Here is a 57,445-nt window from a genome sequence, read left to right as displayed (position 1 = left end):
CTAGAGTCCTGCTCTTGCTTACCACTTAACGTGGTGATGAACTCAAATGGAACAAATGGCCTACGCAACACACTCACCCGCATACCCTGAGCAAGCTCTGCCATCTCATCACTTGAGGTGCATAATACAAGCTTAGTCAGAGACCTAAGCTGAGCTAATTGCTCACGGATACTATTTCGCTTTAACGCTGCATCAGATACATAGGTCACTGAGTCGCGACGACTCCTTTTCAGTTCATCTATCAGCAGCTCAAACTGGGTAAAGACTCGAGTTGAGATAGGTGTACTGGTCAGCGCCATATTAACTGCATCTGAGGTATACCTGTCTGGCTCAAGCAAGAGTACCTGCTTCTTGGCCAGCGTATTTATCGCCGGTTGCAGTGTACTAAACAGACTGACATTGCTCTCGGCCACCTCCATCTCTACCTCGAAATGGAACACTGAACCTTTACCTAACTCACTCTCAACCCAGATCTTACCGCCCATAAGCTCGATTATCTGTTTGCAGATACTCAGTCCGAGACCGGTACCGCCATACTCTCGCGTAGTTGAGGCGTCCGCTTGCTGAAAAGAGTCAAACAGCTTGTCCAGTTTATCGGTGGCGATACCAATTCCTGTATCCTGCACATAGAAGTGATAGATAAATCGCGATTCATCCTCTGGGTGCGCTCTACCATCGATACCCACAATCACATGCCCTTCATGGGTAAACTTGGTGGCGTTATTGCCTAGGTTGATCAGTACTTGAGAAAGCCGTAGCTCATCTCCTATCACCATACGCGGGATGCGACCATCCACATTAAAGACAAACTGCAGGTCCTTTTCAAAGATCCTAAAACCGATCACATCTGAGATATGGCGCAAGGTATCGCGCAGGGAAAATGGTCGCTGTTCTAGCTCGAACTTTCCGGACTCAATCTTAGAGATATCGAGGATGTCGTTGATGATCAAAAGTAGCGATTGAGCCGACTGGTGAACCTTAGTCACATAGTTCTGCGCCTTGCTATTCATCTGCTCCTCAAGAGCCAGATGAGACATACCGATAATGGCATTCATAGGCGTGCGTATTTCATGACTCATATTGGCTAAGAAGGCACTCTTGGTCTGATTAGCGATATTCGCCTCAACCATGGCATCCGCCAACTCTCGGTTAAGTTTCTTGATCTCAGATATGTCATAGCTCCAAAATAGCGTCGCTGGCTGCTCTTTATATTCAATCTGAAAATAGCTACACAGCGCGGTAAATCTGGTGTCGTCTTCGCGTAAGAACTCTACTTCCCTGTCCACAACCCGGCCATCTCGGACCAGCTTATTGTAGATAAGATCTCTCTCGTTAGGGTCGGCATACAGCTTCTCAATCAGATAACCATCTTCCTCATCCAAGCTAAGGCCAAATTGCTCCTCTGCGCGCTTGTTACTGTATTTGATGCGTCCTTTTTGCACAATTACAGCGGCAATACTCGAGGTATTCAAGATATCGAACAGTTGGTTACGGCTCTGTCTCGCCTCAAGCTCTGCCAAGTTAGTCGCCAGCATCTGTGTCTTCAAGCGTCGATTGGAGATAAACAGAATCGCCAATACCAAGGCCGAAAACCCTACCACCAAGAATAAGATAGTGTAATCCAGCTTCTCGATAACACGGTTGGTCGCCCAGTTATTAATGATCTGCTGCTTTTTGCTAGAACTAATGGCACGAATCGCCTTGGAAACCACGGACCCTAGCACTGGTTCGCTTTTAAGAGTATGAAAGGTGGGAGAAACCGTATTACTCAGGCGATCCACTATGATGAGGTCACGGTAAGAATTCTCGTTCAAGATATAATTGATAACATAAGTGGTATCGATATAGCCGTCGAGTTCTCCTCGGTTAAGAAGGTCTAACCCCACCTCAGAGCTCTTAAGCTCAACCCAGTCTATCTCAGGGTAGGCTTCCATCAAACTAGGGCTATTGGAAGCCCCGTACTGCAGGCCCACTCGCATATTGGACATGCTGTTCAGCCCACGACCATAGTTTTGTTCTATATGACCGACAACGGCAAGCTGATCGGTAAAAAGAGACTCACTAGGCACATAGTCGAAGTTAAGGCTCTTGTTTTCTACTGCAGCAGAAACCATATCGAGCTCACGAGCCTCCAGCATTTCTATCGTCGCTTGCCATGAGTCCACAAATACCGGCTCAAACTGCACCCCAACTATATTGCTCATTTCAGACAGAACGTCGGCAATGATGCCCTTAAACTCTCCATCTTGTATTCCCTCATAAGGCAGTGCGGCTGGGTCTATCCCCACTCTAATTACTGGGTTTTGCGCAATCCAATCTAGCTCTTGAGAGGTGAAATTGAGGCTTGAGGTGTTGAGGTCTAGCTGTTCATAGATCTGCTTTATGCTGTTAAAGTCTGTCTCGCTGAAAGACTCGAACATGCTCAGCGGTGGAATGTAGTTTTCGTTGAACGAAGAGCTAGAACCAAGCTCAGAATAGATAGTGATACTGCCAAGTGGCACTTCCTCTATTCCCTTGCCTTGCACGAGTTCTCGCTGCAGATAGATAAGCCCTTGGCGACTAAAGGCATCTACCGGAGTCAGTCTACCGTTGATGGATTTATAGTTGATCTCTCGGCCATTATTGCTGCCTAGGCGCAGCGAGAGCGCAGCAAAACCATCAGAGAAGTTGAAGGCATTTAATACGCTGTCCAACAATTCCAATTTATCTACCTTAACTAGGTAGGTGATCATCTCAGTCATCAAGATGCCACCATCCGCCTTAGCTCTAAAGTTGGTGCTCTCGTAGAGCTTCTCTAAACGACGATACTCGGAGCTGCGCACAAAGCCATCTAGCTCAGCATTGAACTTGTCCCTAAGCACCTTATCTTTGAAGGCCATTCGAAGTGGTACAGAGAAGCGAGTAATAAACTCGTGAGTCGCATCTAGCGGTGGGGCTTGCTTGCTTCGGTGCAAATAAACGTTGTACTCACGATAATCCACCAGCAGGTAATCTACCTCCCCAGATTGGATAGCCTCTAGTGCGCTCTTAAGGTCAAAATACTCGTTATCGATGGGCTGTCCGAAGCGACTACGAAACATCTTAGCCGCCTCACTCGCGACCGCATCAAAGGTGCCGATAACCGCACCGACTTTTTTATCCTTTAACAGCTGTCGATTGTTGTCTCGGGAGAGTATCTCCTCGCCAGCTCGCGAGATAAGGCGATAATCTTGGGTCAGATACGGTCTGGAATAATAAAGCTCACCACCGGCATCATATCTTGGACGACTGGCGGATGGCGTTTGCGCCGCAGCAAAATCCACCCCATCGATAGAAAGTAGATCCTTAAAGTTCACCGCCTTATTCGCAGCGATCATGCGTCCAAGATCGTAACCCATAGCCTCAAATAGACTCTGGATAATAGAGTACTCGAGACCCACCCCTGAGTCAGCCGCATAGGTATAAGGCACTCGATTGAAATACATAAAACCATTCAAACGGTTCTTGAATGGGTCATTATCAAACCAGTGTTGCAAAATGCCATTTTGAACATCGTACGGCATGGCGCTTATAGATTTATTGATGATCGAATAGAGCTGGTTTGATTCCTCGCTGACTGCCATCTGCAGTCGCAAACCGTAGAGGTCATTAGTGGGTCTCAAAGCGACTACATTCTTTAAATTTAAACCCTGTACCAGTCGCAGTACCGAGACCTTCTCCCCAACAAAAGACTCGACTTCCCCCCTATCTAGCGCCTTAAGTGCTTGTCTATCGCTGTCGTAGTATCGAACTTCGACGGGCAGACTTTTCGACGCCACATAGCGGTCAATCGCACTATCTCTTATCACTGCCATGGTCGGCTTAGTCTGCTCAACAACCTCCTCTGCAGGATCTACAGGCTGATGAGTATTAACAAAGATGAAATAGTGATAGGGAAGATAGGGTTCAGTGTATTGGATATCCAAATTTGAACCTTCGAAGTCGAAGGTCATTGGATAGACACCAAAATCACCATTTTTCAGGCCAGTGTAACCTTGCTCGACCGATGTGAGTGGCACCTCGATAAAGTCGATGCCAGAGACCTTTTCAATATATTGCAGGTAATCCTTAACTATCCCCTCATACTCGCCGTTCGTATTGCGAAAGATATAGGGGTAGTGATCATCGAATACCGCGACCTTTACCTTGTGACCTTTGTTCAACCATGCCTGTTCATCATCGGAAAGTACGACATTCGCTAACGTGGAAAGGGAGCAAAAACTAGAAAACAGTAGCAGTAGAATTGAAAATATCGGTCGCACTGCTTTATCCCCTCCGATGGCCTATATGTAACTAAGTGCAACAGTGAAGATAGCTAATGTCTTGATAAATAGCTAATTAATTAGCTGTACACCATTCCTATTGGCATAAAAAAACCGCCGACTTTTTACAGTCAGCGGCTTAGTTAATCTTGGGCTAGATTAAGCGTTCGCTTCGCGCTCTGCGATGAACTCAAGAGCCATCTTGATGCGAGCAACACAGCGCTCTTTACCTACTAGCTCCATTACTGCATCGACAGATGGAGACTGACCGCCACCGGTTACCGCTACGCGAAGGGGCATACCGATCTTACCCATGCCGATCTCTAGCTCATCACACACAGCCTTGATTATGTTTTCTTTAATGCTGTCTGTAGTCCAATCAGCTAGTGCTTCAGCTTTCGCAAGTGCTAGCTCTAGTGGAGCTTTAGCTACGCCACGTAAGTGCTTCTTAGCTGCGCCCGCTTCAAACTCGCTGAAGTCTTCGTAGAAGTAACGGATCTGCTCAGCTAGCTCAACTAGGGTGTTACAACGCTCGCCCACGAGTGCGATAACGTCAGTGATAGCAGGACCGTTCTCAACGTTTAGCTTCTGGTTGTCTAGATGCCACTGCAGGTGCTCTGCAACGTACGCTGGATCAGAAGTCTTGATGTAGTGGTTGTTTAGCCACAACAGTTTGTCAGTGTTAAATGCAGACGCTGACTTAGAGATAGCATCTAGGCTAAATAGGTTAATCATTTCTTCTTGAGAGAAGATCTCTTGATCACCGTGAGACCAGCCAAGACGCACCAGGTAGTTGTTTAGTGCATTCGGCAGGTAACCTTCATCGCGGTATTGCATTACAGATACCGCACCGTGACGCTTAGACAGCTTGGCGCCATCATCACCCAGGATCATTGCACAGTGTGCAAAGGTAGGAACCGGAGCACCTAGCGCTTCATAAATGTTGATCTGACGTGGGGTGTTGTTGATGTGGTCTTCACCACGAACAACGTGAGTGATACCCATATCCCAGTCATCTACTACCACTACGAAGTTGTAGGTTGGTGCACCATCGGTACGACGGATGATAAGGTCATCCATTTGATCGTTACCGATCTCGATACGGCCACGGATTTGATCGTCAAATACTACACTGCCTGATTTAGGGTTGCGGAAGCGAATAACAAAGTCGTCACCCTCTTTTGCTTCTGCATTTGCAGCAACAATCTTAGGGTGGTTCGCATCGTAGCGAGGCATTTCTTTGTTTGCTTCTTGCTCTGCACGGATCTCGTCTAGAAGCTCTTTAGACGCATAGCACTTATAAGCCTTGTCTTCAGCAACTAGTTGGTCGATACACTCGTTGTAACGGTCAAAACGCTTAGACTGGAAGTAAGGACCTTCATTCCACTCCAGACCCATCCACTGCATACCTTCTAGAATCGCGTCTACAGCTTCTTGAGAGTTACGCTCTAGGTCAGTGTCTTCGATACGAAGTACAAATTCACCACCTTGGTTTTTAGCATATAACCAAGAATACAGTGCAGTACGTGCACCACCTACGTGTAGATAGCCAGTTGGGCTTGGGGCAAAACGAGTTTTAACCGTCATTTAGATACCTTTGTCATGTATTAGACGCGAGTCCGCGAAAATTTGTGGCTATTTTAGCACTCAAGCGCAAATGTACAACGGTGACGGAGAGCAGAGATAGAGAGATTTCAGAAAGGTTCAGGCGTAAAAAAGGGAGGTAAAATTAATTGCCTCCCTCTACAGCTAATTTAATTAAAGTATTCATGAGATAACACTAATAATTGCGACTAGACTGGCGAATGAAAAAATTGCGATGCGGCTGATGATGCCAAAGTTTGAGTGCTCGATCATTTCTTGGTGTTGCATAGGCTATTCCTTATCTATTTGTTTCATATACAAAGATAAGGAAAAGTTACGTTGTGATCAATACAAAGATTACAGGAATATGACAGCGGCTGTAATAATCAATGCTTTCGTGACCCAGATCGCAAATATTCTCTATTATGTCTCTTCCAATAGCTCAAGTATACTGAAGCTATCACTTGCATAAGACTCTGAAAAAATGCCTCAAATTACCGGTCATATTAGAAAAATGACCTCTCAACTCGATAAAGGTCAGGCCTGCTATCAACTGCCTTTAGACGACCAATCTATCGACCTAATGCCACTTATCGGTCAAACCCTTACCCTATCTTATTCGGGTAATATCCACTGCCAAGCCTGCGGTCGTAAGACCAAGAAGAGTTATTCACAAGGCTATTGTTATCCATGTATGAGCAAACTGGCCCAATGCGATATGTGCATCATGAAGCCAGAGACCTGCCACTACGATAAAGGTACCTGTCGTGAACCGAAATGGGGTGAAGACAACTGCTTCGTACCTCACTATGTGTATCTCGCTAACACTACTGCGATAAAGGTAGGGATTACCCGTCACACCCAGCTTCCTACTCGCTGGATAGACCAAGGCGCAAACCAGGCACTGCCTATCTTTAAGGTTGCCTCCAGATTGCAGTCGGGTCTAATCGAAACCGCATTGGCTGAGTTTATCTCAGACAAGACTAACTGGCGCAATATGCTTAAAGGCAAAGCCGATGATATGGACCTTAAGCAGAGAGCTGAGGAGTTGATTCCAAAGATTGAAGAGCGATTATCTGAGCTGAAACTTACCTATGGCGAAGATGCTATCGAGCGCTTAGAAGAATCAGTAACCGAGATTGACTATCCGGTGACTGAATACCCAACCAAGATCACCTCGCTCAACTTTGATAAAACCCCAGAGATCACGGGTACTTTACTGGGTATCAAGGGACAGTATCTCTATTTTGATATTGGCGTGATCAACATGCGTAAATTCACCTCCTACGAAATCACCGCAAGTTTCTGATCTCATAAAAAAGCCGAGCCCTAGGGCTCGGCAAAACAGAAAATCACTAAACCAATTCAAACGGTATTAGAAGCCGTAGCTAGCACCGAATACAAAGGCATTGTTTACTAGGCTGTCGCCTTGTGCGTTTTCAGCGCCATTGGCTTGGCTACGGAACTCAAAGTAAGGCTGAACACCTTGGCGAGTCCAGGTAGCACGAATCTCGTGGTCCATGGTTTCCGCTTCAATCATATAAACGTTGTTATAGCTCAGTGCTAGATCCATATCTGAGAACGAGTACGCGATGCGGTTATCCATGCGGTAATCTGTATCAGCGTCCGCGTCTGTAGCATCGATATGAGCTCGAGTACGGTTGCTGATAGAAAGGCCATTATCAAAGTTGTAGCCAATCTTAACCAATGGACGATATTGGATAGATTCACCCGCAGAGATCAGGTGCTGATAACCTGCAGCAACCCAAAGATGATCGGTGATGTTGAACGCCTGCTCACCACCAAGGGTGATAGCCGGAGTTGTATTACCTGCACCACCGTTTTCAGTCACTATTTCACCCAACTGAATACCATCAAACTCAGTATACAGAGTCAGACCACCAAGGCTGTTTTCAAAGGTATGACCCGCTTCTAGGGTAGAAGTCGCTTTCGAACCATGGATACGTCCATCGTCGTGGAATTGAACATTACCCGTTACGTATGAAGAGGCGAAGGCTGGGGCTGATGCTGCAATTGCTAGTGCACTCAGTGCGATAACTTTTTTCATTGTTGTACCTATTTTCCACTAATTTGTTTCTTAGTGGTCTCGGTTTGGATATACAAACGGAAACCTTTAGAGGTCGATGCGATGCACCGCTTTATTCCATTTATCAGTGTTGCAATCGTCACTTAAGACTCTGCGTCACTTGCCTCCTTGGCATGCCCTCAGACTGCACCAGTTATTTTCCATCACAAAATAATGCAATTGCATATGTGATTGAGATCGCAACATGTAGAAAGGTAAAAATAGAAAAAGATATTTAATTCAATAAAATCATAGATTTATATTGAAACTGATTTATGAGCAGGAATTAGACAGAAATATAAAACTAGAGTTTGGGCTCAAAAACGACACCAAACCTAGGCTTTAATGTGATGTAAATCACCCACAAATTAGATCGATTTTCTTTTCAAAAATGAGAAACGCCACAAAAGGTGAACGAAATCACATTATAAGGAAGATTTTAGGGGTGGTTTTCAATTTAATTATCGGCGATAGCTATTGGAAACAGAGAGCTTTATTTTCATGGCAAATAAAGATTAAGGATTCACAGGCAAAAAAATGGCCAAACAAGACGTTTGGCCGACACTAGCAACGTGGTTTACACAGTTAAAGGTAAAGACAGGAACTAATAGTATTTCTTCATACTGTTGAACACGAGTTGTTGATAACCCTTGTTCATTTTCTTGGCAAACTCGGCTTCTTGAGGCAACCCAGCACATTGGCCTTTATATTGATTACCTAGCTTTCCGTAGTTATAAGCTTGAGCTGGGTTACAGTATTTATTTCTGCCCTGCTCGAAGCCCGCCGTATACTCATCATACTGCTGTGAGTTGACCTCTTGAAGGTCGTAACGATTACTCAGCTGTTCAGCAGACTCGGCTTTCAAACCAGCGCCACCTCTATGTGCGCCCAGCTCTTGCCATGATGCTGATTCTGGAGTCATTGCGCAGCCCGCTAACAGACTAACGCCTAATGCAATCAGTAATGTTCTCATCAGATCCCTCCTCGCGTGTTAACGAAACCTATTGCTCCGTTATATACGTTAGACAGGGAAACAAGGGATTAAATTACACACTCCAGTGCAAAGACGCCTTTCAAGCGCCTCGCCTATATTCTATTTCAGGTTTTGCATTGCCCATTGCATAAAGGCTTGCTGCTCTTCACGGGACATGTTTGCAAACTGCTGCTTGATACCCAAAGAAACCTTTGAAGCATCAACTGTGACTGCAGTAGCTGACTCACCAGCGAGAACTACACCGGTTGTTTTGTTGAACTCGGTAATCTCAGCTTCGTAGTCACGGAAGCCTTGCATCCCATTCTTATCTAGCACAGCTAGTTTGAACTCAACGGGTTTGCCATCCTCTGTTTTTAGCTCAAAGGTTGGGTCATCATTGAACTTATTCGCCTCTTCTATAGTGCGAAACTTCTTGTAGTTAAGCTGATAGGTTTGCTCGTCTTGTACATCAAAGCTCATGATCATCAAACGCGAGTTAAATTTGCGGCGTTTACCGTCTTCAAAAACTATCTGACCTACAGTGAATCCTAATTGAGTAGCGCCTGGGTGGAGTTGCAGCTGATCGACATCGCTGAACCAAGAACTATTCACTGCTTTACCATTTACAACCTGAGGTTCAATCTCAGTTTGAAAGTCAAACTGGCTTGCTGCCTGTACTGCGGTTGCAGAAAGTAAAAGCCCCATGGCGATCAAAGATTTTTTAAACACGTTTCATACCTCAAATGGTTTTTCGCTGGCTTTCTGTGCCGAGCAAAACCTAATAAGGGTGGCGCGATAGCGCCACCAATTGGGATTTATATTAGAAGTAGTATTCTACGCCCACAGAGAACTCGTTGAAGTCTTCAGACTTCCAACGTGCGTTTCCGTCTAGACCTGTTGGTTTATCACCGAAGTCAAGAGTACGAGCACGAGCATAAAGCACAGCTGATGGGTCTACGAAGTAAAGTACTTGAGCAGAGATTACGTTATCGTCTGTGTTATCGATAGTGTTGCCGTCACGCTCTAGCTCAAAGTTTGCAGCATATGCCACTTTGTACTGCCAATCGCCGTGGCTATAGATAAGACCTGCAGACATTGCACCTTGTTTCTCATCAACATTAGTATCTGTAGATGCTTCCATGTACTTGTATTGTGCGAATAGAGAGAAGCCATTTTCAAACCATGCTTGAATACCCGCTAGGTAAGTATCATTGGTCCATACTGCATTCTCAGCCTCTACCTTGTCATTGCGCTCATACGCTAGGTCGAACTGGAATGGGCCAACGTTATAGTGTGCTGCACCGCCAAAGAAGTATGAGTCACCCGAACCAGTCGAAGCATCATCACCAGCACCTACTGCTAGGTCAAAAGATAGCGCATCAAAGTATTTTGGTGTATCCCAGCGCATGGTGTTTGATTGACGATCTTGGTACTTAGCACCACCGATTGAACCACCCCAGTCATATACGTCACCTAGGCCTGGGTTAGATGCTGGCCAGTCAATTAGCTCATAGATAGGAGTAAGAACACGGCCTAGACGAACTTGGCCCATGCCTTCGCTTTCAAAACCTACAAAGGTATCACGCTCACCTAGACCTGCACCTGCACCACCAAAGCTTGGGTCAACGTAGCCACCCTCGATCTGCCAGATAAATGTTGGGCTGAAGTTTTTGAACTGCTTCTTACCACGGAAACCGATACGTGATTCGTTGTTTAGCTGTGTGCCACCTAGATCGTCATCAGTTGCCTTGTTGCCTGAATCGTAATCACGATATGCAACCTGCATAGCGATGATGCCGTAAACCTCGTATGAAAAATCGCTCTTGGTTAGAAATTTTTCTGCCGCTGTTTCACTGTTTGCACCTGCAGCTAGCGTGGCACCACTGAAAGCCAAGCTTGAAAGAGCTGCTGCAATAATAGTTTTGTTGAAGCGAGACATGAGAGTAACCCCTTGTTTTATGTTTATTTTTGGTCTGTCACATTGCGTTCCTGCAATGCCGAATAAGAACATGAGAAATTCTTACAGATTTTTTCAGACACAAAATAAGTCACCCCTAAATCTTTGAACTGATTCAAAACAGAAAAACCTAAAGATATTTAATCCAATAAAAACAACAACTTAAACTCCGTCAAAAACGTCAAAACATTCTTTTAGATTAATCAACACTCACAAATATCACGGATTTGAGCATGAAACTGAGGATTTATTTGAACCTAATCAGACTGTTTTTATATTTTTCAGGGGAACTTTTGATCGAGAGGGCACTTTTTGTGAGCCATATCCAATTTACTTTTTTCGCGATTAATCAAAAGAACCACGTCAATTTATAAATTGACGTTTTTTGTCGAGTTGAAACTCACCAATTGGACAAAAACAAAAGCAATCAGAGACTTAGACAGTGAGTACGAATTGATAGGAACTCAGTTGAATACATTAGCTGTAGAGAATATCGGAACAAGAAGTCTTAAGGCCGGGCATTCAAACTAGATAAAAAGAGTCAATCACAAAAAGTCGAACGACAATAGGGATGGGTAAGCGAGATAAAAAGATGTCTTCGCGAACGAAAACTGAAGTCTGCAGTACAACAAGGTATTGCTGGTAATAGAACTGACTGTCTGGAACTGGTACAAGGCGCTTTAGTGGTTGTTGCATGTTTCAGAAATAGATTTGATGGAACACACAGACTATGAACTCAATCGATGAAGAGTTACCTCACTTAATCAACGTCTAGCGTTCAGATACACGGCAGGTCTGAACTTTATCTGTGATAAGCACTCATTAATTCTCTCTGTAAAGTGGCCTGCCCTAATACAGTCTCCCTTTATTCAAGCTCGCTCAAGTTCAGGTAGCGAGTAAAAGTTTTGTCACGCTGCATAAACATCTTCCAAGGGACAAAAACAAAAAAGGCCAGCTCTATGAGCTGGCCAAACGGAGGTTAACAAAAGCCCTACAAACTATTGCACCTGAGTCACACGACTAAATAGATTACCTGAGGCTGATTTCGAACGAACCCACACCTCACCAGTTACACTCGGACGCTGCTCGTCGTTGTAATCTAGCCAATTTTCACCATCAACTGAGTATTGAAGCGCTACACCCGGGAACTGAATGTTCATTGCAAGCTCGCCCTGCTTAACGACTGCACCTGGAACTGGTAGACGGTAATCTATACCTGCTTTCTCAAGCTTAGCCAGTTCACGTTGACCGAGAACGTTGGCAAAACGAGTCCAGTCAGCAAGCAATGCGTCTTTATCTACTAAGTTGGTATCTTGTGAGTACTCAACGCCAACCTTGTATGGGTTTTCCCAGTCAGCTACATGCCAAGCACGCTCAGCCGCTGCTAATACGCGAGGGAACACCATGTATTCAAATTGCTCGTCGGTGCGTACCGTTTCAGACCACAGCTGAGCTGACATACCTAGGAAAGGTCTCTCAGCCTCAAACTCACCTTTAGCGGTAAAGCCGTTGCCATCACGATCTACCGAAGTTTCAGCATTTTGAGGCATGTTCTCTGGCGCAAATCCAAACATCTTGCGAGTATCGGTTGCACGTGTACCCCAGTAATAACCACGCTCTTTCGAATCTACCTCATAAGGGAAATCCATATATACATAGTCTGGGTTAGAGGCAACTACGTCATAGCCTTTGTTTGCCCAATCATAGATGGTGGAAGCGCCGCCCCAGTACAATACTTCCCAGAAGTTTACGCGGGTGTTTTTAGTGGCAAATGCATCCGCACCTTCACTGTATTTCAGACCATCTTCCCACGCTTGGAAGTTCTCAATGCCTTTATCTGCTGCAATCTTAGATACTTGCTCTGCAAAGTGGCTTGGTAGGTGACCAAAGTCTTTCACATCACCACTGTCGATCATCGCCTGGCATTGTGGAGACTTAGCAAATGGTTGGTCTTGTTTCGATTGGTCGATATCACCCTTCCACGCGACTTTTTCTTCTGCATTTACATCTTGGAAGCCACCACCTAGCTTAATGTTCTTCGCTTCATCACCACCATAATGCCAAGTGCTTAGAGGCATGCCTGCTTCTTTGTGCATTGCAGCAACTTCGGTAATCACTTTATCTACAAAGCGAGTGGACGATTCCATACATGGGTTGATGAAGCTCTTCTTGTCATAGAACTGAACCGTAGTAACGTTCGAAGTATCCTCTGGATCCATCAAACGATATTCGTTGGCAGCCGCCTCATCGCCTTCATTCATTAGACGCTCATAACGCGCTTCCATTGATACAACCGCTGCACGTGCGTGAGCTGGCATATCAATCTCTGGAATCACTTCAACGCTACGCGCTTTCGCATACTTCAAGATTTCAACATAGTCGGCACGGCTAAAGTGGCCTGAACCAAAGTTATCTGTAGTTGAGCCAGAGCCTAGTTGAGGCAACAGGCAGCTCTTCTCATCAAGGTCGAAACAACGCTGAGAACCAATATCGGTTAGCTCAGGAAGACCCGGAATCTCAAGGCGCCAACCCTCATCATCACTCAAGTGAAGGTGTAATTTGTTTAGTTTGTATGCCGCCATTTGATCGATAGTAGACAGAATAGCTTCCTTAGAGTGGAAGTTACGCGCCACATCTACCATAACGCCACGGTATTGGAAACGAGGAGCATCTTTAATCGATAGAACTGGAAGCTCTGCTGGATTATTTGAGTCAATCAAGCCCATTACAGACTGCATTGCATAGAAGGCACCAGAAGTATCAAATGCGCGGATAGTCACTTTGTCACTTGAGATATCGAGCTCATAAGCGCCAGGTTTAGCTAGTTCTTTAGCGAAACCTGATGGGTAGATTGAGATTTCTACTGGCACTTCACCGGTAAGGCTAGTGCCTAGAAGCTCAGCGCGAGACTCAAGCGCTTGCTCTTGTGCTGGCTCAAATGGTGAACGCTCTAGTTTGAAGCCACCAGAAATATCCAGTTTTCCTTCACCGACAGAGGTCATCATAGGTGCAGGGATAAGACTAGTAGTTACATCTTCTTGGACTACATCTGAGTTTTTAGCAAAACGAGTCGCTGCAGTCGCAATTACGTTGTTGTCACTCGGAGTTCGCTTAAGTTTCTCACCCTCTAGGCCAGAAACAAAGCCAGATACATCAGGGCCATCTAGTGAAACAATCTGCTTAGGCTCAGCGCCATCAGCCGCTACAAAGGCACCAGGCATGAAATCAGTTTCAAACAGTTGCCAGTACTCGCCTGTATAAGTGATATCTACGCTTTCGCCTGCTTTAAAGCCTTGGAACTTGTCGGTTGGCTCAAGTTTGTGCAGGTCACCCGTGATGCGAGTGATCTTAAACTGATCGCTCTCTACATCCAGAATTAGACGGATGCTGTGGAAGTAGATAGCCCAATCGTTAGATTCAATTGCATCGCCATCATTAGTCAGCGTCATAGTAACCTTGTTGCATGACGCCCACTCAGCTTCTAATGCTTGGCAGTTGATGCCTTCATTAGCACCATGGTTAGTAAGCACTTCATATTTGATATCTAGGTTTTGTGCTAGCGCATCAACCGTATTCTGGGTGCTGCTTTGTGTAGAGGTACAACCGGCTAAAACCGCAATAACAGAAGTAGCAATTAGACTCTGTTTCAACATCTCGATGTCCTTTGTAATTGTTTGTCTTTCTTCACTCTAACTAGAGTTAATTTTTAATGCAAAATTAGTTAAAAGGCGACATATCAAAACAAACACAGGAAATTAAACCCTTATAAAACAACAATTTAATAAAGGGTTGAATATCGAAATAATTGGAAATCGGCTTAGATTTATTTTTTATTGATAACTTTTTCTAGCGGATTTGTGATCCACTTCTGCCTGCGTCAAAAACGTCAAAATGGGTTATTTCAGGTATTAACGAGAGATGCTGATAACTTACGCTTATCAGCGAAATAAGCACTGATGATTTCTCCACCAACTGCAGGTGAAGTAGACTCCCGCCCAATTGCTACACAGGAGTCTGTTATGTCTAAAAAGCTTATTCTTTGCTCAGTTCTTGGCCTCGCTCTAACTGGTTGTGCGAGTTCTGCATTTGATGCGGAAAACGAAAACTCAGCACGTAACCGAGGTGCTGCAGGTGGCGCACTGGTTGGCGCAACCTTAGGTGCCCTGACTGGAGAAGCCGATCTTGCGGTCAAAGGAGCGGTTGCCGGCGGTGTTGCTGGTGGCGTTGCAGGCTCTATGAAAGATCTTGATGATGCGCGCGCGGCAGATAGAAACCAAACCCTAGCAGATGGGGTTGCAGGCGATAATCGTAGTGAGACGGAAAAGCGAGTGGCTGAACTAGAGGCTCAAATCAAGCTCCTTGAGTTAGAAAAACAATTGGCTGAGCTTGAAGCAGAGCAACTTGTAGATATCGATGAAGAGGACGAGCTTCCAGCAAGCTAACCCGTCTTCTTGTAGATGCGAGTGGGTCTACCCACGTTTCCGTGAGACACGCTCGCCTCTAAAAAGCCCATACTCACCGCGTACTCAAGATAACGCCTTGCCGTTGTCTTACTCACACCGACCAAACGACTTACTGAATCTGAGGTTTGCTCCGATTCATCACTAAATACCTCTATCACCCTTTGCAGGGTAATCTGGTCAATATTCTTCGGCAGTTCATCAATCGCTTGGCTATCTCTACGCACCCCATAGGCACGGTTGACCTCAGACTGTTTAAACTCTGTTTTACCGTGAATAGTGCGATAGTAATCTCGGAAGCGATTCAATACATCATTGAATGAAGTCAACGCTAGCGGTTTGATCAGATAGTCAAATGCGCCTAATCGAATACCAGAGGTAACCGTTTGAGCATCAGAGGTCGCGGTAAGCAAAATCACATCTACATCTGGGGCAGTGCCAGTTCGCAAACGTCTTAACCACTCTATACCACTACCGTCAGGCAGATAGTTATCCAAAATAATCAAATGCGGCTGCATGGTATTCTGCATAAATCTCGCGTCAGCCAAAGTAGAAGCAATCCCCACTACCTCGTAATAGGGGTTCTGACCTATGTAAGCGGCTATCATCTCCGCTAGTTCGAGCTTATCCTCAACCACTAGCGTCTTTATCTTATCTATCACTCTCTTTCTCCAGTTTCGAGATAAACAAACCGATAACGGTGCCATTAGGTTCGTTGTCCTCTACCACTATCTGTCCACCAGCCCGAGAAACTAGGCCGTGGATTAATGCAAGCCCTACCCCATGCATGGCGGCATCTTCTTCTTTACTGGTAAATCCGTCTCTAAAGACCTTATCTTTTCTATCGTCACTGATGCCGATACCGTTGTCGGATACTTCTATAACAATCTCTTTGCCAAGGTCGGTGGCAAACAGTTCTATTTCGCCCTCTTTAAGCTGGGTCTTAGCGATCGCCTCATAAGCGTTATCTAGCAGATTACCTAATATGGCGGCTACCTCATCGGCAGATAAAGGCGAGTTATCTAAGCGAAGACTGGAACCTTCAACAATATTAAGTGTATAACCGAGCTCTGATGAGCGGTGTTTCTTACTGAGGATCAGTGCCGCGACTATGGGGTGGAAGTGGCTGGTTAGCTGGGATACATCCTGCTGCAACACATTGTTTTCTTTATGAATAAACTTTAAAGCCTGTTCATGCATCTGCATCTCAAGCATACCGGACACCACCGCCATATTGTTGGCGTATTCGTGAGTCACTACCCGAAGTGCATCCCGCTCTTTGGCCACCTGACGCACCATAAGCTGCAGCATAGCTGGGGTGTTGCGTGGTCTAAAGCTCACCACATAGCCGACTATCTTCTCGTCATCACGCATTATGGTGCGCGATGCGAGTAAGGTTTCGCCGTTAATGTTGACCGTGGTTTCACTGACCTCTTCTTCAACTTGAGGAGTGAACAAATCACTTGGATAGCAATGCTCAGAAACATGGGTGTCAAACAGTGACTCTCTTGGCTTTTCGATACCCAAGATCTTGATGGCACTTTTATTAATGACCATGATCTTGCCTGAGGTATCAACGGCTAATACGCCCTCTGCAACGGAGTTTAAAATGCCAATTCTTAGACGAAATGCTCGCGCTATTTGTGCGGGGCTCATACCGGAGAGCTGTTTCTGCACATAGTTAGAAAAAATCTTTGAGAACAGCAACATAACTAGAAGCAAGACTATCGCTAATACTATGGTTTGCGTTAAATAACGGCTGGCTAGGGATTGTACATTGCTCTCCAAGTAGCCCACCGAAACCATGCCTACCAGCTTATGATCATCGTAGATAGGCGCCCGAGTTTTGATTCCCAACCCTGAAAGGCCATCATGGAATAAGGTGACCACTTCACCCTGCATTACACGCTGAAAACTCTCCCCTTTAACGCTGCCTATCTCTTTAGTTGGGTCTGTATGAAACAGTCTTTTGCCAGTTTCGGTAGTGATCACCACATAGTCGGATTTCACCTCTACCTCATGACGAAAGAACTCATCAAGCGCAACGACATCTTTAGACTTGGTAGCCTGCATGATCACAGGGTTCACTGCTAAGGTCACCGCGAGATTTCGAGACTCATGCATCCTGTCATTGGTAAGAACCGAGTCGATGGCACCTAAGGTCGTAAACACGCAAAAGATCGCTATCAACACCGCTGCCAGCGATTGAATGATTATGATACGCCCTTTAAATCCCATCTAAACCTCGAACTCATAGCCATCTGTTAAAGGTAGGCTATCCAACCTTGTTTACTTCAACTCAAAGCAGTTAACTGGGTGCAAACAACACCAGATATGGACAGCGAATACCACCAGCGAAACCTGAGATTACCAATACAGAGAGTCAGCACAAACCCAGCTGTGGATTAAAAACATTAAATTTATTAGCCACATTAGCGCGCTGATCGAAATTGATCTCGATCAAGCTTTTAAGCCCCCTTATTGAGCGAAATTATGTGCCAGAGGTGGGATATGCAAATGAACATAGCGATTACAAACGCACAGTCTGTCATCTATTTAGATGAGATTAAGGAGCTATTAGACAAGCAGGGATTGCGTTACGAAAACGATGCTGAATATTTTTGTACCGCTCATACCGCTGAGGGTGAGCTAGCAGGATGTGTTGGCCTTGCTGGCAACATCATCAAGTACTTTGCCATTCAAGATGCATTCAAGGGTGAAGGTCTGTCACGCAGCATGGTAACTGAGGTATTGCTGACCGCACATCAACTTGGTCGCAAGAGTCTATCTATCTTCACCACCCCGGATAAGGTTGCCATCTTTGAATCTATGGGGTTTACCCCTCTCACCTCTCTAAACCGAGATTCAGTGCTGCTGATTAACCGCCCCGACAAACTGCAACAGGTACAAAACGAGCTAAGTACACATGGTGTATCTGGCGACAAGATTGGTGCCATTGTGATGAACGCCAACCCTTTTACCAAAGGGCACGCCTACATTGTTGAGCAAGCCGCGAGTCAGTGTGACTGGCTACATATCTTTGTCGTCAGTGAAAATGACCAAGAGTTTTCATTCGCTGATCGCTTCGCCATGGTCAAACAAGGCACAGCGCATATCTCAAATATCACTGTGCATGCAGGCAATGAGTTCATCATCAGCCAACGCACCTTCCCGTCCTACTTCCTCAAGAAAAGTGGCTTGGTGAATCAACTGCATGCAGAAATAGATTGTGAAGTATTCAAGAGGCATATCGCACCGAGCCTGGGTATCAACCACAGATTCGTCGGCAGCGAACCCAACTGCGCCGTGACCCACAACTACAACGGTGTGATGAAGCAGATCCTTCCACCCGAGATTCAAGTAACCGAGCTTGAACGATTGAATTTAGAAGGAAGCAGTATCTCGGCATCGACCGCAAGAAGCCAGCTAACTCAAGCGGCCTCTTCGGTGGCCAACCTGCTCCCAATTACCACGATTAATTACCTAATTGAAAACTGTGGCTACGCGCTACAAATCTAACGAGGCTGAAATGAAGATATGTGAGTCGGCGGTTGCTGGCACCCTAGAAAGCTCAGACTTGTTTGTTGAGGTTGAACCAAGTGAGGCATTTTCACTTTGGGTTAGCTCTTCAGCAACACAATTTCGAGATGCTATTGAACAACACGTTCGTTGTGAATTGGACAAGCTGAATGTGACCGATGGTCAATGGCGCGTCACCGATTCAGGCGCTCTGGACTGCATCATCACCGCACGTTTACAAGCAGCTGCGCTTCGCGGTGCCAACCAGCATGCCCTACCATGGGAGAAATTCGTATGAAGATGCGCCGTTCAATGCTGTTCGTTCCTTCATCGAACGCAGCCATGGTATCTAACACCTTTATCTATGATGCCGATGCCATCATGTTTGATCTCGAAGACAGTGTCTCTCTTCGCGAGAAAGACACCGCTCGCCTTATCCTTTTCAATGCATTGCGCCACCCGCTTTACCAAGATATCGAAACCGTTGTTCGTGTAAACGCACTGGAATCTAAGTGGGGTCGTGCTGACGTAAACGCTGTGGTAGCTGCTGGCGTTGATGTGGTTCGCCTAGCGAAAACCGATAGCGCCCAAGACGTTATCGATATGGAACAAGCCATCGCAGAAGCCGAAGAAGCATGCGGTCGTGAGATTGGCTCAACCAAGATGCTAGCGGCTATCGAATCAGCACTGGGCATCACCAATGCTAAAGAGATCGCTTTTGCATCAAAACGCCTAATTGGTATTGCACTTGGCGCCGAGGACTATGTTCGCGACATCAAGACCAACCGCACTCCTGAAGGCACTGAACTGCTGTTCGCTCGCTGCTCTATTCTGCAAGCCGCTCGCGCTGCAGGTATCCAATGTTTCGATACCGTTTACTCTGATGCAAACAACACCGAAGGTTTCCTAAAAGAAGCGGAGCACATCAAACAGCTTGGCTTTGATGGTAAATCTCTTGTTAACCCTCGTCAGATCGAACTTCTACATAACCTATATGCACCATCAGCGGCCGAAGTGAAACACGCCAAAGCGGTTATCCAAGCGGCAGCCGACGCTGAGGCGAAAGGTCTAGGTGTGGCGTCACTCAACGGCAAGATGGTAGACGCCCCAATCATCGAGCGTGCTCGTCTTGTGCTTGAGCGTGCTAAGTCTGGCATCAGAGAGGAATAATCATGGAATCTATCAAGCAAAATAGAAAGCTTCGCTCTGATCTGAAAGAGGCGATATTGGCATCGGGCCTAAAAGATGGCGATACCATCTCTTTTCACCACGCATTTCGTGCAGGCGATATCCTGATCAATGACGTAGTTGCGACCATCGGTAGCATGGGTTTCAAAGACCTAACCCTAGCATCAAGCTCACTGACCGATTGTCATGCTCCACTGGTTGAACACGTGCGCTCTGGCGTTATTTCAAAGATCTTTACCTCTGGTATCCGCGGTCGCCTAGCTGACGAGATCAGCGCAGGCATCATGCAAAACCCAGTTGAGGTCCACTCACACGGTGGTCGTGTTCACCTAGTTCAAACGGGCGAGCTAAGCATAGATGTGGCTTTCCTTGGCACCCCTTCTGCAGACCGCTTCGGTAACGCCAATGCTATGGTAGGCAAATCTCGTTGTGGCTCCCTTGGCTATGCCATGGTAGACGCTGAGTATGCCAAACACGTGGTGGTGATGACTGAACAGCTAGTGGAATATCCGCACGCTCCTGCCTCTATCGCTCAAGACCAAGTGGATAGCGTGGTAGTGGTTGAGCGAGTTGGTGACCCATCTAAGATTGGTGGTGGCGCAACCCGTATGACCACCAACCCGCGTGAGCTACTTATCGCTCGCAAAGCGGCCGATGTAATCGAGCACTCTGGTTACTTTGAAGACGGGTTTAGTATTCAAACCGGTTCGGGCGGTGCTTCCCTTGCTGTAACTCGTTTCCTTAAGTCTAAGATGGTTCGCAACGACATTACCGCATCTTTCGGCCTTGGTGGTATCACTGCAACCATGGTTGACCTACACGAGAAGGGTCTGATCAAGAAACTGATGGATGTACAATCTTTTGATGCACATGCCGCAGACAGCCTAGGTCGTAATCCGAATCACATCGAAATCAGCGCTAACCAATACGCGAACCCTTCTAGTAAGGGCGCAACGGTGGATCAGCTGGACGTAGTTATCCTATCGGCACTAGAGATTGATACCGACTTCAACGTGAACGTAATTACAGGCTCTGATGGTGTGATTCGTGGTGCCTCTGGTGGTCACTGTGATGCTGCCGCAGGCGCCAAGCTGACTATCGTGGTTGCGCCACTGGTTCGCGGTCGTATTCCAACCTTGGTCAACCGTGTTCTTAATACTGTGACGCCAGGTAAATCTATCGATGTGCTTGTCACCGACCACGGCATCGCGGTTAACCCTGCTCGTGAAGAAGTTAAAGCTCGCCTTGAAGCGCAAGGTATTCAAACCTTCGATATTAAAGCGCTTCAACAACGTGCAGAGCTTTTGGTAGGTACACCAGCACCCATTACCTACACCGACAAGATCGTAGCTAACGTTCGTTACCGTGATGGTTCAATGCTGGACCAGATCAAACAGGTAGCAAAATAATGTTTAAGGGAGTGCCTATTACCGCCATCGATGTGATGGAATTTCGCGACCGCATTGCTTCAACCCAGCGCATCTGGCAACAACTGCAAGCTCCACAACTGATCAGTTTCACCGTCAACATGATGGGCAACGTCAAGGTTAACGAGGCATCGTCGCGAGTATTCCTGGAGGGCCGATTGGCCATCGATAACTGGGTTCAGGGCACTTCCTTAAATATCCTTAGACAAGAGCAGTTTAATGACAAAGCGGGCTATCACTACCTTGTGGCAGTGAACTATCACGACGCTGATGAGATAAAGAAAGCCATGATTGCACTAGAGGAATCACTTCCTCTTGGTCGATTAATGGATATCGATGTTATCGACCGTGATGGAAAACCCCTATCCCGTACCAAGCTTGGGTTTGGTCAGAGACAATGCATTGTGTGCGACCAACCAGCAAAAGCTTGTGCACGCAGTCAGGCGCACAGTCCAATGGAGTTACAAAAAGCTCTGCTGGAGATGTTCTCATGATGCAAAGCAATCCATCTCGTCAGCAAGACCCAAGCACTCTAGCCAGCGTTATTGGCGAGTTAGCCACTCAAGCACTTTTGGTTGAGGCAAACCTGCATCCTAAACCTGGGTTGGTAACTGCACGCTCGACCGGTTCCCACAGCGATATGGATATAGAGACATTTCGCCTAAGCGCCGCTGCACTAAAGCCGTTTATGGTGGAATTTTCGCGCCTCGGCTTAGATTTTAGCGGCAACGATTTAACTCAATTACTCACGTCATTGCGCCCTGTAGGTATGCAAGCAGAACAAGAAATGATGATGGCCACAGGGCAAGTAAACACCCACAAAGGCGCCATCTTTATCTTTGGCGTACTGTGCGCCGCCTTAGGGTACATGAGTGCTAAAGGCATCAGGGTTTATCCACTGCACCTGCAAGATACCGTTCGCAAAATGTGCGCAGGAGTGACCGAGGAATTAGCAAGTAGTCGAAGCGCAACCGCAGGAGAGCACGCCTTTAAGCAACATGGTGTTACCGGCATTCGCGGAGAAGCCGAAGCAGGTTTTCCGACTCTGATGCAAGGACTCAATGCCTATAAACGTGCCAAGCGCGATGGCTGCGCAAAAACACATGCGCTGCAATTAGCCCTGCTGACCTGCATCAGTATCAATGACGATAGCTGCCTGATTAAACGCGGAGGCTTAACCGGTCTCAATTACGCCAAATATCAGGCAAGGCTTATTTTACAGTCGAATCTAGATTCAAAACGATTCAATAAAGAGTTGCATCAACTTGATATTAAATTCGTTGAAAAAAACTTATCACCTGGTGGAAGTGCAGATTGTCTATCCGCAATTTGGCTAATTTCCATGATGGAAAGTTTTTCCAATTAATTGTTTGAAATATTACTTACCTATTTCAAATACGAAAATATAAATTCAGATTATTAGGAAACTATTATGAAATGTTTTAGCTTAGGTATTATCGGTAACTTTTCGGGTCATCTTTCGGGCGCTGAAAAAGTAACTGAGTCTACTCTTCCAAACGGTGTATTTGTAGTAAACGGTCTAACCGAGCGCACCGTTTCTACCGGAGAGAAGATCACCTTCCCACCACACGGTACCAACATCCAAGCTGAGCCGGAATTTGTTGTGAAATTCAAGGTAGAGTACGCAGATAACAAGGTTGCTAAGTTCATCCCGAATGCGATGACAGTCGGTAACGACATGACTATCCGAAAGCTTGAAGGTGCACAAAAGATCGCTGAGCGTAAAGCTTGGGGCGAAGCATCGAAGGGGCTAGCAACGCACTGGTGGCCTGTGAGCGAGCTAGAAACATTCACCCAAGAGTACAAGCTTATCTCTATCGTTAAACGCGACGGCGAGTATCTAGACTATACCCCTGTGGCTGACCCATCAGAGCTTAAGATCTTCTACACAGAGATGTGTGATTGGCTAACTGAAACCGTCAATACCCAACAATCAGAAGGCATTCTTCGTGAGATCCTTCCTCAACTTGAAGCCGCGGGCTACCCAGAAGAGATCGTTGTGTTCTGCGGCGCCCCAAACTACACCACTTGGGGCGAGACTCACTTTATCGAACCTTACGACGAGATTTCTATCGCTCTTATTAACAGCAAGCAAACCTCGGTGGATATTATTAGCGATAAGATCAAATCAAACGCACTTGTTAACGATGACTTTGTAATTTCATATACACAACAAGTTGTTTAACCCTTTCCTATTTTGTGTTGTTACCCTGTTTGCCGGTGCTGAGCCGGCTTTTTTTTTCGACTGCGTAATAGCCAAAGAAAATAGTTAATTTCATTAAATTTATTATCGGCATTAAAGACAGATATAACCCCTGCCCGAATCAAATTTTGCTTTGGATATAGGGATTAAATTAATCGTACTTTAATCAAGTGGACAAAAACATGCTCGATACCATTATTGAACTACTGAAAGATGCCTCCATCCTAGTGTCTGTATTTACACTGGTTGGTTGTGTAATTCAGGGTAAAAGTGCCAACGATACTATCGTTTCGGTGACTAAAACCTTTATCGGTTTTATCCTGCTATTTGCAGCAGCAAAACTGATGATCTCTCCTTCTCTCAAAGAGTTTTCCAAGATCTTTATGATGGCCTTCCATGTGGAAGGTATCGTTCCTAACAACGAAGTGATCATCGTCGAAGCCATTGTACAGCTTGGTCGTGAATTCGGCTCAGCCATCGCCTTTGGTCTTATCGGTGCAATGGCACTGAACCTAGTGTTTGCACGCTTTACCCCACTCAAATACGTCGTACTTTCAGGTCACCACGTGTTCTTTATGGTGTCGTGTCTTGCGCTTATTTCTATCCTGCATGGTTTTAGTATTCCTGAGGCTGCGGTAATCGGTGCGGTAATCACTGGCGCTTGGTGCGTGATTAGTCCATCACTATTGGTGGGTTACTGTCGCCATATCAAAGGCTGTGAGCCACTTCGTGCCCATGGTGATTTCTCTATCGGCCAATTTGGCTCAACCAGCTATATGCTTGCTGGTTTTCTTGGCGACAAGTTCGGTAACAAAGAAAACGATATCGAGAAAGCGGAAATGCCAACCGCTATCGGTTTTCTAGCAGACAAGAACACCTCAAACTTTGTGGTAATGCTGGCCTTCTTCCTAGTGTCGAGCGCGGTTGCTGGTTTCGATAACGTTCAGCACCTAGCTAATGCTAGTGCTAAACATGGCCATGAAAATGTATTCCTATACCTGCTAAAACAGTCTGGCTACTTTGCCGGTGGTGTATTCACCCTAACCAAGGGTGTGCACATGTTTGTTGAAGAACTTATCCCAGCGTTTAAGGGGATCTCGGATAAGCTAATCAAAAACAGCGTACCTGCGGTAGAGATCTACAGCCTGTTCCCATACTCGAAAAACGCGGTATTCGTAGGCTTTATCTGCTGCACCATGGCAGGCTTCGTAGCAATGATCATGCTGCCTCTATTTGGTCTGCCCGTGATCGTTCCTTCACTGTTATTCACATTTGCAAGTGGTGGTGGCGCAGGCATCATCGGCAACGCTACTGGCGGTACGCGTGGCTGTATTATGGGCTCACTGGCATGCGGTTTCATCTCTATCATTGGCTCTGGCATCGTATTCCAGCCTATCCATGATGCGGGTGTAACGGCTCCAACCACCTACTCAACTACAGACTTCTCCATTCTTGGTGAAGGCCTGCACCTAGTTCTATCGCTAATTAGCTGATAGTCGTTTCAAAACCATTCGAGGTTATCCATGTATCAGGGATATTTAGAAAAAAGCGCTGAGCGAGAAGCGCTTGGAGTGGCAGCCCCTAGCTTGACTGCTACCGAAGTTGAACAATTCTTGCAAACTTTGGCCGAAGGCAACTCGGGAGATCAGGACAAGCAGTTGTTGGAGCTCATCACCCACATGACGCCATGTGGAGTGGATGACGCAGCTCGCGTAAAAGCTAAATATCTGTGGAAGTTCGCAACCGGAGAGTGCTCTAGCCCTCTCCTAACCTCGGATAAAGCAGTTGAATTGCTTGGTACTATGCAAGGCGGCTACAACGTTGGCTACCTTATTCAAGCCTTAGAAATCAATGCTATTGCTGAAGTCGCAGCCAATGCCTTGAAACACATTGTGATGATCTACGATGAGTTTTCTAAGGTGGCCGAACTTGCTAAAAACGGTAACTCTCTAGCTCAACAAGTGATTGAATCATGGGCTGAAGCTGAGTGGTTCTTTGAGCGCCCAGCAGTGGCACAAGCGATGCAAATGAGTGTGTTTAAGGTGGACGGTGAGACCAATACCGATGACCTTTCTCCGGCTCAAGATGCCTTCACTCGCCCAGACATTCCTTTACATGCTCGCGCTATGTACAAGAACGCACGCCCTGGTATTACACCAGATGAAGATGGCGTTGTGGGTTGTATCGCTCAGATCAACCAAGCAAAGTCTCAACCATTACCGATCGCCTTTGTAGGAGATGTAGTAGGTACGGGCTCCAGTCGTAAATCAGCGGCCAACTCACTTATCTGGCATTTTGGTGAGAATATTCCTTTTGTTCCCAATAAACGTACAGGCGGTGTAGTTCTGGGTGGCAATATTGCTCCTATCTTCTTCGCAACCCTTGAAGATTCTGGCGCACTGCCTATCCAGTGCGATGTGAGTAAGATCCAATCCGGTGACATCATTACTATCCGTCCCTATAAAGGCACAGTAGAGAATGCATCTGACGAGGTGATTTCTGAGTTCACCCTAAAATACGGCCTTCTTAACGAGGTTCGTGCCGGTGGTCGTATCCCTTATCTGATTGGTCGCCGTCTCACTCAAACCGCTCGTGAGTATCTGGGTAAAGAACAACTAGATATATTCCTTGACGAGAAAGTAGAGCAACCAAATCATGGCTACACCCTAGCACAAAAGATGGTAGGCAAGGCTTGCGGTCTTGAGGGTGTGCTTCCAGGTCAGTTCTGTGAACCAAAGACAACCACGGTTGGCTCGCAGGACACTACGGGCGGAATGACTCGAGATGAGATTAAAGACCTAGCATGTTTGTCCTTCTCATCTCCGCTGGTGATGCAGTCATTCTGCCACACCGCTGCCTATCCGAAGCCTGTAGATGTCGCTTTGCATCAGAATCTACCTGAGTTCTTTGAAAGTCGTCGAGGCGTGGCGCTTCGTCCGGGTGATGGCGTTATCCACTCATGGTTAAACCGCATGCTAGTGCCTGATACCGTTGGTACAGGTGGCGACTCACACACTCGCTTCCCGGTAGGTATCTCATTTCCTGCAGGTTCTGGTCTTGTGGCTTATGCGGCTGCAACTGGCACCATGCCTTTAACCATGCCTGAGTCGGTATTGGTTCGCTTTAAGGGGGAGATGCAACCGGGTATTACACTGCGTGACCTAGTGCATGCCATTCCGCTGAAAGCTATCGAGCTTGGCCTTTTAAACACAGATTCAGCCAATAAGAAAAACGTGTTCAATGGTCGTATCGTTGAAATTGAAGGCCTCGATCATCTGACCGTTGACCAAGCCTTTGAGCTTACCGATGCCAGTGCAGAGCGTTCAGCTGCCGCATGCACAATCAAGCTAGATATCGAAAAGGTTATTACACACGCCAAATCAAATGTAGCCATGCTGGAGTGGATGATTCGCGAAGGTTATGGTCATGCAGAGACACTAGCCGGTCGCGTAGAAGACATTAATGCATGGCTGACAAACCCAACTCTGATGGAAGCAGACACCGACGCACAATACGCTGAAATCATAGAGATTGACCTTGCTGAGATCACTGAGCCTGTGGTGTGTTGTCCAAACGATCCAGACAAAGCGGCGCGCCTAAGCGACGTAGCCGGCACTCCGGTGGATGAAGCCTTTATCGGCTCATGCATGACCAATATCGGTCACTTCCGTGCAAGCTCAGCCATCTTGGATAAGTTTGCTAGCGAGCGTACCAAAGCCAAGCTTTGGCTCGCTCCACCAACCAAGATGGATGACCGCAAGCTAACCGAAGAGGGTGTGAAATCTAGTTACGCCCGTGCGGGTGCGCAGATTGAGATCCCCGGCTGCTCTCTATGCATGGGTAACCAAGCTCGCGTCGCAGCTGGTTGCACCGCGGTTTCAACCTCAACCCGAAATTTCCCTAACCGACTTGGTCAAGGTGCTAACGTTTTCCTAGCATCAGCCGAGTTGGCTAGTGTGGTATCGATCATGGGTCGCTTCCCAACTGTGGAAGAGTACTTCGAGTTCACCAAGGAAACCTTGAGTGACGACCTATATCAATACCTCCAGTTTGACGCTATGCCCGAATACGCGCTGGGCATCGATGTTAAAAACGTAGGTTAACCCCTCGTACACCGTCATCATTCCGGGATGACTTTTGGGCCAGCAGTAGACCTCTTTCTGCTGGCTCCTTTTTTACTAAAATGGACTTGGCGCCAATAGCTTAACCGTTGAAATAACCTTCGCTTCTCCAGCTTCAATCTTTTGTATATCCTCATTGACTTTGGTATGAATATACTCCTCGTTGTGAGAGTCCTTCATCACCTCTACCCTGAACTCTTGACCACTTTTCAAACTGTCATGACTTCCCATAGCATATAAGATCTTATGTTCATGTAACTGAAGGTTGGGGGATACACTATCTGTAACTATCATCAAACGCTCTTTTCGATCGTAGTTACCTAAGAGCTTTACCTTAGCGCCCGTATAGTTACGAATGTACTCTCCTTTAAAAGCTATACCACCTTCCCTGTCTAAGATTTGTAGGCCTGACGTCTGAGGGATATCTCTCTTAAACTCTATTTCACCATCACTGCCCCAATAAGCAGTTGCGAAGCTAGAAACAGACATAGTTAAAAACATCAACAGTACCTTCTTCATATTGCCTCCTTAGCTAAATACTTAGGAGCTGCTAATCGAATCGTAGTAGTTACTCGAGCCATTCCTCGTTCAACTTCAGATTTGTGGGCTTTTGCGACTGCGTGAAGGGTATGCAAACCCACCTCTAAGTTAGCAACATTTCCATGGTCCAATTCAATGTAATCATCTACCAAGTAATTGATATCCACTGACACAAGATTGTTCGTTTTTTCATGAGTATCGATTACAACCATCTCTGTACCGTACGACGAATTGGATAGCACCTTAAAACGGGCAGGTCGCAACAAGGTTTCATCCCTAAAACTTAGCTCCCCTTTTCCATCAACAATCACTATTCCGCTAAATGCTTCAATATTACGTTCAAATATCACCTGATCATCACCCAACGCCAGAGCGCTCCAAGATACGCCAGCCAATAGGCTCACTAACAACAGTTTCTTCATTTCAATTATCCTTCTATAAATATCTCTTTGGTACTTGTCGCCCCTGCGCTGCTAGCGGCTCTAAGCAGTTTCAATTCAGCATCCAGTTTCTTAATTGATGCCTCTCGTGCTCTTAGCTCTATGTCATAAAGCCGCTGAGGATCCGGCTTCTTAGATTCTCCAAACGTGATTGGAATTACCGCTTGGATATAGATAGAGCTTTCATTTCGATACCTATCTTGGTGATGGTGGTGATAGTAATGATCCTTATTTTTGTCATCTCCTAAGGCACCACCAAACTGTATGGTCATATCGGGTTGGAGCGTGGTATCGATTTCAATACCTGACTCACCTCTCACTCGAACGCGATCTCCCTGTGCCATTACAGGACTGGGCATATAAGCGGCTAAAGCTTCATATGACATCAAGCTAAGGATTATCAGTACTACTTTGTTCATTGCTCTACTCCTTTTATCGTTGGGCGATACAGGCTAATTAAGGTCTCTATTTCGGTTCTGAGGTTTTCCCCCTCTCGAGGGATAGAGCGAGTAGACACTATCTTGTGCATCCATTTATCCGACTCTTCGACCCTTAAATTCAGCTGAACCTTTCTGGTTTCGTCGGGTTTAAGTGTAAATACACCCAAAACCTGCCCCTTCACCAAAACCTCATAACTTTGGGAAAAACTATTTAGATTGGTCACATCCAAAGCCACATCGACTCGCTCGGTAGCGACAAACTTGCGCATTTCACGCGGAACCTGACTGTGCGCCAAAGCCAACGAGGGCAATAGCAAGTACATCAGGATGATCTTCTTCATCATGATTATTTCTCTTATATAAAAGTGCCCGCCAAACTATGTGTTGAGGACGTTGTATTCGCAGCTACATCAAACTAAAAGGTGTAGCTGAGGGAGATCCCTTGAGCATCGGTTCCACAAGGTTGATAAGGGGCAACTGACAGATTTGGGTCTTGATATTTGGAGGTCACCAAATAGCTGACAGTAATGGCCAGCGCAGCTCCGGCGAGCACATCAGCTTTCCAGTGCTTGGTGGCATAAACTCTTGAGTAGCCTACATAAGAGGCCGCCATATAGGCTGGAAGCCCATACTCCCAGCCGTACCTATGGTGTAGAAAAGCAGCTCCACTAAAGGCAGCCGAGGTGTGCCCTGATGGAAAAGAATTGAAGTTCTTACCATTGGGCCTTTCTGCCTCTATCAACAGTTTTAAACCATGGGTAGCTAGACCTGTGTATAAAACACCTTTGCCAAGTTGTCCCATACCTTCGGTATCGTCTTTGTACCAAGAGACTCCTAGTGCGGTTAAAGGGATAAGAAACTGGCCAATATCTCCGGCAGTTTCAGTTTTACAACCCGCCATAGAATGTGTTGCAAAGAGCAGTGAAGTGAGTAATGAAATACGTCGTATCATTGGGTACCTACATTTAATATGTACTTCCCGCTTCCTTGCGTATTCCTTGTTTTGATTGGATAAGATGACTCCGCCATCTCAAATTTAGATAAAGGTCTAGCGACCCTGCCGTTTTGAACGACAGAATTAGATTACTGGGTCTCGAGTTTTGAGTGTTTTAGAAGAGAATTAGAAAAGGTTAGAAAACCAAAACTCTACTTTCACCGTCAGATTTGATGGCCTCGCACCATATGCGCTGGCAAACTTTCAACCTTACGGTTATGAATCTCAATCATCTTATTGGTGTGCGTTTGAATGCTTCTTATCACTAAGCCCAACGCCGTGACCAGCATACCTAGAGTAAAGATGGTGTTTGCTAGCAACATGAACTTTCCTGCTGTTGCAAAAACCAAAACTAGGGAGACTCCAACTAAGGCGATACCTAGACCAATAGAGGCGGTAATCTCTACCGGTTCAACCATCAAAGATGGTCTCGGGTTCACCTTAAATCTGATCTGTTGCTTTTCTGCATCTGTGGCTGAACTGCTGAGTAGCATATTAGTTACTCCATATAAGTTAACGGGTTAAGAGTGATTTAAATGCTTAATCAACTTATTGAGCTCACTGACGCTTCGAAGTGATCCAAGCTTGATTCTCTTATTTCCAGACACATAAATACTTGGAGTCTTGTTGATTCCATAGTCTTTCGCTAAGTCATTCAGTAAGGCTACATCTCGAGTTACTTGCTCTTCAAAAAGCTTGCTCGAGTTCACACCATTTGCCTCTAAAATTTTCTTCACTCCTGCAGCATCGGATGGCAGGCGCCCATGTGAGCGTCGAATTTGCTTCATTAGTTGTCTGGAAAATTGAGAACCTTTCCCCTCGTAACTCGCTAGAACAAATGCATGTTGAATGGTGGCATCTAGTGGCTTACCAAACTTCACCGGAACCTCAATAAAATCAACACCCAGCGACATGGCGGTTTTTTCCAATGGCTTGTGAACCAAGCTGCACGCACCACAATAGGGTGAATGGAACACTAAGATGCTGTTCTCTATCTCAGGTTGCTTGACCAACTCGTAATGAACGCCCTCATCAAAAGCCAGGACACTATTTGAAACACCGAGCAGCAATAGCGCTGAGGTTAGTTTATGTCTCACCACTTTCACCTCACCAAGATCATTGCTTCGCAACAGGCAAAGCCTGCTCACCAACCACTACCACCTCTTCTGTTTCCTCATCCAGATAAGCACCGATGGGCTTTACTTCTTGATAAGTAAACTCGTAGCAAGTGCGGGAGTCCCAAACACCTGATTTATCCTTGCTCTCTGTAATTAAGGTGTTGAAATCCTTGTTCATCTGGAGCCACTCCTCTGCAACCTCTTGCAGTGGCCCCTCTTCTTTGCTACGGAACAATCCTGCATCGTTATAACAAACCAATATTCGGTCTATATTGCCTGCAAGTGGATTTGGAATAGAGAACTGTTCTTGCAAGCGCTCGGAGTTGAACACCGCATCACCAGCGGCTAGCAGGTTGTAGTCTTTCATTAGCGCAGCACCCTTTACTAGGTTATAGGTGGCGCAACCACCAAGAGTGCTCAAAGCACACAGAGCAACAGCAATATGTCGTTTTTTCATTGGGAGAACCTTGTTGAGAAAATGGTTCACCGTCCATGGTGACATGCTTCCTTAAGGGGCTTTTTTTAAACAAACTAGAAATAGAAGAAATAATTAATGGTTGCTTTGCTATCAGGTTTGCTACCGTCAAGCTTTGACAGTTCATACTTGGCACCTAGAGATTGGTTCTCCGCAAGCATATAACCTGCACCAAGTTCCAGCGCGTTATGCCACTTTTTACCGCTAGCGAGGTAAGTAGATTTAGGGTTGGCGTAAACCCAATGCCCGGCCTCAAAACCATACATTGCATAAACGCCACCCTGACCCAGCCAAGAGTCGTTATTGGATTTGTTGCCCGCTTTATCTTTGTCGTTGATGAACGCATTGCCACCGTAGACCATAGGCACAACAATAAAGCTATCGGTGATATCGAATTTTTGCACTACACCCGCAAGCATAGTGTTGTTGTATGAGGTTCCAAATGAGCTTTTTACCTTGCCACCCAGAGCATCTACGGACCAACCAAAACCGCTATCTTGATCCACGTTAAAGTAGCGAGCTCGATAGTTAATATCCCCCTTAAAGTTGCTACCAATATCACCAGAGAAGATATGAGAGCCACCACCGTAAACAAAACTTGCGGTTGTGTTCTTTGTATTATCTCGAGCAAAAGACTGCTGGATACCAAGGCCTGAATAACTCGCTAATGGATCGCCATAATTCACCGTATCTTCTGCCAATACGGAAGAAGTCGCAGCTACCAGAGAAAGTGCTAATACTAATTTTTTCATTGTTGCCTCTATATAAATCGTTAAAGGCCATCCGTGCTTATTGATTCCCTGATTTCAACTACCAAAGCGATGCGTTTGCTTTGTGATTGCGACATCTCAAGCTCCTAAAAGTGAGTTGACTGGAAGTTCGCAATGGATTGGCAGGCATATTGAGGGCAATGTTTTTTTAAAGGTATTAGGAGGGAGTTTGAATTAGTTAGAAAAGCGAAAAGAAAGGAGAGCGGCTAGATACTGAAGGCAGGAAATACAAGGTCTAGTTACAAATCCCATATTCAATTTTTTTACCTAATCGCTCTTCCTACTGGCCTAAAACTACATTTTAGAGTGCAGCAGAAAACCTCAAGAAAAATATAAGTCATTGAAATATATAAATATAAAACTCTTCTCTTTATCTAATCTTTTCCAACACCAATCAATTAGACCTGAAAATGGAGCGCTCTTTATGCTTGCGCCGTCGATACCCCTATCGGCACGTTAATGGACAACAAAACCTTACGAAGGACTGTGTTTACTACACATATTAGGTTTTATAACAATGAAGAAAATAGTATTAGCCGCCACCATCAGCTCACTATTTGCAGGTGTTGCATCGGCTAACGACACCAAGCTGAATACAGAACACGGTACGGACAAAGAAACTAAATTTGGCGTACACCAACATATCGGTGCTGGTTTTGGCGCTGGTCTTGAAATAGTTACCGCAGAAAACTTGAAATACTACAAAGAAACTAATCTACAACTGGACTACCAATTTGATATTACCGACTCATGGTATGTGAAGCCTCAGTTTGAGCTGAGCATTCCTCATAGTCATTTTAGTAAGAAAGATATGAAGCTCGCCTTTGATAAAGAAAACACTATCAATGGAAAGCTTCGTGTTAGCAATAAAATCAAAACCGGTATTGAAACTGGCTTCCGACTAGATAGTGGCCTTTACACTTCGGCTCGCTATCGCTTTGAAACCAACAACATTAAGGAAAGCTTCAAAGGTAAAATTGGTGGCGAGCTGGGTAAAATGGGTAGCAAAGCAGAAAACAAACTGCACCGCCTAGACCTAAAGCTAGGTTATGAGGTTTCTGATGTAGTCGACTTATCTGCAAACTATATCTACAAGCGCAGTGTTTCAGAAAACAGCATCTATGTACAAAAGCGCTCTGCTAAGCTAGGTGACCTCAAAACCTCCCAACACGAGGTTGAGCTTAAAGCTGCATACATTGGTTTTGGCGATCTTCAACCTTACGCCATGTACACCTATAAAAGTGACCTAGATGTGAAAACCTTTGACGCGAAATTCAAAGACGATAACGTCTTCTCTGTGGGTCTGAACTATAGCTTCTAAAACCACATAAACAACAAAGGAGAGCAATGCTCTCCTTTGTTTTATCTTGCGATAAGCTATTCTTTGTAGCCTGACCATTCTACCCACTCAGGGATATCTCTAGGGTCGCCGTAGGCTCTCACAAACCTAGGGAAAGACTGAGGCACAGCCATATCGTGCCTATCTTTAAACACTGAATTTAACTTCCAGTGCGTTGCATAACCTTCGTTCATCAAATCATACGCCTTGTGAGCAATCTTCCAGAATCTTGGGTTTGCTTGCCCTTTTGTGCTCATCCATGGATAAGACGGTTTACTCTCCTGGCTTGCATAGACAGCGTTACCGAGCTGGTGCAACAGCTTCGACAATATATCCGGCCCGATATCTTTTATTGAAAGATTTTTGGCAGCTTCAATATCATCACCAATCTGGGTTGCAACTCGATTGATCAGAAAGTCCAGATCTAGTTGAGTCGTACAGAGCTCATAACCTATGTAATCGATTCTCTCCAAAATCGCATCACGATAATCTTCTTTAGTGAGTTGCTTATTTCGTATAGCTCGACGGTAAGCAACCGCCTTTTCATTCTTATCCATGATATGCGCCTGCAGATCTGGATAATCGTCAAGAGCATTTGGATTGTAGGATAACAACTCTAGGAGTTTTTCTTGCTCTACCATTAACTGCCCAAGCTGTTGTTTTGCCTTCTGTTCCATCTACTCTTTCCTATAGAGATCAATATCTTATACATTAGTATACAACCGTTTTAAGCAACAGTTCCTTCGAGCTTTAAATTTCCTATTTCCAACCATTTCCAATACACCTGTATATACCTTAGAAACAGTTCTATTCGTAATCTAGCCCCATCGAAACACACCCTGCCAAGACAAACTCGGCAGTCAGTTACTTAAGAGATGAGATTATGAAGAAGACAATTATTGCAGCCCTACTATCGCTAACTGCCATCGGAGCTCAAGCTACAACCCTGCATAAACCAGATACTGATTTCATTGCCAAGACAGAGCAACTAGGTGTTTCTCAATCTAACTGGGACAATGGTCGCTCTGCAAAGCTAACCTACAAGCATGCGTATCGCTTCACTCACAGTCTTGAAATGGAAAAAGGTGGCTATGTGCACCAGTTTGGAAAAGCAAAAGGCTTTGACCTTGATAAAGTGACTGCTAGCGACATTGATGCAGAGCTCCCTATGACTGAACTTCTACGTGATCGTCTAAACATGGAGTCTTTGGTTATTCTCAAAGATGGTGAGCTAGTGGATGAATACTACTGGTCAGGCATGGACAAAAACCAGACTCATCTAATGATGTCGGTAACTAAGTCTTTCACAGCTCTGACCCTTCAAACACTTGTACAGCAAGGCTTAGTAGATATGAACAAACCAATCACTGACTACCTTCCTGAGCTTAAGGAGTCGGCAGGCTTTCGTGACGCTACAGTTCAAGAGGTTGCCGATATGCGCTCTGGCATCAAGATTGAATTCTCACCGGGTAAGATCTGGGATGACCGTATGACTAACGTCCAAGAGTGGAACGGTGTCAATCACTACCCAGAACTAAATAGTGTATTGGATTTTGCCAAGAACTTAGGTCAACGCAGTGATGTTAAGACAGGACAAGCTTTTGACTACCAGTGCGCCAACACCGAGATGCTGAGCAAGCTGATAGAACGAGTAACTGGCGAACGCTTTGCTGACGTGATGGAAGCACAACTTTGGAAACGTGTTGGTTTCGAGAACAATGCTTACCTTCAGAGTAACTCAAAAGGTGAGGCGGTTAGCTCGGGCGGTCTGAATGCGACCACACGCGATGCAGCACGAATGATGGATGTGCTAGTAAACGGTGGTAAAAACCGCAATGGTGAGCAGATCATTTCAAAACAATATATCGATAATCTGATGCAAGGTAACCCAGAAGTAAAATCTGCATGGCAATATGACCAATTCTCAACTCTGCTAGCAGATGCATGGTACAAAGATCAGGTGCGTGTATTGAACGTCAATGGCCACCGTTATATGACTTTCGTGGGTATTCACGGTCAGGTGATCGTTGGTGAGCCAGCAACAGGCATCGTACTAGCGATGAATGGTGCACAAGATGAGATGCAAGCACCACGCACTGTAGCGGTTACCTTCCTCGAAGCTGTTCCAGCAATGCTAGACGCAGTAGCTAAATAGCAATAAACCACTAAGAGCCAGTATATCTGGCTCTTTTTTTAGAAAGTCCATCGTTTTCTGACGCGCTTTCTAAATGGAGCCTGAGAAAAAGGATTCAACGGGCGGCCATTCGTGGAGGGCCTTCCGCACCCAACACAGAGCATTTTCTTGAACTCTAAAACGACAAAAGCCTGTCATTTCTGACAAGCTTTCAAAATAGTGGTCGGTGAAGAGGGATTCGATCGGACTGGCGTTCCAGCGGGGCGGCCATCCGCACCCGACCCAAAGCATTTTCTAAACTCTTAAACGACAAAAGCCTGTCATTTCTGACAGGCTTTCAAAATAGTGGTCGGTGAAGAGGGATTCGAACCCCCGACCCTCTGGTCCCAAACCAGATGCGCTACCAAGCTGCGCTATTCACCGACTGGTCAACGTCTTTGCCGTTGAGACCGCGTATATTACGGATATTTACGTGCCTTGCAAGGGCAATACATCAAAAAGTCTGAGCTTTTGTTCTACATGCTTATATTTTAGTCCCACAGTAACAAAATGAGACACTGCTTACAGTTTTTTACACCTACAAATTACCTTTTAATAACAATTGATCAGGATCATGATTACTTATCTCTCACAAATTAAACTGTACTCAGTCATTCAGCCTTGAGTGATGAATCTCCTCACTAGATCAGTTTGCAATTCAATCTATTGCCACCGAAGTGCTTTCCCGTGCTTCGGTTTTTTCTTTTCAGACTAGGGCTGTTGACCTAGATACAAGTCACAAGATGCACAATCGCCCCTGAGTCAGGTATAATCAAATAACTGCGTACTCATACTCCGATTCAGCCATGTCTCAAGAATTTGATGAAGATTTCTCTTTTCAAGAGTTGATGGGAGATGTGAAACCTCTACAGCAAGATACCGCTTTGCATAAGAAGACTCATCAGGTGGACCAAAACCATCTGGAACGACGTCAAGCAGCGGTGAGCCTAGAGGAAGAACTGCCCGAATACCTAACCCTAGATAATGCCCCTATGCTTAAACCCGATGACATCATCGAGTACAAGAAGAGTGGTGTACAAGATGGTGTATTCAAAAAGCTGCGCCTTGGTAAGTACCCTATTCAGGCTAAGCTGGATCTACACCGCAAGTCTCTGACACAAGCTAGAGATGAAGTGGTTCACTTCCTTAAGCAGAGCCTAAGAATGGAAGCCAGAACCCTACTGTTAGTGCACGGGAAAGGACATAATTCCAATCCACCAGCACTAATGAAAAGTTACGTGGCCTTTTGGCTCAAGCAGATAGATGAGGTGCTATGCGCCCACTCTGCACAGCCTTTTCACGGCGGTTCCGGTGCAGTGTATGTGATGCTGAAGAAGAACCCAGAGAAGAAATTAGAAAACCGAGAGCGCCATCAAAAGCGCCTTGGATAAACAGAGAACACCATGTCCGATAACGCAAAGCGACTCAATAAATTTATCAGTGAAACTGGCTTCTGCTCTCGTCGTGAGGCCGATAGGCTGATCGAACAAGGCCGAGTAACCATTAATGGCAACGCTCCTGAAATGGGCATGAAGGTCACCGAGCAAGATGAGGTGCTAGTTGATGGTAAACCACTGCGTGCTAAATCTAAGCCTATTTATATCGCGCTCAACAAGCCTACCGGTATAACGTGCACCACTGAGCGCGATATCGAAGGTAACATCGTTGATTTCATCGGACACAAAGAGCGTATCTTCCCTATCGGTCGCCTAGATAAGCCCTCTGATGGCCTTATCTTTTTGACCAATGACGGCGATATCGTTAATAAGATCCTGCGTGCGGGCAACAACCACGAGAAAGAATATGTGGTTCGTGTGGATAAGCGAATCACCCCAGACTTCCTAAAACGAATGTCTTCTGGTGTACCTATCCTTGATACGGTTACCCTTCCTTGTAAGGTAACCAAAGAGACCGATTACTCATTTAGAATCGTATTGACTCAAGGTCTTAACCGCCAGATCCGCCGCATGTGTGAAGAGCTAGGCTATCGAGTGTTCAAGCTGCGCCGCGTGCGCATCATGAATATCACCCTAGATGGTATCCCTAACGGTAAATGGCGCTACCTGACTGATGCAGAAGTCAAAACTATCCTTGATTTGAGCAATGATTCAGTAGGTACCGAGGAAGCATCCAATAAAGACGCTCGCGGACAGAAGATCCGCAAAGCAACAAAAGCGAAAGTATTCGACAGCCGTGAAGAGAACCAAGGCTCTCGTGCAAGGCGCAACCGCGACGAGCAGAGAGACTCCTACCGTCCATCGAAAGGCAATAAGCGCCCTACTCGCTCTGGCAATAAGCCATCGGCCTTAAAACCGAGTCAGCGTCCTAAGAAAACCGGCACCTTGTCACTTAAGAAATAGGCCTAGCGTTCATCCTTTGGAGAGTCCATCACTACCATGGTGGTGATGGCTTTCACATACTCACACTCCCCTAAGACGTCCGCATGGAAACGCTTGTAGCTGTTAAGATCAGCGGTTTCCACACGCAGCAGATACTCATTTCCACCGGTAATATTGTGGCACTCCACCACTTCATCGACAAAGCGCACGTGCTCTTCAAACGCCACTTGGGCTTGCTTACGATGAGAAGACAATCCGATAGAAACATAGGCAACGAACCCTACGCCTAGTTGATTAGCATCCAGCATAGCCCTGTAGCCTTTAATCACCTCTTTACGCTCAAGCTCTTGTACTCGTCTAAGAGTCGCTGAAGCCGATAATCCAACGCGCTCTGACAACTCAACATTAGACACCTTTCCGTCTCGCTTGAGTTCTTGCAAGATTCTTTCGTCAAACTTATCCATATGAAATTTTATTGCTTAATTTGTTCATTTTGCTCAAATATAAGCACAAAATTGCACCTCAGACTACTTAATATTGCCTGTTCAAACTGAAAGAGAACGGAGGCAGTATGGACCTACAACACCTATTAGCGATAGCCCTATTTGCGCTAGCAAGCACAGGCACACCTGGGCCTAATAACTTAATGCTGATGAGCTCGGGGGCAAATGTTGGGTTTAAGCGCACTATTCCGCACATGCTAGGTATCATGGTGGGCTTTTCAGTCATGCTGACCTTGATAGGTGTTGGTCTGGTGGGGGTGTTTCATACCTACCCTGCCAGCCAAACCATTCTCAAATACCTAAGTTTGGGATATCTGGCCTATCTCGCTTTCAAGATTGCCACCAGCAAAGGTGGCAATACCGAGCAAAGCTACAAGCCAATGACCTTTATTCAGGCCGCAGGATTTCAGTGGGTAAACCCTAAGGGCTGGTCGATGGCGCTGACCGCTGTGAGTCTGTTTAATGCAGAAGGAGGAATGCTGGCTTTGATGGTGATAGTGGCTGTGTTCTTCTGCGCCAACATTCCATCGGTAACCCTGTGGACTGCCGCTGGAACTCAGCTTCAGCGCTGGCTTACCACAGGTATCCGAATCAAGGTATTTAACTATGGTATGGCAGGGCTATTGCTTGCCTCTGCCGTACCTATGCTTTAGTCGTCGGTAAGCTCTTTAAATTGCCCTTGAACCTGTGCCAACAGTGCTTCAGGGGCAATCTCGATTTCAAGTCCGCGCTTGCCACCGCTGACACAGATGGTCTGCTGTGACTGAGCACTGATATCCAAGAAGATAGGTAAACGCTTCTTCTGACCAAGTGGGCTGATACCACCTACCAGATAACCAGTAACCTTTTGTGCCAATGCCGGGTCAGCCATGGCCGCTTTCTTGAGCTGATTTGCCTTGGCTGCAAGCTTGAGGTTGAGCTTCTTCATCACAGGAATAACCGCAACCGCTAAGCCGTCAGCCTGACCATCCTGTGAAAATAGAAGGGTTTTAAACACCTGCTCCGCCGGTTGACCTGTCGCCTCTACCGCCTCTAATCCATAACTGTCGTGGTTAGGATCGTGCTTATACTGGTGGAGCTCGAAGGGTACCTTTTTCTTCTTCAGAAGACGTACAGCAGGTGTCATATTGGCCTCTTATTGATAAACGATCTCGCCTGATGGCGCATACTCGTTCACGTCAACAGGGCTATTGGTCTCAAGATACTCCTTCAGCACCTCAGCATCAACAAAACCTGTATCTACATAGCCAGGATGCTGATTTACCTTAGGATAACCGTCACCACCAGCGGCATTAAAGCTTGGCACGGTGAAGCGGTAATTCTGATTAATGTTCAGAGGCTTACCTTGGATCTTGATCTCTTTAACACCCTCAGGGGTTACCTTCATAGACACGCCAGCAAACTGAGCGAATGAGCCTGAGTCGGTTGGTTTAGCACCTACCTCTTTCAGGTATTGAAGAACTTCATTACCGCTCATATCCACGTAGGTCAGGGTGTTACCGAATGGCTGAACCTTAAGCACATCTTTATAGGTGATCGCGCCGCCTGCGATAGAGTCACGCACACCACCAGAGTTCATTACTGCAAAGTCTGCCTTAGCGCGTTTCATGTGCGCAGTAGCAATCAAGCGACCTAGGTTAGTCTGCTTAAAGCGAACCACGTTGCGGTCACCCTCAAGCTTGCCGTTAGACTCCGCAATCTGAACGTTCAACTGCTCTTCACCCTGCTTTTGATATGGGGTTAGAAGCTCAACCATGCCTTGGTCTTCAGCTATCGTCTCGCCAACCACGACACGCTTAGTTTCACCGTCTTGCTCGACCTTAGTGGTTAGATTGATAGGAATAAGCTTGTAGCTCTTAAGCTCAAGCTCACCGTTCTTGTATTCATAGTCTGCACGGCCCACATACTTACCCCATTCGTAGGCTTGCATGATCCAAGTGCCGTTTTGCTGATCTGGCTTACAATCATCACCAGGCTTGAACTGTTTCTTAACTAGATTTGGACCTTCCATACACACAGGCTCTTGGGAGTGACCACCGATGATCATATCCAGTGAGCCCTCTGGAAGGTATCGTGCCAGTGCTACATCACCAGGCGCGTTGCCACCATGGTTGCCATCTTGATAGTGACCCATGTGCGTAAGAGCGATAGTGATGTCCGGCTGTTCGCTCGCTTCTAGCTTCTCTAGAACCTTCTTCGCTTCCGGTTTAGGGTCTCTAAACTCAAGCCCCTTGATGTACTCTGGGTTACCTATCTTGGCGGTATCTTCAGTAGTTAAGCCCACAACGGCAATCTTAAGGCCATTACGCTCAAAGATCTCATAAGGCTGGAACTTACGCTGCTGAGTATTGGCATCATAAATGTTGGCTGAAAGCATTGGGAAATCAGCCCATTGCTGCTGCTTTTGCAAAACCGTTAGCGGGTTATCAAACTCATGGTTACCCAGCGCCATTGCATCGTAGCCTAGCAGGCTCATGCCTTTAAAATCAGGCTCGGCATCCAATAGATCAGATTCAGGTACACCCGTGTTAATGTCACCACCAGAAAGCATGAGTACTACGCCACCTTCTGCTTCTACTTCAGTTCGGATGCTGTCCACCAGCGTTTTACGCGCCGCTAGGCCGTACTCGCCGTACTTATTCGGCCAGAAGCGACCATGATGGTCATTGGTGTGAAGGATAGTGATCTGCTCGGTTTGAGGCTCGCTAGGAGTAGTTGAACAACCTGCAATGATAATGGTTGACGATAGTGCCAACAACACAGGTTTTAGTTTGAATCTTTCCATGGGTACCACACAAATATGTAATTAATTTGATTGACCCAAGGTGTATAACAACAAAAAAAAGGGTTCGCTAATGGCAAACCCTTTTTTTAACGCAAGTGTCACAACTTATTTAATTTCAATCGTTTGGAAACTCTTGATCAGATCATCTAGTGACTTCATTTGAGCTAGGAAAGGTTCTAGCTTATCTAGTGGCAGAGCCGAAGGACCATCGCAGCGAGCTTGGTCTGGATTCGGGTGTGCTTCGATAAATAGACCGGCGATACCGGTTGCTAGACCTGCTTTCGCAAGCTCAACAGTTTGCTCACGACGACCACCAGATGCAGCGCCAGATGGGTCACGCATCTGTAGAGAGTGAGTAACATCGAAGATGATTGGGCTGCCGTTAGACGCCTTCTTCATCACGCCAAAACCCAGCATGTCTACTACTAGGTTATCGTAACCTAGGCATGAACCACGTTCACATAGGATGATCTGGTCGTTGCCACACTCAGCAAACTTATCAACGATATTGCCAACCTGACCAGGACTCATGAACTGAGGCTTCTTAACGTTAATAACCGCACCGGTTTTCGCCATAGCTTCAACTAGGTCAGTCTGACGAGCTAGGAATGCTGGCAGCTGGATTACGTCTACTACTTCAGAAACTGGCTGCGCTTGCTCTTCAGTGTGAACGTCAGTGATGATCTTAACGCCGAAGGTAGACTTCAGCTCTTCAAAGATCTTCATGCCTTCCTCTAGGCCAGGACCACGATAAGAGTGAACAGAGCTACGGTTCGCCTTATCGAATGACGCCTTAAATACATAAGGGATACCTAGCTTCTCGGTTACCTTTACGTAGTGCTCACACACCTGCATAGCAAGGTCGCGAGACTCTAGCACGTTCATGCCTGCAAACAGGGTAAACGGCTTATCGTTAGCAACCTCAATATCACCAACTTTTACTACTTTAGATTCCATTTTATTCTCTCTCTACATGGCCTTAGTGAAGTACCTGAGGGACTTCTTGAAGGGCTTTCAATTGTAATTTTAATAACTCTGCCGTAGGGTCGTCTGGGCACTTCTCTAGGAAATACTCAAAGTCTTTTTGAGCCACTTGATTGCACTCTAGGTGCTGATAAATAAACCCACGGTCGCGAATCTCATACGGATCATCAGGCACCAAAGATAGGGCAATATCGGTACATGCTAGGGCTTGAGTATAGCGCTCCTCGCGCATCAAGGCGCTTTTAAGCACGCCTAGCCATCGACCGATAAGCATGGAATTATCCGCCACGTTCAAGTGCTCTGGCTTAAGTTGTGCCGCAGCGCCCTCTTGGCCCTTAAGCCAAGCGTGCAGCACCGGTTTCGCCACGTATTCACCATTGAATGGGTTAACATAAGACTTGTCACGGTCACTCCAATTCACCGCGATCAGGAACTGGGTAGGAAAACTAATGCCCTTCACTGGGAAACCAAGCTTGCGACCAAAGAACAGCAGCAGTGCCCCTAGACTGACGGGAATACCTTTGCGGCGTTGAATCACTTTTTCGATAAAGGCGTTTTCAGAGGAGAAATAGTTCTCGTAATCCCCTTCAAAGCCCCACTCTTGATAAAACAGACGCAAGAAAGCATCAAAGCGTGCCTTCTCGTTCACCTCAACCGAGAGAACCTGCTCTGCTTCATCCAATAATTTCTCAAGCTGCATCTCAACCCAAGTAAAATTCACCTGAGGGTCGATTTGCGAATTGAGCAGTAGTGCTCCCTCTACCAATTCCAATTCATCGAGATCTTTAAACCACAGATCTGACATTTGTTACCCCACTAGCATTGGCGCTTTGGCTAGACCTATCTTAGCCGCCATGACCAACCAGCCAAGTGCGCCTAAGAAGGCGAAGCCTCTTAGTAATTGGTTCTTGCCCATACGCAGAGCGAATACACCCAATGCGATATAGGCCAGCAAACATGTGAACTTCTCTGTTAGCCACTCTGAGCCCGGCGCAAATGGCACCCAACCCGTAACGAACAGTAATGAAATTCCCGATAGCAGTAGCAAACTGTTGACTACATGTGGCGCTATCTTGATAAATTTTTTCTGTTGGAGATTCGAGTTAGTCACCATCAGAATGTATTGAGTAAGAAACAGACCCGCGCTCAGGGCGATGGTCATCAAGTGAATGTGTTTCAGTGCAACGTACATGTTCATTATCCCTTAAACTGTCCCATTGTTACGCGGTCCACGCCGGCGTAGTCTTGTTGGGTTGATACCTTGTCGTAACCAAGGCCGAGCAATATCTCGCGAGTCGCTTCACCTTGGTCATGGCCATGCTCCATAAGAAGCCAAGCCTCTGGTTGTAAATATTCTCTCGCTTTATCGGCGATATAGCGAAGATCCGCCAAGCCGTTCTCATCGGCCACCAGCGCTGAGTCTGGCTCAAAGCGCACGTCGCCTTGACTAAGGTGCGGATCGGTTTCGTCTATATAAGGAGGGTTAGACACAATAATGTCGAACTTCTCCCCTTCAGCAATCGGTTCAAACCAACTGCCGTGCAAAAAAGTCGCGTTCGCGATATTAAGTACATCTGCGTTCTCAGTTGCCAACTGCTGTGCTTCTGGCTGAAGGTCGACACCTAGCATCTGATAGTCATCACGCTCACTGGCTAGCGCCAATGCAATTGCGCCTGTACCCGTGCCTAGGTCTAAGCCTTTACCTTTCCCTATGCCCATCTTCTCTAATGCAAGCTCAACCAAGCGCTCCGTATCCGGGCGTGGGATCAAGGTAGAAGTGGAGACCTTTAGAGGTAGCGACCAGAACTCGCGCACACCAACGATGTATGCAACCGGCTCACCTTGCTCTCGGCGAGACACAACTTGCTCGAATGCGCTTTGCTCTTGTTCGGTCAAATGCTTATCCGACCAAGTAAAAAGGTAAGTGCGGGATTTACCTAGTACATGACACAACAAAACCTCGGCATCGATTCGCGCTGAATCTATACCAAGGTCTGCAAACCGCAGGCTCGCTTGACGCTGAGCCTGCTCAATAGTTGGCAAAGAGTGCATTAGCCGTTTTCAGATAGCGCAGCTAGCTGGTCAGCTTGGTGCTCTTGGATAACTGGGTCGATAAGCGCACCCAAATCACCCTCAAGTACCTCGTTCAGACGGTACAGTGTCAGGTTGATACGGTGATCAGACACACGGCCTTGTGGGTAGTTATAGGTACGGATACGGTCACTACGGTCACCAGAACCTAGAAGGTTACGACGGGTGTCCGACACCTCAGCCGCACGCTTAGCTTCTTCAGCTTGGATAATACGAGCAGCAAGTACCGACATAGCCTTTGCTTTGTTCTTATGCTGAGAACGCTCGTCCTGACACTCAACCACTGTACCTGTTGGTAAGTGGGTAATACGGATAGCAGAATCGGTGGTGTTAACGTGCTGACCACCCGCGCCCGATGCACGGAAAGTATCGATCTTAAGGTCAGCTGCCTTGATTTCAGGAAGGTCCGCTTCAGGGATCTCAGGCATGATAGCGACGGTACACGCAGAAGTGTGTACACGGCCTTGAGACTCAGTCTCTGGCACACGCTGTACGCGGTGACCGCCTGATTCAAACTTCATAGTGCCGTATGCGCCGTCACCAGAAACTTTAGCGATAACCTCTTTATAGCCACCTTGTTCTGATTCGTTGCTGCTCATGATCTCAACGCGCCAGTTGTTCTTCTCGGCAAACTTAGAGTACATGCGGAACAGGTTACCCGCGAAGATACCCGCTTCATCACCGCCAGCACCGGCACGAATCTCTAGGAAGCAGTTACGCTCATCGTTTGGATCTTTAGGAAGTAGCAAGATCTGAAGCTCATCGGTTAGTTTCTCGATGTTCTCTTTGGCATCCTTGATCTCTTCTTGAGCCATCTCTTTCATCTCAGGATCATCTTCATTCGCCATTTCCTGAGCGGCTTCAAGGTCTTCCTGAGCCTGCTGATAGGCTTGGAAACACTTGGTCACTTCCTCTAGTTGAGAGTACTCTTTTGATAGAGCACGGAATTTGTCCTGATCGCCGATAACGTCTGGGTCACCTAGCAGATGCTGAACTTCTTCATAACGCTCAACCAGCGTCTCCAATTTTACTAAAATCGATGCTTTCATAATCTTCTTACTAACTTATAAATCTTTAAGACCTAGGCCTTTACGCAAGGTCGCCAACTCATCAAACTGCTCGGTTTCAGCAGCTTGCTTTAGAGCCTTGGTTGGCGCGTGTATCAGCTTATTGGTCAATTTGTTGCTTAACTCTAGTAACACTGCCTCTGGATCACCACCTGCGGCTAGAGCTTGAAGGCTCTTTTGCAACACCTCATCGCGCACACTCTCTGCGCTACGGCGGTAATCTCTAATACTTTCAACGGCATGGCGTGAACGGAGCCAAGACTGAAACTCTTTACTCTCAACCGAGATAATCTTTTCAGCGCGCACCGCTTCCGCACGTCGCTGTTCTATGTTTTGGTCAATAATGGACTGCAGGTCATCAACCGTATATAGGTAAGCGTCACTAAGCTCTGCTACCTCAGCCTCAATATCTCGAGGCACAGCGATATCCACAAACAGAATTGGACGATGACGACGCGACTTGAGCGCGCTCTCAACCATGCCCTTACCTATAATAGGAAGCGGACTCGCAGTTGAGCTGATCACTATGTCCACGTCTTGTAGCGCTTCCGGGATCTCACTTAAGCTGATAACACTGGCATCAAACTCTGAAGCCAACCCCATCGCACGTTCGCGAGTACGGTTCGCCACCGTCATCTTGGTACAGCCATTATCTGCAAGGTGCTTAGCCACAAGCTCAATGGTCTCACCGGCACCCACCAACAATACTCGAGACTTATGTAGGGACTCGAAGATGTGCTTTGCCAGAGTACAAGCCGCATAAGCTACAGAGACAGCACTGCCGCCAATCTCAGTTTCAGTACGCACACGCTTAGCTACCGAGAACACCTTTTGGAACAGCTTATCTAATTCACCTTGGACATTACCGTTCTCGCGAGAGTCAGAATAAGCCTGTTTCACTTGACCTAGGATCTGTGGTTCACCCAATACGAGTGAGTCGAGCCCACAAGAAACACGCATCAGATGCTGAATGGCCTCTTCACCCTGATAGGTGTACAAACTCGGTTTCAGGTCTGAGCCTTCCACCTTGTGGAAGTTAATCAGCCAATCAATGATCTGCGCTTCATCGGTCGCATCACTATCGAGATAAAGCTCGGTACGGTTACAGGTAGACAGAATGACACTGCCGTTGACCTCAGTCATCTGCTGCAACTGTTGCATAGCGTCGGTCATCTTATCTGGAGAGAAAGCGACCTGTTCACGCAACTCGACAGAAGCAGTATTGTGATTGATTCCTACGGTCAATAACGACATGGTTTATAGAATTACAGCCAAAACAAAAGCGCAATTTTACTTGAAGCACTACAGCAATAAAAGAGGGTTTACGGTATCATTAAGACAAACCTTGAACCTCATACCGTTCTCGATGGGCTAGAGCGCTGAAAACTCTGTCTTTATTCATCGCTGAGACTGGTATCTATCTCGTTTAATGCAAAGAATCGGATTCTATGAATATTGCTCTGCATCGCTTCTCTCCTTCAGGCGTCACTAAGCTTTTCACATTAATACTCGCGTTATTCATTTTTGGATGTGAAACCACCTCACAATTACCCGTGCACAGCGTGGAATATCAAGCCCATCAAGAAAAACTATCGACTCTTGAACAGTATCAGGTATCTGGAAAGCTTGGCTATATCGACCCAACCCAGAGACAAAGCCTTAACTTCAACTGGAGGCATGCACCAGATTCAAGCCAGCTTCGATTAACCACCTTCCTCGGTAAGACCGTGCTGACTTTGGATATCAATTCCGAGGGAGCCACCCTCACCGATATGGATGGCAACCGTTATTTTGATAAAGATGCCGATCTGCTGTTTTACCAACTAACGGGAATGCGCCTGCCTATCGTCTATATGCAAGACTGGGTTAAAGGCCAACCTACCGCAGCTGATGCAATGCAGGTGTCTGACCGGGGGACTCTAGATTCCCTTTCGCAAACCCGCGGCGGTCAAACCTGGCAACTGGCCTATCTGGGCTACACGGAACAAGGCGACTTCGTGCTGCCACAAAAGATGACCCTTTCTCGAGAAGAGATAAAACTCAACATTCAAATCAATAAATGGAACATCGACTAATGCTTAGTCAAACTCTGAGCCTTCCCTCGCCCGCTAAACTGAATCTATTTCTGTACATCACTGGCCGTCGTGAAAACGGTTATCACGAGCTTCAGACCCTATTCCAATTTCTAGAACACGGCGATGAGATGCAATTCAGTGCCAATTCGTCTGGTTTAGTTACTGTCTCACCAGAACTAGAAGGCGTACCCCTAGAAAGCAACCTTATCTGGAAGGCGGCGCAAGCTTTGAAAGAAAGAACCGACTGCCGGTTGGGTGCGGATATTCATATCGACAAGATCCTGCCTATGGGCGGCGGTATTGGTGGTGGCTCTTCCAACGCAGCGACTACACTTGTAGCTCTGAATCATTTGTGGGAATTAAATCTCTCTGCTGAGGAGCTGGCTGAGATTGGATTAAAACTTGGCGCCGATGTGCCTGTGTTTGTGCAAGGCTTTGCGGCTTTCGCAGAAGGTGTTGGCGAACAACTTGCCAAAGTAGAGCCCCAAGAGAAGTGGTATTTGGTGGTTCGTCCGGATGTGAGCATAGCCACGGTAGATATTTTTACCCACCCAGATCTCACTCGGAATACGCCAAAACGTAATTGGGAGCTACTTCACAAAACGAATTACGAAAACGATTGCGAAAAAATAGTGCGTTTACTGTACCCAGAGGTTGATAAGCAACTTTCATGGCTGTTACAATACGCGCCGTCGAGATTGACGGGGACAGGATCTTGCGTTTTTGCCGAGTTTGACACTCAAATGGAGGCGCAATCCATATTAAGACAACTCCCTGAAAATACAACAGCATTTGTTGCTAAAGGCCAGAATATTTCGCCTTTACATCAAAAATTGGCGAGGATTTTCGCCGATTCTAAATCTTTTTAACTGGACGCAACCTTGAGGTTTCCACCGTGCCTGATATGAAGCTATTTGCTGGTAACGCAACACCTGAACTAGCACAACGCATTGCCGACCGCCTATACATCTCTTTGGGTGATGCTACTGTAGACCGTTTTTCTGATGGCGAAGTCGCTGTACAGATCAACGAAAACGTGCGTGGCAGCGATGTTTTCATCATCCAATCTACTTGTGCACCAACCAACGACAACCTAATGGAGTTGGTGGTAATGATTGATGCGATGCGCCGTGCTTCAGCTGGCCGTATTACTGCTGTAATCCCATACTTTGGCTACGCTCGCCAAGACCGTCGTGTACGTTCTTCTCGTGTGCCAATCACAGCTAAGGTTGTTGCAGACTTCCTTTCAAACGTAGGTGTTGACCGCGTTCTAACTATTGACCTGCACGCAGAGCAAATCCAAGGCTTCTTCGATGTACCAGTAGACAACATCTTCGGTACTCCAGTACTTCTAGATGACATGGACAAGCGTGGTCTTGAAAACCCAGTAGTGGTTTCTCCAGACCTAGGTGGCGTTGTACGTGCACGTGCTACTGCTAAAGCACTAGGCGACATCGACATCGCTATCGTAGACAAGCGTCGTCCACGCGCTAACGTTTCTGAGGTGATGAACCTGATCGGTGACGTTGAAGGCCGTGATTGCGTAATCGTTGACGACATGATCGATACTGGCGGTACGCTATGTAAAGCTGCTGAAGCGCTTAAAGAGCGCGGTGCTAAGCGTGTATTCGCTTACGCAACTCACGCAGTATTCTCTGGCAACGCAGCAGACAACATCAAGAACTCTGTTCTAGACCAAGTTATCGTAACTGACTCTATCTCTCTATCTAAAGAGATGGCAGCGACTGGCAAGGTAACTACCCTAAGCCTATCTCGCATGCTAGCTGAAGCGATTCGTCGTATCAGCAACGAAGAGTCAATCTCTGCGATGTTCAACTAATCTAAAGATTTAGTTAACAGCATTAGAAAAGCACCTCTATATGGGGTGCTTTTTGTTTTCTCGCCGATGCTACTTTTTGTGCTATCATACGGCGCTTTTTAATTTCTGAAGAGATCCTACCTTGAGTCAACAAATCAAATTGCTGGTCGGTTTAGCCAATCCTGGACCTGAATATGCAAAGACACGCCACAATGCAGGGGCGTGGGTAGTTGAAGAGTTAGCACGCGTTCACAATGTCATGCTGAAAAACGAAACCAAGTTTTTTGGCTACACTGGACGCATCCAGCTAAACGGTCAGGATCTCCGCTTGCTAGTTCCTACTACCTTTATGAACCTATCGGGTAAATCCGTTGCAGCACTTGCAAAGTTTTATCAGATCAAACCGGAAGAAATCATGGTAGCGCATGATGAGCTTGACCTTCCTCCGGGCGTGGCTAAATTCAAGAAAGGTGGTGGTCACGGTGGCCATAATGGTCTTCGCGATACCATTAGCAAGCTTGGTAACAATAAAGAATTCTACCGTCTAAGGATCGGCATCGGCCACCCTGGACATAAAGATAAGGTTGCAGGTTTCGTGCTGGGTAAAGCTCCAGCCAAAGAGCAAGAGTGTCTCGATGCGGTCGTCGATGAGTCTGTTCGTAGCCTCGACATCTTAATAAAAGATGGTCTGACTAAAGCACAAAACCGCCTACACACGTTCAAAGCAGAATAAGGTTTCTATCATGGGTTTCAAATGTGGCATTGTTGGTCTACCAAACGTTGGTAAATCAACCCTATTTAACGCACTGACTAAAGCAGGTATCGAGGCAGCGAACTTCCCGTTCTGCACCATCGAACCAAACACAGGTGTGGTTCCTGTGCCAGATCTTCGTCTAGACGCACTGGCAGAAATCGTTAACCCACAAAAGATCCTGCCAACGACTATGGAGTTCGTTGACATCGCAGGTCTAGTTGCGGGTGCATCACGTGGTGAAGGTCTAGGTAACAAATTCCTAGCAAACATCCGCGAAACTGACGCTATCGGTCACGTAGTTCGTTGTTTTGAAAACGAAAACATCGTTCACGTTGCAGGTAAAGTATCACCAATCGAAGACATCGAAGTGATCAACCTTGAGCTAGCAATGGCTGACCTTGATAGCTGTGAGCGTGCTATCCAGCGTAACGCTAAGAAAGCTAAAGGCGGCGACAAAGACGCTAAATTTGAGCTAACCGTACTAGAAAAGCTACTTCCAGTTCTTACTGAAGGCGGCATGGCACGTACCGTTGAACTAGCAAAAGAAGAGCTGGCAGCTATCGGCTACCTAAACTTCCTAACGCTGAAGCCAACTATGTACATCGCTAACGTTAACGAAGACGGCTTCGAAGACAACCCATACCTAGACGCTGTGCGTGAGTTCGCTGAAAAAGAAAACAACGTAGTAGTTCCTGTTTGTGCTGCTATCGAGTCTGAGCTTGCTGAGCTAGACGATGAAGATCGTGAAGAATTCCTAGCAGACATGGGCATCGAAGAACCAGGTCTAAACCGCGTTATCCGTTCAGGTTACGATCTACTGACTCTACAAACCTACTTCACTGCTGGTGTTAAAGAAGTTCGCGCTTGGACTATCCCTGTTGGTGCAACTGCGCCACAAGCTGCGGGTAAGATCCACACTGACTTCGAAAAAGGCTTTATCCGTGCTGAGGTTGTTGGTTACGACGACTTTATCCAGTTTAAAGGCGAAAGCGGTGCGAAAGATGCAGGTAAATGGCGTCTGGAAGGTAAAGAGTACATCGTTAAAGATGGTGATGTTATTCACTTCCGCTTCAACGTTTAATTAGGTTTATCTTTGCCAGAACGAACCTTGCCCGCGTCGGCTTTGCTCACATACACTTGTATGCTCCGCGAAACCTCCTTGGCAAACTCCGTTCTGACTTAGTTAAACACTAATTAACTCTAGAATGATAGAAGATCGCTTCGGCGGTCTTTTTTGTTTTGATGCTCTGCTTAACTTCTCATCAGTTAGATCTTGTTGAAGATAGTTTTTTATTCCAGAGGGTTAATGACAACAGTTCAAAAGGATCTTTTTTGTTATCTGGTTTTGCTCAATTCTTAGTGTATTTTTGAATGAAAACAGGGCGCTTTGTTTAAAAAAAGTTCGAACGAGCCATAACTGACAAAATCTTTGAAAAAGTTGTTGACGCTCTCTTGGGATATACGCATAATGCGCTCCGTTCTTCAGCACTGCTCGGCAGAGTTGAAAAGCAGAAAATATGGTCATGGCTACGTAGCTCAGCTGGTTAGAGCACATCACTCATAATGATGGGGTCACAGGTTCGAATCCCGTCGTAGCCACCATTTCCTAAATGCTTTTATACAGAGCAATTAGGAAATAAAAAGCGGAAGTGGCGGAATTGGTAGACGCACCAGATTTAGGTTCTGGCGCCGCAAGGTGTGAGAGTTCAAGTCTCTCCTTCCGCACCATATTTTGTAGGGCTATCGCCAAGCGGTAAGGCAGCGGCTTTTGATGCCGCCATTCCCTGGTTCGAATCCAGGTAGCCCTGCCACTACTTTCTTGAAGGATTGTTTCTAACTTTCTTTAAAAAAGTATTGGAAATAAAACGAGATTAGTTTATATTCTCTCGTCCAAATTTAGAGTGGCTACGTAGCTCAGCTGGTTAGAGCACATCACTCATAATGATGGGGTCACAGGTTCGAATCCCGTCGTAGCCACCATTTACAATGTCGTGTCGATTTACCAATTATCGGCAATGACTACGGAATTTGTTGCGGAAGTGGCGGAATTGGTAGACGCACCAGATTTAGGTTCTGGCGCCGCAAGGTGTGAGAGTTCAAGTCTCTCCTTCCGCACCATTATTCAGTGTGATTGACACTTCAAACAATCCAGTAGGGCTATCGCCAAGCGGTAAGGCAGCGGCTTTTGATGCCGCCATTCCCTGGTTCGAATCCAGGTAGCCCTGCCACTAATACAACGTTATATTGATTTTACCAATCATCGATATAACTACAGAATTGATGCGGAAGTGGCGGAATTGGTAGACGCACCAGATTTAGGTTCTGGCGCCGCAAGGTGTGAGAGTTCAAGTCTCTCCTTCCGCACCATTATTCTCTTGAAATAAAGAGCAGTGTGATTGACACTTCAAACAATCCAGTAGGGCTATCGCCAAGCGGTAAGGCAGCGGCTTTTGATGCCGCCATTCCCTGGTTCGAATCCAGGTAGCCCTGCCACTAATACAACGTCTAGTTGATTCACCAATCATCGACTATGACTACAGAATTGATGCGGAAGTGGCGGAATTGGTAGACGCACCAGATTTAGGTTCTGGCGCCGCAAGGTGTGAGAGTTCAAGTCTCTCCTTCCGCACCATCTTTAGTGTGATTGACACTTCAAACAATCCAGTAGGGCTATCGCCAAGCGGTAAGGCAGCGGCTTTTGATGCCGCCATTCCCTGGTTCGAATCCAGGTAGCCCTGCCACTAATTACAACGTTATATTGATTTTACCAATCGTCGGTATAACTACAGAATTGATGCGGAAGTGGCGGAATTGGTAGACGCACCAGATTTAGGTTCTGGCGCCGCAAGGTGTGAGAGTTCAAGTCTCTCCTTCCGCACCATCTTTAGTGTGATTGACACTTCAAACAATCCAGTAGGGCTATCGCCAAGCGGTAAGGCAGCGGCTTTTGATGCCGCCATTCCCTGGTTCGAATCCAGGTAGCCCTGCCACTAATTACAACGTTATATTGATTTTACCAATCGTCGGTATAACTACAGAATTGATGCGGAAGTGGCGGAATTGGTAGACGCACCAGATTTAGGTTCTGGCGCCGCAAGGTGTGAGAGTTCAAGTCTCTCCTTCCGCACCATCTTTTCTAGAGTGGCTACGTAGCTCAGCTGGTTAGAGCACATCACTCATAATGATGGGGTCACAGGTTCGAATCCCGTCGTAGCCACCATTTACAACGTCTTGTTAGTTTTACCAATTACTGACAGTGACTACAGAATTTGTTGCGGAAGTGGCGGAATTGGTAGACGCACCAGATTTAGGTTCTGGCGCCGCAAGGTGTGAGAGTTCAAGTCTCTCCTTCCGCACCATCATTTGAAACCCATCTTTTTAGATGGGTTTTTTATTGCCTGTTATTTACCTCATTAAGCTTTTGATACCAAATTCGAGAGCTACGCACCTAAACCTTTACCTCATTCTGTTAGACAATGCCTAAAGAATTCAAAGTACTAGGATATTAACGTGCGTACTCTATATATTGGTTGCTATACAAATGGAAGTAGCCAAGGCCTGCAGAAGATCAGTTTCAACGCCTCAACAGGAAGTTTTGATCGCTCTGAAGTTATTCAAGAAATCTCAAACCCTTCTTTCATCATCAATGACCAGCAAGCTATCTATACCGCCTCTGAAGTCTCCCAGTCAGAAAATCCCGAGCTATTCTGTATTTCCAACTCAAAAGTCAGTTCGTTACCCATCCTTGGAGACCACCCTTGCCATCTAGCTAAGCACGAACAACTGGGTTTACTGGCGAGCTCTCAATACAGCTCAGGCAGTATCGATATATTTAAGCTCAATGAAACTGGAATCCCACAAGAAAAGCTGACAACGATCCGGCTCGAAGGAAGCAGTATCAACAAGGGAAGACAAGGATCTGCTCATGCCCACCAAGCAGTATTCCTAGAATCTCGACCTCTATTGGCTAGCGTTGATCTTGGTAGTGACAAGGTCCGATTCTTTAGCACTGAGACCTTCGAGTTAGAGGAGACCATCACCTTACCTGCGGGTTCCGGTCCGAGACACATGGTCTTTAATCAAGATGAGTCATTGGCCTATATCCTTTGTGAACTGACAGAAGAGTTGGTGGTAGCAAAACGAGACCACCTTGATTGGAAGATCGTCCAACAGATAGAGCTGCTACCAAACTCTGAAACCGGAGAGGCCGCAGCGGCTATCAAGATGTCAAATGATGGTCGCTTTCTCTACACCTCGAGCCGTGCCCAATCCAAGATAAGCCTATTTGAGGTTGACCCAAATACAGATCTGGTCGCGTTCAAAAATGCCTTTGATAGTCAGGGAGACTTCCCACGAGATTTTGAACTTGTAGCTGATGGCGAGTGGCTGATTACCGCAAACCAACGCTCCAATAATCTAGCCAGCTTTAAGGTAAATAAAGAGACTGGTGAGCTTAACTTTAGCGGTCACACTATAGATATAGGCGCGCCTGTCTGTATTAGTGAGGTTCTATAGAGCGTAAAAAAGCCGACTTTAACGTCGGCTTTCTACTCATTACAGTCCTAATGCATATTTAAGGGCTTGCTGCTTTATAGCACCTGCGTTGTTTGCCATTCTAAGCCCTACATTTCTTACCAACTTGAGAGGTAGAATAGAGTTACTGAAACCTAGATAGAAGGCATCCATCGCCCCTTGCATCACAAGGTTGTCCGTTCTTCTCTCACGCTCATATTTGGCTAGGCTCTCGTTAGAGTAGTCGCCTGTTTCCAGAGTCTCTAGCAGTGCGGCCACATCTTTAAAGCCAAGGTTAACCCCCTGCCCCGCTAACGGGTTAATGGTGTGGGCCGAGTCTCCGACTAAAACTAGATTCGATTTAAAGTAACTTTGAGCATGTCTGCGCTTTAATGGGAAGGAAGCAAACTGCTCAACCTTGGTTTCACCCACTCTTTCAGGGAATGCTTTAGCGATCTCCGCGCCAAGTTCCGCCTTACTCATCTGAGAGAGCGCCTTTATAGTCTGAGGACTGTCATACCAGACTAAACAGGCTTTATCCTCACCCATTGGCAAGAATGAACGTGGACCATTAGGTGTAAACCACTGCCAAGTTGTATCTTGCTCTGGGCTGTCGGTTTCCACATTGATAAGCATGCAGTGTTGTCTGTAGTCCCAAGCAGTAATGCCTATACCACTCATCTGACGCACTTGAGAGTTTACCCCGTCTGCGCCCACAAGAAGTTCACACTCCAAATGCTCACCTGATTGGAGAAGTAGCTCAATACCACCACTGATATGAGTAAAGGTATCGATCCTATCAGGGCAGAAAAAAGTGACATTCGGATGAGATTCTAGGCTTTGCCAAAGACCAAGCTGGATAACTCGATTTTCCACCATGTAGCCCATGTTTTCGAGCTTAAGATCGGCAGCATCGAAACGGGTGTTGAAGCCTTCCCACTCCCAAGTTTCCAAAACAGAATAGGGGTGCACTCGCATAGATTCGATGGCATCCCACACCTCGAGTTTTTTCAATAACTCGACTGATGCCCTTGAGATAGCCGAAATACGAATATCTAACTCTTGGTTTGCATCAAATGTCTTTGGCGTGAAACCTTCTACCACGGCGACACGCTTTCCTTGACGAGCTAATCCGAGAGCCGTAGCCGCTCCAACCATACCACCGCCCACTACGGCGACATCAAACTGCTTTTTTGTCATTGTTCGACCACTCCATTTGCTTGTAACTGATTGTACTTAAAATGGTTTGCGAATGCCTGTTTAACCGCGCAATTTGTCCCCCTAGTCATGAGTTCAATTAACGAGTACAATACGCGGCTCGCCATGCTTGGCATTGGTGAAATACTGAGCAATTAGCTCATTCGATTGTGATATGAATTAACACGAGTGTAGACGTAATGACTAAGAAACTTCTGATCAAAACCTGGGGTTGCCAGATGAATGAATACGATTCATCAAAGATGGCTGACCTGCTTAATGCCGCGAACGGATATGAGCTGACAGAAGAGCCAACCGAGGCAGATGTATTGCTACTTAATACCTGCTCTATTCGTGAAAAAGCACAAGAGAAAGTATTCCACCAGCTTGGTCGTTGGAAGACCCTGAAAGATAAGAAACCTGGCCTAGTCATTGGCGTAGGTGGCTGTGTTGCAACTCAAGAGGGTGACCACATCCGTGAGCGTGCACCATACGTTGACGTTATCTTTGGCCCGCAGACCCTGCACCGTCTTCCTGAGATGATCAAACAGTCTCAAAGCGATGAAGCGCCAGTAATGGATATCTCTTTCCCAGAGATCGAAAAATTCGACCGTCTACCTGAGCCACGTGCTGAGGGCGCAACCGCATTCGTTTCTATCATGGAAGGCTGTTCAAAATACTGTACTTACTGCGTAGTACCTTACACTCGCGGTGAAGAAGTAAGCCGTCCAATGGATGACGTTCTATTTGAAGTAGCCCAGCTTGCTGAGCAAGGCGTACGTGAAGTAAACCTGCTTGGTCAAAACGTTAACGCATACCGTGGTGCGACTCACGATGGTGACATCTGCACCTTCGCCGAGCTTCTACGTCTAGTAGCTTCTATCGATGGTATCGACCGTATTCGTTTCACTACTAGCCACCCGCTAGAGTTCACCGATGACATCGTTGCAGTGTACGAGGATACCCCTGAGCTTGTTAGCTTCCTGCACCTTCCAGTGCAAAGTGGTAGTGACCGCATCCTAACTATGATGAAGCGTCCGCATACGGCTATCGAATACAAGTCTATCATCCGTAAACTTCGTAAAGCGCGCCCTGATATCCACATCAGCTCTGACTTTATCGTTGGCTTCCCTGGTGAGTCTGACCAAGACTTCCAAGACACTATGAAGCTTATCCGTGACGTTGATTTTGATATGAGCTTTAGCTTTATC

General features: G+C 46.3%; 52 protein-coding genes and 16 tRNA genes (2 of these 68 cut by a window edge). 38 read left to right on the top strand and 30 right to left on the bottom strand.

Features of this window, described 5'->3' with window-relative positions:
- Window positions 1-4,280, bottom strand: partial view of an ATP-binding protein gene (locus tag Pcarn_RS03600; protein ID WP_261835026.1) — the 5' portion only. 1,033 nt of this gene lie to the left of the window's left edge; 4,280 of the gene's 5,313 nt are visible here — the first part of the coding sequence; the start codon lies at window positions 4,278-4,280; its stop codon lies beyond the left edge, outside the window.
- A 159-nt stretch (window positions 4,281-4,439) separates the two neighbouring features.
- A complete protein-coding gene (gene gltX / locus Pcarn_RS03595) occupies window positions 4,440-5,867 on the bottom strand; it encodes a glutamate--tRNA ligase (protein ID WP_261835025.1) in 1,428 nt (475 codons plus the stop codon).
- Between the two features lie 481 nt (window positions 5,868-6,348).
- Between gltX and Pcarn_RS03590 the strand changes: the two genes are divergently transcribed.
- The gene (locus tag Pcarn_RS03590; RefSeq protein ID WP_261835024.1) at window positions 6,349-7,173 is read left to right on the top strand and encodes a DUF2797 domain-containing protein; all 825 of its coding nucleotides are present in this window, start codon (window positions 6,349-6,351) and stop codon (window positions 7,171-7,173) included.
- A 66-nt stretch (window positions 7,174-7,239) separates the two neighbouring features.
- Here Pcarn_RS03590 and Pcarn_RS03585 read toward each other — a convergent pair whose 3' ends face one another.
- From Pcarn_RS03585 to Pcarn_RS03565, 5 genes are all read right to left on the bottom strand, one after another.
- Entirely contained in the window at window positions 7,240-7,932 is a 693-nt protein-coding gene (locus Pcarn_RS03585; protein WP_261835023.1) for an oligogalacturonate-specific porin KdgM family protein, read from the bottom strand.
- A gap of 622 nt (window positions 7,933-8,554) precedes the next feature.
- Window positions 8,555-8,923 (bottom strand): DUF2799 domain-containing protein, encoded by a 369-nt coding sequence (locus Pcarn_RS03580; RefSeq protein ID WP_261835022.1) that lies wholly within the window; start codon window positions 8,921-8,923, stop codon window positions 8,555-8,557.
- A gap of 120 nt (window positions 8,924-9,043) precedes the next feature.
- Window positions 9,044-9,652 (bottom strand): YccT family protein, encoded by a 609-nt coding sequence (locus tag Pcarn_RS03575; protein WP_261835021.1) that lies wholly within the window; start codon window positions 9,650-9,652, stop codon window positions 9,044-9,046.
- Window positions 9,653-9,743: 91 nt separating this feature from the next.
- Entirely contained in the window at window positions 9,744-10,862 is a 1,119-nt protein-coding gene (locus tag Pcarn_RS03570; protein WP_261835020.1) for a porin, read from the bottom strand.
- A gap of 1,016 nt (window positions 10,863-11,878) precedes the next feature.
- Window positions 11,879-14,533, bottom strand: coding sequence for a beta-N-acetylhexosaminidase (locus tag Pcarn_RS03565; protein WP_261835019.1), 2,655 nt, complete (start codon window positions 14,531-14,533; stop codon window positions 11,879-11,881).
- A gap of 366 nt (window positions 14,534-14,899) precedes the next feature.
- Between Pcarn_RS03565 and Pcarn_RS03560 the strand changes: the two genes are divergently transcribed.
- Window positions 14,900-15,322: a glycine zipper domain-containing protein gene (locus Pcarn_RS03560; RefSeq protein ID WP_261835018.1), complete on the top strand. Its 423-nt coding sequence runs from the start codon at window positions 14,900-14,902 to the stop codon at window positions 15,320-15,322.
- On the opposite strand, the gene Pcarn_RS03555 is transcribed toward Pcarn_RS03560, so the two are convergent.
- Window positions 15,319-16,002, bottom strand: coding sequence for a response regulator (locus Pcarn_RS03555; RefSeq protein WP_261835017.1), 684 nt, complete (start codon window positions 16,000-16,002; stop codon window positions 15,319-15,321). The genes Pcarn_RS03560 and Pcarn_RS03555 overlap by 4 nt on opposite strands.
- A complete protein-coding gene (locus Pcarn_RS03550) occupies window positions 15,992-17,512 on the bottom strand; it encodes an ATP-binding protein (protein ID WP_261835016.1) in 1,521 nt (506 codons plus the stop codon). Before Pcarn_RS03550 ends, Pcarn_RS03555 begins: the two co-directional genes overlap by 11 nt.
- Window positions 17,513-17,857: 345 nt before the next feature.
- On the opposite strand from Pcarn_RS03550, the gene citC reads away from it, so the two are divergent.
- The 9 genes from citC (at window position 17,858) to Pcarn_RS03505 (ending at window position 27,801) form a co-directional block, all read left to right on the top strand.
- Window positions 17,858-18,859, top strand: a complete 1,002-nt coding sequence (gene citC / locus Pcarn_RS03545) for a [citrate (pro-3S)-lyase] ligase (protein ID WP_261835015.1) — start codon at window positions 17,858-17,860, stop codon at window positions 18,857-18,859.
- 10 nt (window positions 18,860-18,869) lie between these two features.
- Window positions 18,870-19,157: a citrate lyase acyl carrier protein gene (gene citD / locus Pcarn_RS03540; RefSeq protein WP_261835014.1), complete on the top strand. Its 288-nt coding sequence runs from the start codon at window positions 18,870-18,872 to the stop codon at window positions 19,155-19,157.
- Entirely contained in the window at window positions 19,154-20,029 is an 876-nt protein-coding gene (locus Pcarn_RS03535) for an aldolase/citrate lyase family protein (RefSeq protein WP_261835013.1), read from the top strand. The genes citD and Pcarn_RS03535 overlap by 4 nt, the downstream gene beginning before the upstream one ends.
- Window positions 20,030-20,031: 2 nt before the next feature.
- Window positions 20,032-21,456, top strand: coding sequence for a citrate lyase subunit alpha (gene citF / locus Pcarn_RS03530; RefSeq protein WP_261835012.1), 1,425 nt, complete (start codon window positions 20,032-20,034; stop codon window positions 21,454-21,456).
- The gene (citX, locus tag Pcarn_RS03525; protein ID WP_261835011.1) at window positions 21,456-21,968 is read left to right on the top strand and encodes a citrate lyase holo-[acyl-carrier protein] synthase; all 513 of its coding nucleotides are present in this window, start codon (window positions 21,456-21,458) and stop codon (window positions 21,966-21,968) included. The genes citF and citX overlap by 1 nt, the downstream gene beginning before the upstream one ends.
- A complete protein-coding gene (gene citG, locus Pcarn_RS03520; protein WP_261835010.1) occupies window positions 21,965-22,840 on the top strand; it encodes a triphosphoribosyl-dephospho-CoA synthase CitG in 876 nt (291 codons plus the stop codon). The genes citX and citG overlap by 4 nt, the downstream gene beginning before the upstream one ends.
- A 66-nt stretch (window positions 22,841-22,906) precedes the next feature.
- Window positions 22,907-23,680, top strand: coding sequence for a DUF5718 family protein (locus Pcarn_RS03515; RefSeq protein WP_261835009.1), 774 nt, complete (start codon window positions 22,907-22,909; stop codon window positions 23,678-23,680).
- A gap of 200 nt (window positions 23,681-23,880) precedes the next feature.
- Window positions 23,881-25,191 (top strand): PTS transporter subunit IIC, encoded by a 1,311-nt coding sequence (locus Pcarn_RS03510; RefSeq protein WP_261835008.1) that lies wholly within the window; start codon window positions 23,881-23,883, stop codon window positions 25,189-25,191.
- A 30-nt stretch (window positions 25,192-25,221) separates the two neighbouring features.
- Window positions 25,222-27,801 carry a bifunctional aconitate hydratase 2/2-methylisocitrate dehydratase gene (locus Pcarn_RS03505; protein ID WP_261835007.1) on the top strand — a complete coding sequence of 860 codons (2,580 nt, stop codon included), beginning with the start codon at window positions 25,222-25,224 and terminating at the stop codon, window positions 27,799-27,801.
- 75 nt (window positions 27,802-27,876) lie between these two features.
- On the opposite strand, the gene Pcarn_RS03500 is transcribed toward Pcarn_RS03505, so the two are convergent.
- The 9 genes from Pcarn_RS03500 to Pcarn_RS03460 all read right to left on the bottom strand — a co-directional run bounded on the left by Pcarn_RS03500 (window position 27,877) and on the right by Pcarn_RS03460 (window position 32,578).
- Window positions 27,877-28,338, bottom strand: coding sequence for a hypothetical protein (locus tag Pcarn_RS03500; RefSeq protein ID WP_261835006.1), 462 nt, complete (start codon window positions 28,336-28,338; stop codon window positions 27,877-27,879).
- Window positions 28,335-28,781 carry a hypothetical protein gene (locus Pcarn_RS03495; protein ID WP_261835005.1) on the bottom strand — a complete coding sequence of 149 codons (447 nt, stop codon included), beginning with the start codon at window positions 28,779-28,781 and terminating at the stop codon, window positions 28,335-28,337. Before Pcarn_RS03495 ends, Pcarn_RS03500 begins: the two co-directional genes overlap by 4 nt.
- Window positions 28,782-28,786: 5 nt before the next feature.
- Window positions 28,787-29,218 carry a hypothetical protein gene (locus Pcarn_RS03490; protein WP_261835004.1) on the bottom strand — a complete coding sequence of 144 codons (432 nt, stop codon included), beginning with the start codon at window positions 29,216-29,218 and terminating at the stop codon, window positions 28,787-28,789.
- Window positions 29,215-29,583: a hypothetical protein gene (locus Pcarn_RS03485; RefSeq protein ID WP_261835003.1), complete on the bottom strand. Its 369-nt coding sequence runs from the start codon at window positions 29,581-29,583 to the stop codon at window positions 29,215-29,217. Before Pcarn_RS03485 ends, Pcarn_RS03490 begins: the two co-directional genes overlap by 4 nt.
- Before the next feature lie 71 nt (window positions 29,584-29,654).
- Window positions 29,655-30,191 (bottom strand): phosphatase PAP2 family protein, encoded by a 537-nt coding sequence (locus Pcarn_RS03480; RefSeq protein ID WP_261835002.1) that lies wholly within the window; start codon window positions 30,189-30,191, stop codon window positions 29,655-29,657.
- Between the two features lie 206 nt (window positions 30,192-30,397).
- Window positions 30,398-30,727, bottom strand: coding sequence for a hypothetical protein (locus Pcarn_RS03475; RefSeq protein ID WP_261835001.1), 330 nt, complete (start codon window positions 30,725-30,727; stop codon window positions 30,398-30,400).
- A gap of 27 nt (window positions 30,728-30,754) precedes the next feature.
- The gene (locus tag Pcarn_RS03470; protein WP_261835000.1) at window positions 30,755-31,330 is read right to left on the bottom strand and encodes a thioredoxin domain-containing protein; all 576 of its coding nucleotides are present in this window, start codon (window positions 31,328-31,330) and stop codon (window positions 30,755-30,757) included.
- 19 nt (window positions 31,331-31,349) lie between these two features.
- Window positions 31,350-31,808 (bottom strand): hypothetical protein, encoded by a 459-nt coding sequence (locus Pcarn_RS03465; RefSeq protein ID WP_261834999.1) that lies wholly within the window; start codon window positions 31,806-31,808, stop codon window positions 31,350-31,352.
- A 74-nt stretch (window positions 31,809-31,882) separates the two neighbouring features.
- Complete coding sequence (locus Pcarn_RS03460; protein WP_261834998.1) at window positions 31,883-32,578, bottom strand: hypothetical protein; 696 nt, start codon at window positions 32,576-32,578, stop codon at window positions 31,883-31,885.
- A 535-nt stretch (window positions 32,579-33,113) separates the two neighbouring features.
- Here Pcarn_RS03460 and Pcarn_RS03455 point away from each other — a divergent pair.
- On the top strand, window positions 33,114-33,917 hold the full coding sequence (locus Pcarn_RS03455; protein WP_261834997.1) for a hypothetical protein: 804 nt from the start codon (window positions 33,114-33,116) through the stop codon (window positions 33,915-33,917).
- 56 nt (window positions 33,918-33,973) lie between these two features.
- Here the strand turns inward: Pcarn_RS03455 and Pcarn_RS03450 are convergent, their stop codons facing one another.
- On the bottom strand, window positions 33,974-34,612 hold the full coding sequence (locus Pcarn_RS03450) for a hypothetical protein (protein ID WP_261834996.1): 639 nt from the start codon (window positions 34,610-34,612) through the stop codon (window positions 33,974-33,976).
- Between the two features lie 206 nt (window positions 34,613-34,818).
- Between Pcarn_RS03450 and Pcarn_RS03445 the strand changes: the two genes are divergently transcribed.
- On the top strand, window positions 34,819-36,090 hold the full coding sequence (locus Pcarn_RS03445) for a serine hydrolase domain-containing protein (protein WP_261834995.1): 1,272 nt from the start codon (window positions 34,819-34,821) through the stop codon (window positions 36,088-36,090).
- A gap of 325 nt (window positions 36,091-36,415) precedes the next feature.
- Here Pcarn_RS03445 and Pcarn_RS03440 read toward each other — a convergent pair.
- Window positions 36,416-36,492 (bottom strand) — tRNA-Pro (locus tag Pcarn_RS03440).
- Between the two features lie 422 nt (window positions 36,493-36,914).
- On the opposite strand from Pcarn_RS03440, the gene smrA reads away from it, so the two are divergent.
- Together smrA and rluF are read left to right on the top strand one after the other, a co-directional pair.
- Window positions 36,915-37,499, top strand: a complete 585-nt coding sequence (smrA, locus tag Pcarn_RS03435) for a DNA endonuclease SmrA (RefSeq protein WP_261834994.1) — start codon at window positions 36,915-36,917, stop codon at window positions 37,497-37,499.
- A gap of 12 nt (window positions 37,500-37,511) precedes the next feature.
- The gene (gene rluF, locus Pcarn_RS03430; protein WP_261834993.1) at window positions 37,512-38,468 is read left to right on the top strand and encodes a 23S rRNA pseudouridine(2604) synthase RluF; all 957 of its coding nucleotides are present in this window, start codon (window positions 37,512-37,514) and stop codon (window positions 38,466-38,468) included.
- Between the two features lie 2 nt (window positions 38,469-38,470).
- Here the strand turns inward: rluF and Pcarn_RS03425 are convergent, their stop codons facing one another.
- Window positions 38,471-38,911, bottom strand: coding sequence for an Lrp/AsnC family transcriptional regulator (locus Pcarn_RS03425; protein ID WP_261834992.1), 441 nt, complete (start codon window positions 38,909-38,911; stop codon window positions 38,471-38,473).
- Window positions 38,912-39,018: 107 nt separating this feature from the next.
- Between Pcarn_RS03425 and Pcarn_RS03420 the strand changes: the two genes are divergently transcribed.
- The gene (locus tag Pcarn_RS03420; RefSeq protein ID WP_261834991.1) at window positions 39,019-39,603 is read left to right on the top strand and encodes a LysE family translocator; all 585 of its coding nucleotides are present in this window, start codon (window positions 39,019-39,021) and stop codon (window positions 39,601-39,603) included.
- Here the strand turns inward: Pcarn_RS03420 and ybaK are convergent.
- The 8 genes from ybaK to hemA all read right to left on the bottom strand — a co-directional run bounded on the left by ybaK (window position 39,600) and on the right by hemA (window position 47,131).
- Window positions 39,600-40,076 (bottom strand): Cys-tRNA(Pro) deacylase, encoded by a 477-nt coding sequence (ybaK, locus tag Pcarn_RS03415; RefSeq protein ID WP_261834990.1) that lies wholly within the window; start codon window positions 40,074-40,076, stop codon window positions 39,600-39,602. The genes Pcarn_RS03420 and ybaK overlap by 4 nt on opposite strands.
- A gap of 9 nt (window positions 40,077-40,085) precedes the next feature.
- A complete protein-coding gene (gene ushA, locus Pcarn_RS03410) occupies window positions 40,086-41,735 on the bottom strand; it encodes a bifunctional UDP-sugar hydrolase/5'-nucleotidase UshA (protein ID WP_261834989.1) in 1,650 nt (549 codons plus the stop codon).
- 105 nt (window positions 41,736-41,840) lie between these two features.
- Window positions 41,841-42,692, bottom strand: coding sequence for a 3-deoxy-8-phosphooctulonate synthase (gene kdsA, locus Pcarn_RS03405; RefSeq protein WP_261834988.1), 852 nt, complete (start codon window positions 42,690-42,692; stop codon window positions 41,841-41,843).
- A 22-nt stretch (window positions 42,693-42,714) separates the two neighbouring features.
- A complete protein-coding gene (locus Pcarn_RS03400; protein WP_261834987.1) occupies window positions 42,715-43,524 on the bottom strand; it encodes a SirB1 family protein in 810 nt (269 codons plus the stop codon).
- 3 nt (window positions 43,525-43,527) lie between these two features.
- Window positions 43,528-43,911, bottom strand: coding sequence for a SirB2 family protein (locus Pcarn_RS03395; protein ID WP_261834986.1), 384 nt, complete (start codon window positions 43,909-43,911; stop codon window positions 43,528-43,530).
- Window positions 43,912-43,916: 5 nt separating this feature from the next.
- Window positions 43,917-44,771: a peptide chain release factor N(5)-glutamine methyltransferase gene (gene prmC / locus Pcarn_RS03390; protein WP_261834985.1), complete on the bottom strand. Its 855-nt coding sequence runs from the start codon at window positions 44,769-44,771 to the stop codon at window positions 43,917-43,919.
- Window positions 44,771-45,859, bottom strand: a complete 1,089-nt coding sequence (gene prfA / locus Pcarn_RS03385; RefSeq protein ID WP_261834984.1) for a peptide chain release factor 1 — start codon at window positions 45,857-45,859, stop codon at window positions 44,771-44,773. Before prfA ends, prmC begins: the two co-directional genes overlap by 1 nt.
- 15 nt (window positions 45,860-45,874) lie before the next feature.
- On the bottom strand, window positions 45,875-47,131 hold the full coding sequence (gene hemA / locus Pcarn_RS03380; protein ID WP_261834983.1) for a glutamyl-tRNA reductase: 1,257 nt from the start codon (window positions 47,129-47,131) through the stop codon (window positions 45,875-45,877).
- 194 nt (window positions 47,132-47,325) lie between these two features.
- Here hemA and lolB point away from each other — a divergent pair, with 194 nt between their 5' ends.
- The 21 genes from lolB to Pcarn_RS03275 all read left to right on the top strand — a co-directional run bounded on the left by lolB (window position 47,326) and on the right by Pcarn_RS03275 (window position 55,040).
- Window positions 47,326-47,952: a lipoprotein insertase outer membrane protein LolB gene (gene lolB / locus Pcarn_RS03375; RefSeq protein ID WP_261834982.1), complete on the top strand. Its 627-nt coding sequence runs from the start codon at window positions 47,326-47,328 to the stop codon at window positions 47,950-47,952.
- The gene (gene ispE / locus Pcarn_RS03370; RefSeq protein WP_261834981.1) at window positions 47,937-48,821 is read left to right on the top strand and encodes a 4-(cytidine 5'-diphospho)-2-C-methyl-D-erythritol kinase; all 885 of its coding nucleotides are present in this window, start codon (window positions 47,937-47,939) and stop codon (window positions 48,819-48,821) included. Before lolB ends, ispE begins: the two co-directional genes overlap by 16 nt.
- A gap of 26 nt (window positions 48,822-48,847) precedes the next feature.
- Entirely contained in the window at window positions 48,848-49,792 is a 945-nt protein-coding gene (locus Pcarn_RS03365) for a ribose-phosphate pyrophosphokinase (RefSeq protein ID WP_261834980.1), read from the top strand.
- A gap of 121 nt (window positions 49,793-49,913) precedes the next feature.
- The gene (gene pth, locus Pcarn_RS03360) at window positions 49,914-50,504 is read left to right on the top strand and encodes an aminoacyl-tRNA hydrolase (protein WP_261834979.1); all 591 of its coding nucleotides are present in this window, start codon (window positions 49,914-49,916) and stop codon (window positions 50,502-50,504) included.
- Window positions 50,505-50,514: 10 nt separating this feature from the next.
- Window positions 50,515-51,606: a redox-regulated ATPase YchF gene (ychF, locus tag Pcarn_RS03355; RefSeq protein WP_261834978.1), complete on the top strand. Its 1,092-nt coding sequence runs from the start codon at window positions 50,515-50,517 to the stop codon at window positions 51,604-51,606.
- A gap of 444 nt (window positions 51,607-52,050) precedes the next feature.
- Window positions 52,051-52,127, top strand: a tRNA-Met gene (locus Pcarn_RS03350).
- 41 nt (window positions 52,128-52,168) lie between these two features.
- Window positions 52,169-52,253 (top strand) — tRNA-Leu (locus tag Pcarn_RS03345).
- Between the two features lie 8 nt (window positions 52,254-52,261).
- Window positions 52,262-52,336: transfer RNA gene (locus Pcarn_RS03340), tRNA-Gln, on the top strand.
- A 92-nt stretch (window positions 52,337-52,428) separates the two neighbouring features.
- Window positions 52,429-52,505 (top strand) — tRNA-Met (locus tag Pcarn_RS03335).
- A gap of 53 nt (window positions 52,506-52,558) precedes the next feature.
- Window positions 52,559-52,643 (top strand) — tRNA-Leu (locus Pcarn_RS03330).
- A gap of 35 nt (window positions 52,644-52,678) precedes the next feature.
- A tRNA-Gln gene (locus tag Pcarn_RS03325) sits at window positions 52,679-52,753 on the top strand.
- A gap of 54 nt (window positions 52,754-52,807) precedes the next feature.
- Window positions 52,808-52,892 (top strand) — tRNA-Leu (locus Pcarn_RS03320).
- A 51-nt stretch (window positions 52,893-52,943) separates the two neighbouring features.
- Window positions 52,944-53,018 (top strand) — tRNA-Gln (locus Pcarn_RS03315).
- 54 nt (window positions 53,019-53,072) lie between these two features.
- Window positions 53,073-53,157 (top strand) — tRNA-Leu (locus tag Pcarn_RS03310).
- 34 nt (window positions 53,158-53,191) lie between these two features.
- Window positions 53,192-53,266, top strand: a tRNA-Gln gene (locus tag Pcarn_RS03305).
- A 55-nt stretch (window positions 53,267-53,321) separates the two neighbouring features.
- Window positions 53,322-53,406: transfer RNA gene (locus Pcarn_RS03300), tRNA-Leu, on the top strand.
- Between the two features lie 34 nt (window positions 53,407-53,440).
- Window positions 53,441-53,515 (top strand) — tRNA-Gln (locus Pcarn_RS03295).
- 55 nt (window positions 53,516-53,570) lie between these two features.
- Window positions 53,571-53,655, top strand: a tRNA-Leu gene (locus Pcarn_RS03290).
- Window positions 53,656-53,668: 13 nt separating this feature from the next.
- Window positions 53,669-53,745: transfer RNA gene (locus Pcarn_RS03285), tRNA-Met, on the top strand.
- Window positions 53,746-53,799: 54 nt separating this feature from the next.
- Window positions 53,800-53,884, top strand: a tRNA-Leu gene (locus Pcarn_RS03280).
- A gap of 151 nt (window positions 53,885-54,035) precedes the next feature.
- Window positions 54,036-55,040 carry a lactonase family protein gene (locus Pcarn_RS03275; protein ID WP_261834977.1) on the top strand — a complete coding sequence of 335 codons (1,005 nt, stop codon included), beginning with the start codon at window positions 54,036-54,038 and terminating at the stop codon, window positions 55,038-55,040.
- Window positions 55,041-55,079: 39 nt separating this feature from the next.
- On the opposite strand, the gene Pcarn_RS03270 is transcribed toward Pcarn_RS03275, so the two are convergent.
- Window positions 55,080-56,237: an FAD-dependent oxidoreductase gene (locus tag Pcarn_RS03270; protein WP_261834976.1), complete on the bottom strand. Its 1,158-nt coding sequence runs from the start codon at window positions 56,235-56,237 to the stop codon at window positions 55,080-55,082.
- A gap of 197 nt (window positions 56,238-56,434) precedes the next feature.
- On the opposite strand from Pcarn_RS03270, the gene miaB reads away from it, so the two are divergent.
- Window positions 56,435-57,445: the 5' portion of a tRNA (N6-isopentenyl adenosine(37)-C2)-methylthiotransferase MiaB gene (gene miaB, locus Pcarn_RS03265; RefSeq protein ID WP_261834975.1), read on the top strand. 414 nt of this gene lie beyond the right edge of the window; 1,011 of the gene's 1,425 nt are visible here — the first part of the coding sequence; the start codon lies at window positions 56,435-56,437; the stop codon falls past the right edge of the window.

The organism is Vibrio ishigakensis (assembly GCF_024347675.1).
Lineage (GTDB): Bacteria > Pseudomonadota > Gammaproteobacteria > Enterobacterales > Vibrionaceae > Vibrio > Vibrio ishigakensis.
The sequence above is the reverse complement of the archived record's forward strand: the minus strand, read 5'-3'. Positions and strand labels throughout refer to the sequence as shown.

Excerpts from the sequence above, each read along its gene's own strand:
- Pcarn_RS03510 (WP_261835008.1), top strand. The coding sequence starts at position 23,881 with ATGCTCGATACCATTATTGAACTACTGAAAGATGCCTCCATCCTAGTG.
- prfA (WP_261834984.1), bottom strand. The coding sequence starts at position 45,859 with ATGAAAGCATCGATTTTAGTAAAATTGGAGACGCTGGTTGAGCGTTAT.
- Pcarn_RS03570 (WP_261835020.1), bottom strand. The coding sequence starts at position 10,862 with ATGTCTCGCTTCAACAAAACTATTATTGCAGCAGCTCTTTCAAGCTTG.
- Pcarn_RS03560 (WP_261835018.1), top strand. The coding sequence starts at position 14,900 with ATGTCTAAAAAGCTTATTCTTTGCTCAGTTCTTGGCCTCGCTCTAACT.
- Pcarn_RS03465 (WP_261834999.1), bottom strand. The coding sequence starts at position 31,808 with ATGAAAAAACGACATATTGCTGTTGCTCTGTGTGCTTTGAGCACTCTT.
- citC (WP_261835015.1), top strand. The coding sequence starts at position 17,858 with ATGAACATAGCGATTACAAACGCACAGTCTGTCATCTATTTAGATGAG.
- Pcarn_RS03505 (WP_261835007.1), top strand. The coding sequence starts at position 25,222 with ATGTATCAGGGATATTTAGAAAAAAGCGCTGAGCGAGAAGCGCTTGGA.
- Pcarn_RS03480 (WP_261835002.1), bottom strand. The coding sequence starts at position 30,191 with ATGATACGACGTATTTCATTACTCACTTCACTGCTCTTTGCAACACAT.
- lolB (WP_261834982.1), top strand. The coding sequence starts at position 47,326 with ATGAATATTGCTCTGCATCGCTTCTCTCCTTCAGGCGTCACTAAGCTT.
- Pcarn_RS03580 (WP_261835022.1), bottom strand. The coding sequence starts at position 8,923 with ATGAGAACATTACTGATTGCATTAGGCGTTAGTCTGTTAGCGGGCTGC.
- citX (WP_261835011.1), top strand. The coding sequence starts at position 21,456 with ATGTTTAAGGGAGTGCCTATTACCGCCATCGATGTGATGGAATTTCGC.
- ybaK (WP_261834990.1), bottom strand. The coding sequence starts at position 40,076 with ATGACACCTGCTGTACGTCTTCTGAAGAAGAAAAAGGTACCCTTCGAG.
- Pcarn_RS03585 (WP_261835023.1), bottom strand. The coding sequence starts at position 7,932 with ATGAAAAAAGTTATCGCACTGAGTGCACTAGCAATTGCAGCATCAGCC.
- Pcarn_RS03395 (WP_261834986.1), bottom strand. The coding sequence starts at position 43,911 with ATGTACGTTGCACTGAAACACATTCACTTGATGACCATCGCCCTGAGC.
- Pcarn_RS03460 (WP_261834998.1), bottom strand. The coding sequence starts at position 32,578 with ATGAAAAAATTAGTATTAGCACTTTCTCTGGTAGCTGCGACTTCTTCC.
- Pcarn_RS03475 (WP_261835001.1), bottom strand. The coding sequence starts at position 30,727 with ATGCTACTCAGCAGTTCAGCCACAGATGCAGAAAAGCAACAGATCAGA.
- ychF (WP_261834978.1), top strand. The coding sequence starts at position 50,515 with ATGGGTTTCAAATGTGGCATTGTTGGTCTACCAAACGTTGGTAAATCA.
- Pcarn_RS03535 (WP_261835013.1), top strand. The coding sequence starts at position 19,154 with ATGAAGATGCGCCGTTCAATGCTGTTCGTTCCTTCATCGAACGCAGCC.
- citD (WP_261835014.1), top strand. The coding sequence starts at position 18,870 with ATGAAGATATGTGAGTCGGCGGTTGCTGGCACCCTAGAAAGCTCAGAC.
- Pcarn_RS03490 (WP_261835004.1), bottom strand. The coding sequence starts at position 29,218 with ATGAACAAAGTAGTACTGATAATCCTTAGCTTGATGTCATATGAAGCT.
- Pcarn_RS03495 (WP_261835005.1), bottom strand. The coding sequence starts at position 28,781 with ATGAAGAAACTGTTGTTAGTGAGCCTATTGGCTGGCGTATCTTGGAGC.
- Pcarn_RS03420 (WP_261834991.1), top strand. The coding sequence starts at position 39,019 with ATGGACCTACAACACCTATTAGCGATAGCCCTATTTGCGCTAGCAAGC.
- Pcarn_RS03500 (WP_261835006.1), bottom strand. The coding sequence starts at position 28,338 with ATGAAGAAGGTACTGTTGATGTTTTTAACTATGTCTGTTTCTAGCTTC.
- ispE (WP_261834981.1), top strand. The coding sequence starts at position 47,937 with ATGGAACATCGACTAATGCTTAGTCAAACTCTGAGCCTTCCCTCGCCC.
- Pcarn_RS03445 (WP_261834995.1), top strand. The coding sequence starts at position 34,819 with ATGAAGAAGACAATTATTGCAGCCCTACTATCGCTAACTGCCATCGGA.
- Pcarn_RS03515 (WP_261835009.1), top strand. The coding sequence starts at position 22,907 with ATGAAATGTTTTAGCTTAGGTATTATCGGTAACTTTTCGGGTCATCTT.
- gltX (WP_261835025.1), bottom strand. The coding sequence starts at position 5,867 with ATGACGGTTAAAACTCGTTTTGCCCCAAGCCCAACTGGCTATCTACAC.
- Pcarn_RS03400 (WP_261834987.1), bottom strand. The coding sequence starts at position 43,524 with ATGTCAGATCTGTGGTTTAAAGATCTCGATGAATTGGAATTGGTAGAG.
- Pcarn_RS03565 (WP_261835019.1), bottom strand. The coding sequence starts at position 14,533 with ATGTTGAAACAGAGTCTAATTGCTACTTCTGTTATTGCGGTTTTAGCC.
- Pcarn_RS03455 (WP_261834997.1), top strand. The coding sequence starts at position 33,114 with ATGAAGAAAATAGTATTAGCCGCCACCATCAGCTCACTATTTGCAGGT.
- citG (WP_261835010.1), top strand. The coding sequence starts at position 21,965 with ATGATGCAAAGCAATCCATCTCGTCAGCAAGACCCAAGCACTCTAGCC.
- Pcarn_RS03485 (WP_261835003.1), bottom strand. The coding sequence starts at position 29,583 with ATGATGAAGAAGATCATCCTGATGTACTTGCTATTGCCCTCGTTGGCT.
- rluF (WP_261834993.1), top strand. The coding sequence starts at position 37,512 with ATGTCCGATAACGCAAAGCGACTCAATAAATTTATCAGTGAAACTGGC.
- Pcarn_RS03425 (WP_261834992.1), bottom strand. The coding sequence starts at position 38,911 with ATGGATAAGTTTGACGAAAGAATCTTGCAAGAACTCAAGCGAGACGGA.
- ushA (WP_261834989.1), bottom strand. The coding sequence starts at position 41,735 with ATGGAAAGATTCAAACTAAAACCTGTGTTGTTGGCACTATCGTCAACC.
- hemA (WP_261834983.1), bottom strand. The coding sequence starts at position 47,131 with ATGTCGTTATTGACCGTAGGAATCAATCACAATACTGCTTCTGTCGAG.
- Pcarn_RS03450 (WP_261834996.1), bottom strand. The coding sequence starts at position 34,612 with ATGGAACAGAAGGCAAAACAACAGCTTGGGCAGTTAATGGTAGAGCAA.
- Pcarn_RS03270 (WP_261834976.1), bottom strand. The coding sequence starts at position 56,237 with ATGACAAAAAAGCAGTTTGATGTCGCCGTAGTGGGCGGTGGTATGGTT.
- prmC (WP_261834985.1), bottom strand. The coding sequence starts at position 44,771 with ATGCACTCTTTGCCAACTATTGAGCAGGCTCAGCGTCAAGCGAGCCTG.
- kdsA (WP_261834988.1), bottom strand. The coding sequence starts at position 42,692 with ATGGAATCTAAAGTAGTAAAAGTTGGTGATATTGAGGTTGCTAACGAT.
- smrA (WP_261834994.1), top strand. The coding sequence starts at position 36,915 with ATGTCTCAAGAATTTGATGAAGATTTCTCTTTTCAAGAGTTGATGGGA.
- Pcarn_RS03590 (WP_261835024.1), top strand. The coding sequence starts at position 6,349 with ATGCCTCAAATTACCGGTCATATTAGAAAAATGACCTCTCAACTCGAT.
- citF (WP_261835012.1), top strand. The coding sequence starts at position 20,032 with ATGGAATCTATCAAGCAAAATAGAAAGCTTCGCTCTGATCTGAAAGAG.